This is a genomic window from Prosthecobacter fluviatilis, from assembly GCF_042655725.1.
In the GTDB taxonomy this organism is placed as follows: Bacteria; Verrucomicrobiota; Verrucomicrobiia; order Verrucomicrobiales; family Verrucomicrobiaceae; genus Prosthecobacter; species Prosthecobacter fluviatilis.
In genome coordinates, this window is sequence record NZ_JBHSMQ010000002.1 from 1 (window position 1) to 57,671 (window position 57,671).

General features: G+C 60.6%; 38 protein-coding genes and 1 pseudogene (1 of these 39 running past the window's edge). 33 read left to right on the forward strand and 6 right to left on the reverse strand.

Annotation, left to right across the window (positions count from 1 at the left end; genetic code table 11):
• Positions 1-309 precede the first annotated feature (309 nt).
• Positions 310-903, forward strand: coding sequence for a glutathione-regulated potassium-efflux system oxidoreductase KefF (gene kefF / locus ACFQDI_RS05230; RefSeq protein WP_377164148.1), 594 nt, complete (start codon positions 310-312; stop codon positions 901-903).
• A 3-nt stretch (positions 904-906) separates the two neighbouring features.
• Positions 907-2,769, forward strand: a complete 1,863-nt coding sequence (locus ACFQDI_RS05235; RefSeq protein ID WP_377164150.1) for a monovalent cation:proton antiporter-2 (CPA2) family protein — start codon at positions 907-909, stop codon at positions 2,767-2,769.
• 548 nt (positions 2,770-3,317) lie between these two features.
• Here ACFQDI_RS05235 and ACFQDI_RS05240 read toward each other — a convergent pair.
• Positions 3,318-3,953, reverse strand: a complete 636-nt coding sequence (locus ACFQDI_RS05240; RefSeq protein ID WP_377164152.1) for a 3-keto-disaccharide hydrolase — start codon at positions 3,951-3,953, stop codon at positions 3,318-3,320.
• A gap of 68 nt (positions 3,954-4,021) precedes the next feature.
• Positions 4,022-7,600 carry a hypothetical protein gene (locus ACFQDI_RS05245; RefSeq protein WP_377164154.1) on the reverse strand — a complete coding sequence of 1,193 codons (3,579 nt, stop codon included), beginning with the start codon at positions 7,598-7,600 and terminating at the stop codon, positions 4,022-4,024.
• Between the two features lie 88 nt (positions 7,601-7,688).
• Here ACFQDI_RS05245 and ACFQDI_RS05250 point away from each other — a divergent pair, with 88 nt between their 5' ends.
• From ACFQDI_RS05250 to ACFQDI_RS05290, 9 genes are all read left to right on the forward strand, one after another.
• Positions 7,689-8,405: an SGNH/GDSL hydrolase family protein gene (locus ACFQDI_RS05250; protein ID WP_377164156.1), complete on the forward strand. Its 717-nt coding sequence runs from the start codon at positions 7,689-7,691 to the stop codon at positions 8,403-8,405.
• 2 nt (positions 8,406-8,407) lie between these two features.
• Entirely contained in the window at positions 8,408-9,223 is an 816-nt protein-coding gene (locus tag ACFQDI_RS05255) for an SGNH/GDSL hydrolase family protein (protein ID WP_377164158.1), read from the forward strand.
• A 13-nt stretch (positions 9,224-9,236) separates the two neighbouring features.
• Positions 9,237-10,088: a BPL-N domain-containing protein gene (locus ACFQDI_RS05260; RefSeq protein WP_377164160.1), complete on the forward strand. Its 852-nt coding sequence runs from the start codon at positions 9,237-9,239 to the stop codon at positions 10,086-10,088.
• A 189-nt stretch (positions 10,089-10,277) separates the two neighbouring features.
• On the forward strand, positions 10,278-12,104 hold the full coding sequence (locus tag ACFQDI_RS05265; protein ID WP_377164162.1) for a phosphoenolpyruvate carboxykinase (GTP): 1,827 nt from the start codon (positions 10,278-10,280) through the stop codon (positions 12,102-12,104).
• 443 nt (positions 12,105-12,547) lie between these two features.
• Positions 12,548-13,687, forward strand: coding sequence for an AAA family ATPase (locus ACFQDI_RS05270; protein ID WP_377164164.1), 1,140 nt, complete (start codon positions 12,548-12,550; stop codon positions 13,685-13,687).
• Positions 13,688-14,145: 458 nt separating this feature from the next.
• A complete protein-coding gene (locus ACFQDI_RS05275; protein ID WP_377164166.1) occupies positions 14,146-15,417 on the forward strand; it encodes a hypothetical protein in 1,272 nt (423 codons plus the stop codon).
• Between the two features lie 281 nt (positions 15,418-15,698).
• Positions 15,699-16,649, forward strand: a complete 951-nt coding sequence (locus ACFQDI_RS05280; protein WP_377164168.1) for an IS110 family RNA-guided transposase — start codon at positions 15,699-15,701, stop codon at positions 16,647-16,649.
• Between the two features lie 457 nt (positions 16,650-17,106).
• Positions 17,107-17,475 (forward strand): SMI1/KNR4 family protein, encoded by a 369-nt coding sequence (locus ACFQDI_RS05285; protein ID WP_377164170.1) that lies wholly within the window; start codon positions 17,107-17,109, stop codon positions 17,473-17,475.
• Between the two features lie 659 nt (positions 17,476-18,134).
• The gene (locus ACFQDI_RS05290; RefSeq protein WP_377164172.1) at positions 18,135-18,950 is read left to right on the forward strand and encodes a hypothetical protein; all 816 of its coding nucleotides are present in this window, start codon (positions 18,135-18,137) and stop codon (positions 18,948-18,950) included.
• A 246-nt stretch (positions 18,951-19,196) separates the two neighbouring features.
• Here ACFQDI_RS05290 and ACFQDI_RS05295 read toward each other — a convergent pair whose 3' ends face one another.
• A complete protein-coding gene (locus ACFQDI_RS05295; protein WP_377164174.1) occupies positions 19,197-20,450 on the reverse strand; it encodes a hypothetical protein in 1,254 nt (417 codons plus the stop codon).
• A gap of 239 nt (positions 20,451-20,689) precedes the next feature.
• On the opposite strand from ACFQDI_RS05295, the gene ACFQDI_RS05300 reads away from it, so the two are divergent.
• Positions 20,690-23,026, forward strand: coding sequence for a neutral/alkaline non-lysosomal ceramidase N-terminal domain-containing protein (locus tag ACFQDI_RS05300; protein WP_377164176.1), 2,337 nt, complete (start codon positions 20,690-20,692; stop codon positions 23,024-23,026).
• A 149-nt stretch (positions 23,027-23,175) separates the two neighbouring features.
• On the opposite strand, the gene ACFQDI_RS05305 is transcribed toward ACFQDI_RS05300, so the two are convergent.
• Positions 23,176-24,444: an NPCBM/NEW2 domain-containing protein gene (locus ACFQDI_RS05305; RefSeq protein ID WP_377164178.1), complete on the reverse strand. Its 1,269-nt coding sequence runs from the start codon at positions 24,442-24,444 to the stop codon at positions 23,176-23,178.
• A gap of 75 nt (positions 24,445-24,519) precedes the next feature.
• On the opposite strand from ACFQDI_RS05305, the gene ACFQDI_RS05310 reads away from it, so the two are divergent.
• From ACFQDI_RS05310 to ACFQDI_RS05360, 11 genes are all read left to right on the forward strand, one after another.
• Positions 24,520-26,724, forward strand: coding sequence for a DUF1553 domain-containing protein (locus tag ACFQDI_RS05310; RefSeq protein ID WP_377164180.1), 2,205 nt, complete (start codon positions 24,520-24,522; stop codon positions 26,722-26,724).
• A 3-nt stretch (positions 26,725-26,727) separates the two neighbouring features.
• On the forward strand, positions 26,728-28,938 hold the full coding sequence (locus ACFQDI_RS05315; protein WP_377164182.1) for a PPC domain-containing protein: 2,211 nt from the start codon (positions 26,728-26,730) through the stop codon (positions 28,936-28,938).
• Entirely contained in the window at positions 28,938-31,226 is a 2,289-nt protein-coding gene (locus ACFQDI_RS05320) for a c-type cytochrome domain-containing protein (RefSeq protein ID WP_377164184.1), read from the forward strand. The genes ACFQDI_RS05315 and ACFQDI_RS05320 overlap by 1 nt, the downstream gene beginning before the upstream one ends.
• A gap of 50 nt (positions 31,227-31,276) precedes the next feature.
• Complete coding sequence (locus ACFQDI_RS05325) at positions 31,277-32,701, forward strand: DUF1501 domain-containing protein (protein WP_377164186.1); 1,425 nt, start codon at positions 31,277-31,279, stop codon at positions 32,699-32,701.
• A 123-nt stretch (positions 32,702-32,824) separates the two neighbouring features.
• On the forward strand, positions 32,825-34,183 hold the full coding sequence (locus tag ACFQDI_RS05330) for a DUF1501 domain-containing protein (protein WP_377164188.1): 1,359 nt from the start codon (positions 32,825-32,827) through the stop codon (positions 34,181-34,183).
• Positions 34,184-34,216: 33 nt separating this feature from the next.
• Complete coding sequence (locus tag ACFQDI_RS05335; protein ID WP_377164190.1) at positions 34,217-35,590, forward strand: hypothetical protein; 1,374 nt, start codon at positions 34,217-34,219, stop codon at positions 35,588-35,590.
• A gap of 13 nt (positions 35,591-35,603) precedes the next feature.
• The gene (locus tag ACFQDI_RS05340; RefSeq protein WP_377164192.1) at positions 35,604-35,996 is read left to right on the forward strand and encodes a RidA family protein; all 393 of its coding nucleotides are present in this window, start codon (positions 35,604-35,606) and stop codon (positions 35,994-35,996) included.
• A 7-nt stretch (positions 35,997-36,003) separates the two neighbouring features.
• Positions 36,004-36,849 (forward strand): M15 family metallopeptidase, encoded by an 846-nt coding sequence (locus ACFQDI_RS05345; protein WP_377164194.1) that lies wholly within the window; start codon positions 36,004-36,006, stop codon positions 36,847-36,849.
• A 4-nt stretch (positions 36,850-36,853) separates the two neighbouring features.
• A complete protein-coding gene (locus tag ACFQDI_RS05350; protein ID WP_377164196.1) occupies positions 36,854-39,316 on the forward strand; it encodes a PVC-type heme-binding CxxCH protein in 2,463 nt (820 codons plus the stop codon).
• Between the two features lie 3 nt (positions 39,317-39,319).
• Positions 39,320-40,504: an FG-GAP repeat domain-containing protein gene (locus ACFQDI_RS05355; protein WP_377164198.1), complete on the forward strand. Its 1,185-nt coding sequence runs from the start codon at positions 39,320-39,322 to the stop codon at positions 40,502-40,504.
• A 16-nt stretch (positions 40,505-40,520) separates the two neighbouring features.
• Positions 40,521-41,933 carry a neutral/alkaline non-lysosomal ceramidase N-terminal domain-containing protein gene (locus ACFQDI_RS05360; RefSeq protein ID WP_377164200.1) on the forward strand — a complete coding sequence of 471 codons (1,413 nt, stop codon included), beginning with the start codon at positions 40,521-40,523 and terminating at the stop codon, positions 41,931-41,933.
• A 7-nt stretch (positions 41,934-41,940) separates the two neighbouring features.
• Here the strand turns inward: ACFQDI_RS05360 and ACFQDI_RS05365 are convergent, their stop codons facing one another.
• The gene (locus tag ACFQDI_RS05365) at positions 41,941-43,383 is read right to left on the reverse strand and encodes a sensor histidine kinase (RefSeq protein WP_377164202.1); all 1,443 of its coding nucleotides are present in this window, start codon (positions 43,381-43,383) and stop codon (positions 41,941-41,943) included.
• Positions 43,384-43,389: 6 nt separating this feature from the next.
• Positions 43,390-44,100 (reverse strand): response regulator transcription factor, encoded by a 711-nt coding sequence (locus ACFQDI_RS05370; protein WP_377164204.1) that lies wholly within the window; start codon positions 44,098-44,100, stop codon positions 43,390-43,392.
• A gap of 375 nt (positions 44,101-44,475) precedes the next feature.
• Here ACFQDI_RS05370 and ACFQDI_RS05375 point away from each other — a divergent pair, with 375 nt between their 5' ends.
• The 10 genes and pseudogenes from ACFQDI_RS05375 to ACFQDI_RS05420 all read left to right on the forward strand — a co-directional run.
• Complete coding sequence (locus tag ACFQDI_RS05375; RefSeq protein WP_377164206.1) at positions 44,476-45,300, forward strand: lipopolysaccharide kinase InaA family protein; 825 nt, start codon at positions 44,476-44,478, stop codon at positions 45,298-45,300.
• A gap of 32 nt (positions 45,301-45,332) precedes the next feature.
• A complete protein-coding gene (locus tag ACFQDI_RS05380) occupies positions 45,333-46,298 on the forward strand; it encodes a VWA domain-containing protein (RefSeq protein ID WP_377164208.1) in 966 nt (321 codons plus the stop codon).
• Between the two features lie 9 nt (positions 46,299-46,307).
• Complete coding sequence (locus ACFQDI_RS05385; RefSeq protein WP_377164210.1) at positions 46,308-47,681, forward strand: adenylosuccinate synthetase; 1,374 nt, start codon at positions 46,308-46,310, stop codon at positions 47,679-47,681.
• Positions 47,682-48,077: 396 nt separating this feature from the next.
• Positions 48,078-49,661, forward strand: a pseudogene (locus ACFQDI_RS05390) (YHYH protein); the annotation flags it as partial.
• Positions 49,662-50,267: 606 nt separating this feature from the next.
• Complete coding sequence (locus tag ACFQDI_RS05395; protein WP_377165564.1) at positions 50,268-50,972, forward strand: hypothetical protein; 705 nt, start codon at positions 50,268-50,270, stop codon at positions 50,970-50,972.
• A gap of 18 nt (positions 50,973-50,990) precedes the next feature.
• A complete protein-coding gene (locus ACFQDI_RS05400; RefSeq protein WP_377164212.1) occupies positions 50,991-52,502 on the forward strand; it encodes a sulfatase-like hydrolase/transferase in 1,512 nt (503 codons plus the stop codon).
• Positions 52,503-52,526: 24 nt separating this feature from the next.
• A complete protein-coding gene (locus ACFQDI_RS05405; RefSeq protein ID WP_377164214.1) occupies positions 52,527-53,897 on the forward strand; it encodes a sulfatase-like hydrolase/transferase in 1,371 nt (456 codons plus the stop codon).
• 139 nt (positions 53,898-54,036) lie between these two features.
• Positions 54,037-55,185 carry an alpha-hydroxy acid oxidase gene (locus ACFQDI_RS05410; protein WP_377164216.1) on the forward strand — a complete coding sequence of 383 codons (1,149 nt, stop codon included), beginning with the start codon at positions 54,037-54,039 and terminating at the stop codon, positions 55,183-55,185.
• 70 nt (positions 55,186-55,255) lie between these two features.
• Positions 55,256-56,311, forward strand: coding sequence for a tRNA pseudouridine(13) synthase TruD (truD, locus tag ACFQDI_RS05415; RefSeq protein WP_377164218.1), 1,056 nt, complete (start codon positions 55,256-55,258; stop codon positions 56,309-56,311).
• Positions 56,312-56,388: 77 nt separating this feature from the next.
• Positions 56,389-57,671 carry the 5' portion of a metallophosphoesterase family protein gene (locus ACFQDI_RS05420; RefSeq protein ID WP_377164220.1) on the forward strand. 178 nt of this gene lie beyond the right edge of the window, so only the first 1,283 of its 1,461 coding nucleotides appear in the window; its start codon is at positions 56,389-56,391; its stop codon lies off the right edge, out of view.

Consider the following 57,671-nt stretch of genomic DNA (forward strand, 5'->3'; position numbering starts at 1 on the left):
AACGTCTACGTCAACGCGGCAAACCTGCGAAGGTCGCCATCACAGCTCTCATGCGCAAAATCCTCTGCGTGCTCAACAAACTCCTCACCCAACCCAACTTCACACTTGCGTCGTAACACAGTTGCTGCCCGTCGATCAGCGCTCCCGCCAGCAGCTCAAGCTCACGCGTCATTCAAAACAGGTTTGGCCTCCCCCGCCTTCCCGCCCTCTTCTCCTCGGGCGCTCTCATCACGTGGCGATACCAGCCCTGTAAAGTGCCAAAATCAATTGCCGCGCCATTCTCAGCGGCCATGCTGCCGCACACACATCATGGCTTCGGTTCTCGTTCTCTACGCCCATCCTGCCCCTCACAAATCCCGCATCAATCGCAGGCTGGCAGCCGCTGCGCGTGAGGTGAAAGGCGTGACCTTTCGCGATCTCTACGAGCTCTATCCCGATTTCCTCATCGATGTCGAAGAAGAGCAAAAGCTGCTCAAAGAGCACGACGTCATCGTCCTCCAGCACCCCTTCTACTGGTACAGCGCCCCCTCTCTCGTGAAGGAATATCTCGATCTCGTCCTCACCTACGGCTGGGCCTACGGGGAAGGGGGCACCGCCCTTCAGGGCAAGATCATGCTGCAGGCCATCAGCGCCGGCGGTTCCGAAGAAGTCTACTGCTCGCAGGGGCGCAACCGCTTCACCATTCGCCAGCTTCTCGCGCCCTTTGATCAGACCGCCTTCCTCTGTGGCATGCGCTACCTGGCCCCGCACATCGTTTACAGCGCCAATAACCTGGCGGACGCCGCAGGCATCCAGCCCCTGGCACAGCGCTACGCACGCCTCCTCGCAGCCCTGCGGGATGAAACACTGCCGCTGGAGCTGGCGGCCTCGGCGGAAAAAATCAACGACCTCATTCCCGCATAGCTCATGCACGCCTCCCATTTTTTCATCTCCGCTTTCATCTACCTGGGTGCCGCCGTGCTCCTGGTGCCCATCGCGCATCGCCTCGGTCTCGGCAGCGTGCTTGGCTACCTCATCGGTGGCGCTTTGATCGGCCCCTTCGTTCTCGGTTGGGTCGGGGGGGCGCAGGGGGAGGAAGCCATGCACTTCGCAGAATTCGGCGTCGTCATCATGCTCTTCATGATCGGCCTTGAACTGGAGCCCGCGCGGCTTTGGCGCATGCGCGGTCCCATTTTCGGCCTCGGTGGCATGCAGGTGGTGTTCACCGCATTGGCTGTCATGGGCGTCGCGCTCGCCTGCGGCCTGGGGACAAAGCCTGCCATCGCCACCGGCATGATTCTGGCCCTCTCCTCCACCGCCATCGTCATTCAGACCCTGCAGGAAAAAGCCCTCATGCGCACCGATGGCGGCGCTGACTCCTTCGCCGTCCTCCTCTTCCAGGACATCTCCGTCATCCCCATGCTCGCCGTGTTTCCCTTGCTCGCCGCCAGCGTGGCCAAGGTGGAGCACCATGGCTGGTTGCAGGAGCTTCCCCACTGGGCCCAGCCTCTCATCACTCTGGGGGCCGTGGCGGTCATTGTCATCGGCGGCCGTTTCATCGTGCCTCGCGGCTTTAACATTTTGGCAAAGACCGGCCTGCGTGAGCTCCTCACCGCTGCAGCGCTCCTCCTCATCGTCGGTGTCGCCCTGCTCATGACCCAGGTCGGCCTCTCACCCGCGCTCGGTGCCTTTGTCGCGGGTGTCGTCCTCGCTGGCAGTCATTATCGCCATGAGCTGGAGAGCAACCTTGAGCCCTTCAAAGGACTCCTGCTCGGCCTGTTCTTTCTCGCCGTCGGGGCCTCGCTCGACTTCAGCGTCATCGCCGGAAAGCCTGTGCTTGTCGCCTCGCTGGTGGTTGCATTGATCGCTCTGAAAGCCGCGGTCATGTTTGTCATTGCCACCCTGCTCAAGATTCGCGGCAGCCACCGCTGGCTTCTCTCGCTCGCCCTCGCACAAGGCGGTGAGTTCGCCTTTGCGCTCCTCTCCATGGCCATCCAGCAGGAAATCCTAGATCCAGAAACTTCCAAGCTCCTCGTGGCCGTCGTCGCCCTCTCCATGGCCGTGGCGCCGCTCCTCTTCATCATTTACGAGCGCCTGATCGCCCCTCGCTACACCGCCGTCATCAAAGAGCAGCGCGCACCCGATCGCATTGACGAGCACGCCCCCGTCATCCTCGCTGGCTTCGGTCGCTTCGGCAATTTCGTCGGCCGCGTCATGATGTCCCAGGGCGTCAAAGTCACCGTGCTGGAAAGCGACCCCGATCATGTGGACATGCTGCGTAAATTCGGCTTCAAAGTCTTCTACGGCGACGCCACCCGCCTCGATCTCCTTCACGCCGCCGGCATTGAGCAGGCCTGCATGCTCATCATCGCCCTCGCAGACCAGGCCAAAGTCGCGCAGCTCATCGCAGATGTCCGCGAAAGATTCCCAAAGCTCCGCATCCTCGCTCGCGCCCACGATTACGATCACCGCGTTGAACTCATCAATCTCGGCCTGGCCGCCGAAGACACCGTTCACGAGCAGATGGGCAGCGCCCAGGAGCTCGCCGTCCGCGCCCTGCGTGCTCTGGGCCAGCCCGCCTACGCCACCGAGCGTGCTGCCCGCCGCTGGCGCCGTTACGATGACGAGACCTTCCACCTCCTCATACCCGTGCATGAAGACGAAGACGCCTACGCCAGCATCGTCCGTGAGCGCCGCGTCGAGCTCACCCAGTTGTTCGAAAGAGACATCGCCGAATTACCCACCGACAACGACCAAGCCTGGGAAATCGGCCGCGCCGAAGAAACCTAGACTGGCTCTCGAAAAGAATGTCCAATTGATCCGCTCCGCCGCCGGGCAATGTGACAGGATTTTCGAGAACCAGTCGAATCGCCCTTGAATAAGCCTGGTTAAAAGAGGCGCATTGTTAGCTTCGTTACAGCCATTCCAAGTCCGCTCCAGATGCTCAGATCGTAGGATGGGTGTGGCGACAGCCCGCCCGTCCACCAGCGCGCCGCAATCTCACCGTGCCTCCGAACAACCTTGGCTCTAAAGTGTGATGGATAATTTTGCGTCCGAAAAATTCAAGGCAGCCAAAAGCGGTTCTCCCTCTCCCCCCTGACAGACGAAGGCAGCAGATTTTTTCTTCGGGGAATCGCAGCGTAGCGGAGATAGACCGCCGTAGGCGGCCCGAAGGGCGAAAGCAGTGAGTCAAAGGGCTGGGGTGAGGGGGAGACATGCACTCTTCGCCAGCATGGAGCGCTCCTCCGCATTCACGCCACCCCAGCGCAAAGCAGCCCTCACATTCCATGTACGGTTCAGGTCTCGCCATCCAGTGACCAGCATCTAGTCATCCAGGCCTACTTCGCCGTCAGCTTGATGTTCCGGAACCACGTCTCATCCCCGTGCTCCGTCAGCATGATCTTGCCCTTGCCCGGCGCAAAACCTTCCTTGTTCTTAAACTTGCTCTTCGCGATCCGCTCCTTCCACTCCGGCGTCGTCGTGTCCGCCTCGCAGGCCAGCGCACCGTTCAGCCAGTGCTGGATCTTTCCGTCCTGCACCACGATCTTGCTCGTGTTCCACTCGCCCGCAGGCTTCAGTGCCTTGCCTTCCACCGGCTGCTTGATGTCATAAATCGAAGCCGTCGTGTGCGAGCCGCCCTTCAGCCCGTCTGGATGTCCGCTGTCGTCGATCATCTGGTACTCAATCCCCAGCCATTCCTTGCCCCCGATCTGGGTCACCCAGTACTTGATCCCGTTGTTCCCCTTCGCGTTCACTTTCCATTCCCACTCCAGCTCAAAGTTCGAGTACTCGTTTTTGGAGATCAGCGCACCGCCGCCCTTGCCGCTCAGATGGATCGTGTTGTCACCCTCGGTGGTCCAGCCCCCGGAAGGCGCCTCGCCCTTCGCATCCGTGAAATCGGCAAGCGTCAGGTACACCGGTTCGGCGGCGGTCGTGAATGTGGCAAGGGCTAGGAGGGCAAGCAGGGTGCGCATGGTCGTGGTTGGTAGGTGGTGCCGGCTATCAAAAGCGCGGCAGCTCTGGGATGCCAGCACGTTTTTGCTCAATCATTTTGGAGGGTCTTCCACGGCGGGTTCACCCGGATGATTTCATGCTCCGTCGTGAAAAGGATCACATAGCCACGGCTGTTGAAGGCCATCGGCAGCCCTTCACAGGGTTTTGGCAGTCGGTAGCGGTGGGTGATGAAGTTGGTCTTCTTGTCCACTCGGATCAGCACATCGGGGCGTTCCAGCCTCCACTCCCGTTTGCGTTTTGAGCGCCCCGGCGTGGCCCCCTCGGGTATGTCGTCGGGAGACCCCGGCTCCGTGCTCAGCAGGTGCAGTCCGTTGCGGTGCTCCATGTGAAACAGCATCCCGTCCTCATGCAGCGTGAAAAGCGTCCCTCCCGGCCCCCACCACGCCACTTCCATGCCGGGCTTGTTCGTGATCGGCGGTCGCGGCAGCTTCACCACGTGGCACTGCCCGTCAGGCTCCACCCACGCACACGCTGGCTCGGGGTTCTCCCGGTCCTGTGAAGACACCATCAGCACCGCTCCGTCATTCCACTCGCTGATCTCCCCTCGGTTGTAGCTTGGCAGCGGCAGCTCAATGCGGCGGCACCCAGCATACCGCTCTCCGCGCGCATCGAACGGCACAAACCTCAGTCCCAGTGTGCGGCTGTTGTTCCACGAAGGTTCGATCACCAGGCTGTGCTCCGGCGTGAAGCACATCGGCCATTCGTTGCCTTCCAGCAGCTCAGACTCCGCCCTCACCAGCGGCTTCCATGGGATCTGCGTCACGTTGAATCCCGCCAGCGCACCCTTGCCGGTGAGGATGCCCCGGTCGCAGGCAAATGTGACATGCCATGACCGCAGCGAAAAGCCCAGGTCGCCGACGTGCTCATCGTTCAGCTCCGGCAGCTCGGGCACATGGGAAAGAAAACTCCCCTCGGCTCTCTCACCCGCCGCTGCAGTTCGGTACGGCCGCAGTTGCAGCGCAGGCACTCGCTTTACCGCTGCATCACGGGTCACAAAGGCCATGAAGCGCGCAGGCTGTTCCCCCGCTCTTCCCGCCGCAGGAAACACCAGGTCTCCATCGCCCGCCCAGTCACCCGGGCGGAATCGCTGCGTCCGGTAGCGTGAGCTGCGGTTGGCAGGTGTGTGGGTCACCGAGAGCCTCCCAGCCTGCCAGCCATTGCTCGCCACCGGCACCGGGCCCAGCGGCCGCTGCTCCGCATCCAGCAGGATCATTCGCACCGTGCAGCCCTCGTTCGCAGGCCATGTCGTGAGCAGGTACTCGGCCCCTTCTTCGATGCGTACGGGCTCCGCGATCAGCTTTCCCCACCGCAGCACATCCTCCGCCTGCCAGCTCGCAGGCTGCGGCGTGGCGGCCTCTTTCCACACCGCCGCCGCATTCTCTGTTTCAGCCTCAGGCTCTCGCGCAGTGGCAAACACACTGGCATGCGTGGAGAAGGCACGCGGCTCGCCCGCATGGGTCATGCCGTCGGCCTGCGCGCGCAGCACGATCTTCAGGCAGCCCGACTGCGGCAGGTTTTTCAGTGCCTGCCCGCCACGTGCTGCAGCCCCCGGGATCGTGGCCAGGCTCCGCAGCCTCTGCGGGTCATCCCCCGCCAGCACCTCCAGGGAAAATTTCCCCTCCAGCCTCGCCAGCGCTGGCAGGCTGCGGCCCGCTCGCCACCACCGCGCATCTTCCAGCCGGTCCGCCGCTGTACGCCCGTCGCGGTCGCCCGTGGTCAGCACCATCGGCCGCTCGCTCGACGGGCCCAGCTCCGGCAGCACCAGCTGCCATTGCAGCGTGGCTCCTTCCTTGCCCTCTCCCCCCTGGCTCACCCATGCGTCCACCGCAGGCACGCGGTCGCCCTCTCCCTCGATCAGTTCTCGCAGCGCGCAGAGTTCCTTCGTCATCTGCGTGTACTGTGCCGTGACTCGGTGCTTGGGCAGGTTCTCCAGGCTGCTGACGAAACGTTTGAAGCCCTCCGCATCATCGCACAGCGCCAGCGCCTCCCCCACACGGCTCGCCGTGCCGGGTGGCGGCAGCGTGGTCGTGGTCATTTCCGCGTGGTGCTTTTCCCACAGCGCCAGCGCCATCACCGCAAAGTCACCGCCCCCCTCTCTTCCGGCTCGGGTTGCTGTCCGGGCCAGTGGCAGCAGGTGCTCCTTCTGTTCGGCAGACTGGTCCAGCGCAGCCCCCCAGGCCGCCGCCAGCGCCTGCGTGCGCACCGCGCTCTTTTGCCTCAGGATGATCTGCGCAAATCGCTCCCAGTGATCCAGGTCATTGATTCTCGGAGTGGCCGTTCCCACCGCATCCAGCACCCGCGTACAGCGCTCTTTTTCATCACCGCTCTCCAGTCGCTCCAGGCAGTTCAGCAGGCTTTCAAACGCAGCCCGCTCCGCCTGTCCGGCCTGCATCCGGGCGGCCAGCCGCAGCGCCAGCTCTTCCACCCACGGCACGGTGTCCGCTTGCGAATGTGTCCCCTCCGGCGCAAACGCCGCAAGCCTTAGCGCCACACGCGCCCGGCTTTCCTCGTCCAGCTTGGCCGCCAGCTCCAGTTGTTCCGCGTTCACGCCGCCTCTCAGCGCCTGCGCCAGCAGTGCATGCGTCACGAGGTTTTCATTCCATGGCTGCTCCCTCGCGGCCTCCAGGCACGCGTCCGCAAACGAGGGATCACCCTCCGCCGCAGCCTGCAAAACCTGCCATGCCTGCGTCGCTGGCTGGTGGGGGGGCGTCGTGCTTTCCCACATCCCCAGCAGTTCGTTCATCCCTCCCGGCATTTCCCCCTGCTTCATCGGCGCAAAGACCAGCAGCCTCGCCACCCGCTGGGCCAGCGCAGCCTGCCCTGCCGCCTGCAGGTCACGCATCACCACCAGGAAATTGGACGGATCCCCCAGCACCATCTGCGGCTGTGCCGCCTGCACCGCCTCCAGCAGAGTCTGGCTCAGCAGCGGCTCCTTCTTCATCGCATCATGTCGCAGCAGCGCCAGCACCAGACTGCACGCATCCGCGCGCGCGGCACCCTGCGGCGCATTCTCCACAGCGCTCGCCACCGCCTTCACCCATTCTGTGAGATGATCCGTCTTCACCGCATGCGCCAGCCAGTCCACACCACGGTAGCCGTTCAGTTGCTCCTGCCAGTTGGCCGTCGCCAGGTTCACCCGGCGCATCCCTTGCGCCGCCGCCTCTGCCGCCCATCCGGCAGCTTCCTTCTTTGAGGACGCCTCATACTGCTCCGCCCGGCCAAACCAGCCCTGCGGCAGATCCGGTGCCGCCTGCAGCAGCAGATCATCCGCCGCGCTGATTTCCTCCGCAGGACGCTCCAGCGTGCGCGCCAGATAGGCGCGGATCAGATGCTCAATCTGATGCCCCTTCGCCGTCTTCACATTCTCCTGCAGCCATTCATACAGCCCGCTCTGCTCGGAGGGGCTTCCCGCCAGCTCTCGCAGCGCATAGCCCGCTCCGTCCGGCTTCTCCGCCCGCGCCCGGAACGCCGGGTCCGCCAGCTTAGTCTGCCACGCTTGGGCAGGGCTTTGCGGCGGCGTGGCTGGTTGCCCTCTAAGCATCAATGTCAGCCACACACCCGCCAGCAGCAGGTGGCGGCATCGCAGCCTCCGGTAGGATTTCACCATGCCCGCGAGGCTAGCCAGAGGCCCCTCACAAGGTCAAGATTCTGTTTCCACGAAATGTGCACCCCTCGTCCGCGTTTCTAGTCCACCCATGAAGTCCTTCATCCTAGTTGCCCTGCTGGTATCCTCCGCCGTCGTCGCCGCAGACGCCCCCAAACAGGCGCCCAAGCGCGAACGCAAACCCCACCCCTCGCTCGCCAAAGTCGAAGACGTCGCCGGCCTCCCCCGCGTGCTCCTCATCGGCGACTCCATCTCCATGGGCTACACCCTCGACGTTCGCGAAATGCTCAAGGGCAAGGCCAACGTCCACCGCATCCCCACCAACGGCGGTCCCACCACCAACGGCCTCAAAAACATCAAGGCCTGGCTCGGCGACTCCAAATGGGACGTCATTCATTTCAACTGGGGCCTCCACGATCTCAAATACATCGCCGAAGATCCCTCCAAGCGCGCCGACCCCAAAGCCCCCGGCTCCCACCTCCAGGTCCCGCTCGCAGACTATGAAAAAAACCTCGCCGAACTCGTCAAAACCATGCAGGCCACCGGCGCAAAGCTCATCTGGTGCAACACCACCCCCGTCCCCGCCGGTTCCGATGGCCGCATCGAAGGCGATGAAAAGAAATACAACGAAGCCGCCGCCCGCGTCATGACCGCCGCAGGCATCCCCACCGACGACCTCTGCGCCCACGCCGCCGCCAAGCTCAAAGACGTTCAGCTCCCCGCCAACGTCCATTACTCGCCCGAAGGTTATCACTACCTCGCCGAAAAAGTCGCTTCCGTGATCGCTGAAACCCTGCCAAAGAAATGAGCATGCGACTCACCCTCCTCTTCCTCGCCTTCGCCACTCTCTCCCACGCCCAGGTCAAATCCCAGAACGAGCCCACCAACGCCGCCGAGGCCGCCGCCAAAAAAGCCGCCGAAGACAAGGCCGTCGATGAAAAATACCAGGCCCTCAAAGCCACCCTCCCGCCCGATCAGCAGGCCTGGGAAACCGTCCTCGAACAAAACCTCGGCAACGGCTTCTATCTCCCGCTGCACAAAAAAGACAAGATCGCCGGACGCTCAAACGCCTGGGACTTCGTGCAGGATGACCCCAAGCTCCCCCGCGTTCTCCTCATCGGCGACTCCATCTCCCGTGGCTACACTCTGGACGTGCGCAAGGCCATGGCCGGCAAGGCCAACGTGCATCGCGCTCCCGAAAACTGCGGCCCCACCGCCAATGGCGTGAAGAAAATCGACATCTGGCTCGGCGACGGCAAATGGGACGTCATCCACTTCAACTTCGGCATCCACGATCGCAAAACGCCCGCAGCAGACTACGAGCAGCGTCTCGAAACCCTCGTCGCCCGCATGCAGAAGACCGGCGCCAAGATCATCTTCGCCACCACCACACCCGTCCCGCCAGACACCAAGGACGGCCCCGAACTCGTCACCCAGATCGCCGAGAAAAACGAGATCGCCCTCCGCGTCATGAAAAAGCACGGCATCGCCATCGACGACCTCCACGCCTTCCTCGCTCCTCAGCTCGCTGGCATCGCCAATCCCCAGGACGTCCACTTCAACGCCAAAGGCTACGAGCTCATGGGCCAGCAGGTCGCGAAGTCAATTGAGGCAGCGCTGAAGTAAATCCCCTCCCGCCATGGCCACATTCCATCCGCTCCTGCCCTTGCTTCTGCTGGTCGGCGGGCTCTCTCCGGTCACGGCTCAGGACGTGAAGAAACCGGCCCCCGCCCCCTTTGTCATTCCATCGGATGTGAATGGGATGAAAACAATCATCCCTCCGCCGGCCAGCACACGCAAGATCACCGTCGGCATCTACCAGGGCCCCGGCTCCCCCCAGAGCTCGGTCGAAAACGTCACCAGCGTGCTCAGGCCCTATCCTCAGGCCACAGTCGTGGTTCTCGGCGCCCGGCAGGTGGCTTCACTGGATCTCAGTTCCTTTGACGTGCTGGTGTTTCCCGGCGGCTCCGGCTCCGGCCAGTCAAAAGGCATCGGCGCGGCAGGATTGAAAAACGTGCGCGACTTTGTGAAAAACGGCGGCGGTTACGTCGGCATCTGCGGCGGGGCCTATCTGGCCTGCTCAAATTTTAGCTGGGGCCTCGGCATTCTGAACGCAGGCACGGTTTCCAACAAATGGCGCCGTGGCCAGGCCATGCTCGATTGCGAGCCCACGCAGGCCGGGCGGGCATGGCTCGGCGATGTGTCCTCAGCCTTCAAAGTCCGTTACCACAACGGCCCCATTCTCAAGCCCGCGGCTCGCACAGACATTCCCCCCTATTCCGTACTGACTGTCTTCAAAACCGAAATCGCCGAATACGGCTCTCCCGTCGGCGTTCAGGTCGGCTCGCCAGCTCAGGTCACCGCCACCTACGGCAAAGGCCGCGTTTTCATCTCCAGCCCTCATCCGGAAAACACACCCGGTCTCCAGCACTTCATCCCGCGGGGGGTGTTTTGGTCGGCAGGGGATGCCATACCCCACGCTGCGGATTGATCGGCCGCCCGCCCCTCCCGGGCCTGCCACATTCTGCCTGCCTCGGCTTGGCATATAAAGAAGACATTTTGGGGCGCCTCCTCCTCCTCGGCTCAGCGACGCGTTGGCTTCGCCAAGATTGGCGGCATGAAGCACCGTGACACTTGGCATGCTTTCGGCATCTTGTCGCTGTCCACAAAACCCATTCCCATGAGCCCGATTCCCTCCTCCAAACCCCTCAGCAAAAACATTCATCTTCAGCGCTGGGTCGGAAAGATGGCCGCCCTCTGCAAACCCGACCGCATTTACTGGGTCGATGGCTCCAAGGCCGAATACGACCGCCTCTGCAATGAAATGGTCGATGCCGGAACCTTCACCCGCCTCAATCAGAAGAAGTGGCCCGGCTGCTTCTACGCCAAGTCAGACCCCAGCGATGTCGCCCGCGTCGAGGAGCGCACCTTCATCTGCAGCAATTCCAAAGACGGCGCCGGCCCCACCAACAACTGGATGAACCCCTTCGAAATGAAGGAAAAGCTCCGCAAGCTCTTCAATGGCTGCATGCGTGGCCGCACCATGTACGTCCTCGCCTACAGCATGGGCCCCATCGACTCCCCCATGTCGCAGATCGGCGTCCAGCTCACCGACTCCCCCTACGTCGTGGTCAACATGCGCATCATGGCCCGCATCGGCAAAAAGGTCTTCGAGAAAATCGACACCTCAAAGAAGCGCGTCGTCCCCTGCATGCACACCGTCGGCATGCCCCTCAAGAAAGGCCAGAAGGACGTCCCCTGGCCCTGCAACAAGGAGAAGTACATCGTCCACTTCCCCGAATCCCGTGAGATCTGGAGCTACGGCTCCGGCTACGGCGGCAATGCCCTCCTCGGCAAAAAATGCTTCGCCCTCCGCATCGCCTCCGCCATGGCCCGCGATGAAGGCTGGATGGCCGAGCACATGCTCATCCTCGGCGTCGAAGACCCCAAAGGCAAAAAGACCTACGTCGCCGCCGCCTTCCCCAGCGCCTGTGGCAAGACCAATTTCGCCATGCTCATCCCGCCCCAGCACTTCGCCGAAAAAGGCTGGAAAATCTGGACCGTGGGAGATGACATCGCTTGGATCAAACCCGGCGCAGACGGCCGTCTCCACGCCATCAATCCGGAGGCCGGCTTCTTCGGCGTCGCCCCCGGCACCAGCGACAAGACCAATCCCAACGCCATGGCCTCGCTGCGCAAGAACACCATCTTCACCAACGTCGCCCTCACCCCCGATGGCGGCGTCTGGTGGGAAGGCATGACCGATACCCCTCCAGCCCAGTGCACCGACTGGCAGGGCAATCTCTGGACCCCCGAGATCGCCAAGGAAAAAGGCACCAAGGCCGCCCATCCAAATTCACGCTTCACCGCACCCGCCTCACAGTGCCCCACCATTGACCCCGATTGGGAAAAGCCCGAGGGCGTCCCCATCAGCGCCATCATCTTCGGCGGCCGCCGCGCCACCACCATGCCCCTCGTCTATCAGGCCTTCAATTGGAGCGGCGGAGTTTACACCGGCGCCACCATGGGCAGTGAAATGACCGCCGCCGCCGCAGGCACCATCGGCAAAGTCCGCCGCGATCCCATGGCCATGCTCCCCTTCTGCGGCTACAACATGGGCGACTACTTCCGCCACTGGATCTCCATGCAGCGCACCCTCAGCGAGACCCCCCGCATCTTCCACGTGAACTGGTTCCGCAAAGACGCAGACGGCAAATTCCTCTGGCCCGGCTTCAGCGAAAACATGCGCGTCCTCAAATGGATCGTCGATCGCGCCAACGGCCACAGCAAATCCAAGGAAACCCCCATCGGCTGGGTCCCCCAGTACGCCGACATCGACTGGAAAGGCCTCGACTTCCCCAAGGAAAAATTCGAAGCCCTTCAGCACTTCGACCGCGACGCCTGGCGCACCGAGATCCTCTCCCACGAAGAACTCTTCATCGACCTCAAGACCCACCTCCCCAAAGAGCTCATCTACGAGCGCGAGCTCCTCATCTGCCGCATGTGACGCCCGCAGCACGAACGTCCCACGGCTCCGCCACCTCCCAACGCTCCAGCAACACGAGCCTGCCCTCAAGCAAGGCGTCTTGGGTATAGATCCAAAGCGCGTCACCAAGCAATCATTTCGCTCCGCGAAATGAGCCCATGACCCTGGCATGTTGAGTCATACCACGCACAGCTGAAAACGGGTCTTATGGATGTAAGCCAGCATCCCATGCGGCCAGCCAGCGCTCTGGCGGAGAGGGATCGTCCCGATCCCTTACGCTCCCGCATCGCCCTGCATTCTCGTGCCTTCGCAAAGCCGAGCCTCCCTCATCATCCAGCGCTCTCGCACATCCGCGAACACGCTGCAGGTGGGGGGATCCAGATGATCCCCCTCCGTCAGTCCTTCGATCACAATATCCAGCCCCGCTGGACATCCACGCCCACCCCCGCTTGGATGTCCCCCTCATGCTCCACTCCGTCCGCCTCTCCGGCTACCGCTCCCTGCGCGATCTCCGTCTCCGCCTCGGGCGTGTCACCGTCATCCGCGGAGCTAACGGCGTCGGCAAGACCAACGTCTATCGCGCCCTGAGCCTCCTCTCCGCCCTCGCCCGTGGCGGCTTCTCCGAAGCCGTCGCCGCAGAGGGCGGCATGCGCAGCCTCCTCTGGGCCGGCAATGCCGAGCACTCACGCCTCACCACCTTCTCCGCCGAAGTCCTCTCCGATACCTTCGCCTACGAATTCGAATGCGGCCTCATGCCCGTCAGCCGCTCCGCCTTCAAACTCGACCCCGACATCAAATCGGAATCCCTCCGTTACGGCAAAAAACTCCAGGCCAAACGCACCGCCTGCCAGGTCCGCCTCGCCGATGCCAAAGGCACCATGCACACCCTCACCGAGCCCATCGGTTCCTCGGAGTCCATGCTCGCCCTCGTTCGCGATCTCCAAAACTACCCCCTCCTGCTCGATGCCCGCCTCAGCCTCGCCCGCTGGCGCTTCTATCACTCCATGCGCACAGATCCGGATGCCCCCGCACGCCGCCCCGTGCGCGGCTGCTGGTCCCCCGTCCTTGCAGAGGACGCCTCCAATCTCCCCTCCGTCATCCAGACCATCAGCGAATCAAACGAATCCATGGTATTTCATGCTGCCTTGCAGCATGCCTTCCCCGGATCAGCCCTCCACGTCGAGTGCGGCGACTGGTTCCGCCTCGCCTGGCAGGCCCACGATCTCCCCCGCACCCTCGCCGGTCACGAACTCTCAGACGGCACCCTCCAGTTCATCTCCCTCGCCGCCGTCCTCTGCAGTCCCCGCCCACCACCCCTCCTCGTCCTCAACGAACCCGAAACCAGCCTCAACGAATCCGTCTTCCCCGCCCTCGCAGAGCTCGTCCTGCAAGCCTCAGCCCGTTCCCAGCTCATCATCATCTCCCACTCCCAGTCACTCTGTGCCGCCCTCGCTGAACGCTGCAAAATCCGCGTCCAAGAACTCACCATGCGCCACGGCGACACCCGCCTCCGCGGCCAGGAAAACGCAAAAGTTTGCTACGTCTTCGACGACGAGGATGACGAGCAGGAACACGCTGCTCCACCTGACCAATCAGCACAGTAAACCTGCTGCTGCTGTGCTGGCTAAATCCGTCGCTCATGCAAACCATGCAGAGCACTAAGTTAAGAGCATGAACCGCTGAATTCGTGCCCGAGGTAAAAAGAGCCCCCGGAGCGCGGACTTCCAGTCCGCAGCACTCCGCGAGCACCCACATTGCCGAGCATCTGGCAGCGAATCCCCTCTCCCCATCGATGATATGGCAATGGCCACTTTTTTCTTTGGGGAACCGTAGCGCAGCAGATAGACGAAGTCAAAGGTAGGGTGAGGGGCATTTCATGGCCTTGCTGTTAGGGGCGACCGCTCTATCTGCACTGGATTTTCGGCAACGTAAAAAGTTGAAAAGGGGCCGGAGGCCCGCCGCGTACCGGCTCCGCTTTCACACAACTCCACCATACGGCACAACGAAGAATGGGCACCAGCCTCCCGTAGTGTCCTTACACTCACCTCCATCACCACTCACCATGCACACCCGCCGCACATTCCTCACCACCACCGCCGCGCTCACCCTCCTCCTCCCAGCGCTTCTCCCTCTGCATGCTCAAGTTGAACCCACCCCCGCCATCACCGGCGAGACCGAGCACTTCCTCTACCGCATGCCCTCATCCGATGCCCCCTACATCGACACCCAGCGGGACAGCAAAGCCTTCGCCTTCAAAGGCACCCGCATCATGCTCTCGGAGGACAACGGCACCACCTGGCCCCACACCGCCGACTTCCCCGACGCCGAAAACATCACCTTCTCCGTCATCCTCAAAAACGGCAGCATCCTCTTCGCCACCCGCCAGCACCTCTTTCTCTCCACCGACAACCTCAAGACTCATCGCGAGATCATCGTCAAAAAGCCCGACGGCACCGACTACATCCCCCACACCCCCGTCAAGCCCGACCAGCCCGGCTGGTACTTCCACTCCCTCGATGGCGAGCACTGCTTCGAAGTCGGCGGCAAAGAAATGCTCGTCTGGGGCAATTACTGCAACGTCATCGGCGGCCCCGTCCCCGTAAACATCTACTACTCGACCGACAACGGCCACACCGTCAAGCTCGCCTACGCCTTCGGCCAGAATCCCAAGTTCCAGCAAAAAGACGCCCCGCCCACAGCCCCTCTTCTCGGCGACCCCACCAACACCCTCATCGCCCGCCACGTTCACAACGTCACCTACAACCCCGCCGAAAACGCCTTCTACGCCGTCACCGGAGACATCGACCGCGGCCACGGCAACGAATGCCACTGGCTCCGCGGCACCTACAACGCCACCTCCGACACCTGGGACTGGAAAGTCCTCATCTCCGTCAACTCAAACTCCCGCTTCAAATGCGGCGGCCTCAATTTCATCGGCGACAAACTCTACTGGATCGCCGACGCCAACGGCCCCGCCATCGCCAACCGCTACGACCGCGGCATCTTCGTCTGCGCCCCCTCGGAGATCACCGACACCTCCAAGCACACCCTCCTCTTCAATCCCATGTTCGAATCCGCCAACATGCTCGTGCAGGACGGCGTCTTCCTCGCCACCCACTGCGCCCCGGCCTCCACCTACAAGTGTGGTATCATCTGGTCCCCCGACATGGGCAAAACCTGGGCCCAGTACGACCTCAGCGAGTTCGGCCCCCGCAGCGGCTGCCGCATCAACAAAAAGAACACCGACGGCTGGTTCCGCATGGACCTCCGCAAAGGCTGGATCGAACGCGCCGAAGTCCTCTTCCTCAAACCCAAGCCCGCCGCCAAAAACTGAAGTACGACAGACACTCCTTGTATGAGTAGCGCCGTCCTGATTCCGGGCTGAGTTTGAACTCAAGCTTGGAACTCAGGCTGGCTGGTGACGGCCAGCCAGCCTGAGAGCGTGCGGGGCAGACCGGAGACACTCATGACCCTTCGAGGTCGTCAGACAGCCAGTCGCCCGCACGCCAGGACAAGCTCGAACTCGAACAGTTGACTGAGCCTGCCACGGGCTTTGGCCCGCAGCAGCAGCTCGCATCACAAGGAAGCAGTCGAACACTCAAACTCATCCCATCCATGAAGCCCCAATCTGCCTCCAGCGGAGGCGTTGTCTATATCGGCATCGATGTCTGTGCTCAATGGCTCGACATTCATGGCCTCCCTGCCAAAAAGAAAATCACCCGGCTGGCAAACACCGCTGCCGGCCATGCCAGGCTCATCGCCGCGCTGCCACCAGAGTGCCACATCCTGCTGGAAGCCACCGGCGGCTACGAACAAGCCCTGTGGCTGGCCCTGCTGCGTGCAGGCAGGGCCGTCAGCAAGCTCAACCCGGCACGCGTGCGCCACTTTGCCAAAGCCAGCATGAAGCTGGCGAAAACAGACGCCATCGATGCCGCCGTGCTCGCCGCCTTCGGCGCGGCGCTCAAGCCTGCGGCAGACACTCTGCCCGCCGACTGGGAGCTCGAGCTCTCCAGCCTGGTTGGTCGCCGTGAGCAGCTGGTCACAGCACGTGCCATGCAGAAGACACAGCTCAAGCAACTCACCCACAGGCAGCTCACAGCACAAGCCAAGGCCTTGATCAAAACCTTCAGCAGCCAGATCGCCACGCTCGACAAACTCATCAAAACACTGCTGGCGCAGGACGAGGCAAGCCAGAGAGCAGCACGTCTTCAACAGATGGACGGCATCGCTCAAGTGGCCGCCGCCACGCTGATGGCAGAACTGCCAGAACTCGGCAGCCTCGACGACTCACGCATCGCCTCCCTGGCCGGTCTGGCCCCTCACCCCTACGACAGCGGGCCGATGCGTGGCCAGCGCCACATCCAGGGCGGGCGTAGAAAAGTGCGCAACGTGCTCTACATGGCCTCGCTGCGCTGCATCTGCTGCAACACCATCCTCAAGGCCTTTTACCAGCGCCTGCTTATCAAGGGCAAGCCCTTCAAGGTCGCCATCACCGCGGTGATGCGCAAACTGCTCTGCGTTCTCAACCGCTTGATCGCAGATCCAAACTTTAAACTTGCCAGCTGACACAGTTGCTGTCTGTCGGCCAGCGCTCCCCAATTCCCCCAGACCATCGAAAATCCTCAACCTGACTAACCACCATTCATGTTGTCGCTCCTGAAGGGAGCAGAGAAATTAGCCGGTGGTGAAGCGAGGCTCGCCGAGCGAGAACCACCGGACCAGCCGATGATGATCTCTGTGTTCAAGTTAGCATGCCGGAGGTATGCGAGAAGCTTTCCGCCACCCAGCGTTCACGAGCAGTCCGCCTGCCAGCCTCCATGTTCACCACTCCTCCAAGCGCGGGATCGGTGTTCCAAGGCACGTTATCCGGCGAAAGGGGGCAAAATAACCAAGTCCTTGCGTGCGAATCGACACTTTTGCGTAACTTTGCGCAACATGACAACAACCCCGTCAATTATAATGGTGTTGGGGCAACCCCTGCGATTCTGTTGATGATTCCACTGTTAGGAGACCAAGACATCGTATGAGCGCGAGTGTTCTGAAACTTGAAAAGCGATTGGGGATTAGCTTGCCCGCAGACTATCGGAGCTTCCTTGTTGCTCATCGCGACAGATTGCTCGATCACGCTCGAGTTTTCCTTCCGCCTCGCTCCGGTGTCGTCGATTCTCTTCTGACCGCTGATGAGCTTCTGAAGAATGATGATCGGAAGCAGATTGGTATCCCGGAAAAGTCACTGATGTGCATCGGTGGGAATCTGTTGGGTGGTTATCTTTACACGAAGGTTTCTAGCGACGCCCTTGGGCAGATCCATTACATGGAGCGTTACGAGTTTCGGGAGCAGTTCCCATCGTTTTCAGCATTTCTCGATGACACACAACCAGAAGCCGCCTGACCATGCACTGCAGCGAACGACTCCGGCTGTCACGGCCCGTGCTTCCGCCGCCGCCATGCATGGACACCTCAAAAACATCCCTGTAGCGCAGCGACCCAAACTGGTGTCGCTGTTCCCGTGGGGTGCGTCTTACTTCCGTACGTGGCGTTCACTAAGATGGTTCTTGGCGCTGTTGCTTCCAGTTGCCTCGAGTGCGGTGTTGCTTTGGCATCACCGGCACGGCATTGGCATTTCCCTGGTCGTTGGCCTCGTCGGATCTTATTTCGCTGCTTGCCTGTTCGTCGAGCTTTGCTCCGGCATGGCATCATCGAATTGGGGTACACATTTTCGCCAGAGCGAGCCGAAGCGGTATTGGCTGCAGGTCGGCGTTGTGGGAGTTGAGTACTTTGGGTTTTCATGTGTAGGGTATTTTGTATGACCACGCCGTCTAACCATGCGCTGCAGCGAACCTGGTGGGCGCGTCGCGGTTGCAATCGTTGCGTCCAGTGCTCCGGGTCGCTAAGCTTGGGGGCGTTAGGCGTTTCTGCATCCGCCCTCGCACCTCCAAGATTGTGCCGATGCTGCGGGCTCGCTCGGAAACCGCCGTATCGCGTCGATATGACCGCCGCGAGTCGCGGGATCCGCTGATTCCATGCACCCAACTCAGAAAGCCTCATCCAATGAAACTCGTCAGAACTGCCACGTTTGCAGCCGGATTGTTGAGCATTTGTCTGGGGTCCCGCACCGGGCTCGGCGCCGATGCGGCGGCTCGGCTCACTCCCGGGGAAACCTTCTCCATTCCGTTCCATGAGATGCCGCCGACCTACTGGGCGGTGGCTACTTCGAATAAAGGACCGGCCCGATTGTCGATTTCGCTCCCCAAGAACTACACGCCGGGTGGCAAGTTCCCCCTCCTCGTCTTCCTGCATGGCGGCAGCGGCGGCAATGGGGGGCCCAAGGCGGCCATCGTGTCAGCGATGACCGCGGACCAGGACTTTGTCTGCGCCTCCATGCCCTTCTTCAAAAAAATCGCTCCGAAGGACCCCGGCGGCAATATCGTCATGCGGGATGAGGACGCCCAATACATGTGGCCCTTCTTCCGCGCCATGCTCGCCAAGCTATTCGAGGTCGTCCCGAACATCGACAAAAACCACATGATCATCGGCGGCTCCTCCAATGGTGCTCACGCCACCCAGGGCCTGATCGATGAATCAGACGGAGAAATCACCAAACAGTTCTCCGCCTTTTTCTTCATCGAAGGCGGCGGCCGCCTGAAGCATTACGAACTGCTGAAGGGGAAGCCGTATCTCATGGTCTCCAGCCAGACGGCCTCAAAGCCCCGGGCACAGCAGATCATCGACCAGGCCTCCGCTGCCGGTGCCTCGACCACGTTTATCTTTGAGGATGCCGGTGGCCATACCGTCCCGATGAAGGCGGCCCCCGCCATGCGTGCCTGGCTCATCGAACAGGCGACAAAGCCCACTTCACCGAAATGACTGCCCGGCCCAATGAACAAAGCGCCTGACCATGCGCTGCAGCGAACCGCTCCGAGCTCGCGGCCCTCGATGTAGACCACCGCCTTTCCACCCTTCGCCAGGCACCACGCACGCAGCGGTTATTGCATCAACAAAAGAACACCACGGTTGGTTCTGCATGGACCTCCACAAAGGCTGGGTCGAACGCGCCGAAGTCCTCTTCCTCAAATCCAAGCCCGCCGCAGGCCCCTGACCTCCGAGTGCTTATCACATAATTGAAAATACCTCGGTTACATCATCAAAAATGTCTTCCGGCGTTTCGTGGAACCCACGAATTCCTCCATCTTGAGAAACTTTGATTCCCACGCCCAAAGCAGACAAAGCGCGCGCCGCAGCAAGACGGCCTCCTCCAGTACTTCCTCCTTTTATTTTCAGGATTGCTCCGACAGCCAAAATCACGCCTTTGTGGTCTATGATCGTAGCGCCATCTATCGCTAATAATTCTTGGCGTAGTCGTCGGTCAAGGTTCTGAAACAGAACCCCATTGACCATCGAAGCGATAGCCCTTCCTTTAGGAGACGAAGCCGGAGAAAGATAGTCCGCGCGTGATGTGGCGATGTCTTTCCATTTTTTAGAATTAGCCGCCAAAACCACCCCAATGCATGCACCAGTCCTAGCGAAGGATGCATCCAGTGCACTTTCATATACTGCTTGTCTCACTATCTTATCTGAAGGTTTTCCCATTTGAGTGAGAATCGGGGAATGCTTAAGATAATGCCACTTTCCGCTTCGGCGTGCAAAGACAAGCTCTTTGGATCTGAAGATCAAAATGTCCCCGCTTCGATTTAGCGCGATCGCAATATTGCCATCATTAGCCCACTCGGCTATAGCCTGTAAGCGATTTGGAGAGAACGGCGGAGGGTGTGGAGGCTGCTTCAATTGTTCATGACCACAAATTTTGCCGTTAAAATCGCAAATCAACATTGTATCAAAACCGTTCGATAACACAGCGCTGAAATCGTGATCGCAAATATCACGAAAGTGTGTGCCTCCTGTGAATTCTTTGCGTGAAAACCCAATAGCGGCAGCGATAGGGCGGCCTTCATATTGTCGTCCTGCCCAAAGTGACATTTGATCAAGGACGGACAAAAACGCTTCTTCTTCCACCTTCACAGAACAGAGAGATTTCGCAATCACGCGTCTGGGAAACATGGAGGCAAGATCTGCTTGATACCAACTATTTAAGCCTCCCTGCATTTTACCCACTACTTGGACAAAAGCTTTCACAAGGTCAATCTCTGCCAACTTGCCGCCGCCAAGGTTGTCAAATGCTTGGCTGCGTTTCAAATGTAGACGAAATGAATCTTCAGATTGTGCTTTGAAAGCTATAGTGCATGGATCGACAAAGGCTACTTGCGCATCTTTGGTCGATGATTTCACGCTTTTTTGATCTATCGAAGCTCCGCTAAACCATGGAAGCAGATGGGTTTTTGCTAGTTGTCTTAGTTTGGATTCGTCCATAAAAATCATCTGCTCAATAAATCACGATCATTGATTTTAATCCTCGTGATCTAACGCAAATCAATCTCCTTAATGTTATCCTAGCAGCTATATTGGGCTTTGCCAAGTCGAGCAAAATTCTGATGGGCATGAATGGCATTCGGTCAATTTTCTGCCCCATTTTTTACTCCGCATTTTTCCAATCTCTGCGGTGTTAAATCAGTCCTCCCCCCGCGTAGTCCTCCCACACACGCCCGCCCATGCACCTCCGCCTCCTCTTCTCCCTCCTGCTCCTCTCACTCCCCACCCTCGCCGCAGACACCCTCCTCCCCGCCGGCGCCGCCTCCATCGACATCACCCCGGACTACCCGGTCCGCCTCAGCGGCTACGGCAACCGCCGCGCACCCAACACCGGCGTCTCCCAGCACATCTTCGCCAAAGCCCTCGCCATCGGCAGTGACACCGAAGGCCCCGCCATCCTCGTCACCGTCGACAACGTCGGTATCCCCGCCTCCATGCGCGCCGAAGTCCTGCGTCGTCTCACGCAGGACACCAAAGCCACCGACGCCCGCTTCGCCATCTGCTCCAGCCACACCCACTGCGCCCCCATGCTCATCGGCGTGCTCCCCAATCTCTTTGGCATGGACATTCCCGCCGAGCACCTCCCCGCCATCGAGCGCTACACCCGCGAACTCACCGACCACATCGAAAAAGCCGTCCGCGCCGCTCTCGCAAATAGAAAGCCCTCCTCCCTCGCCTGGGGCATCGGCAAAGTCGGCTTCGCCGCCAACCGCCGCCTTTTTCCATTAAAGCCCATCGATCACGACCTCCCCGTCCTGCGCGTCACCGGCACCGATGGCAAAGTTCGCGCCATCTTCACCAGCTACGCCTGCCACTGCACCACCATTGGCATCGACGAAATTCACGGCGACTGGGCCGGCGTCGCCCAGGAAGCCCTGCAGCGCGAATTCCCCGGAGCCATCGCCCTCACCGCCCTCGGTTGCGGTGCCGATCAAAACCCCAATCCCCGCCGCACCATGGAACTCGTCAAACAATACGGCGAAGACCTCGGTGCCGAAGCCAAACGCGTCGCCACCAGCGAACTCAAACCCCTCACTGGCCCGCTTGCCTGCCAATCAAAACAAATCGACCTCGCCTTCGACACCCTCCCTACCCGCGAAGAATGGCAAACCCTCGCCGACTCCAAAACGCCTGCCATTTCCTACCACGCCAAAAAGAACCTCGCCCGTCTCGATCGCGGCGAAAAACTCCCCACCCATCTCCCTTACCTCGTCCAGCGCTGGAGCTTCGGCAACGACATGGCCATGGTCTTCCTCCCAGGTGAAATCACCGTCGACTACTCCCTCCGCATCAAACGCGAATACGACCGCTCCCGCATGTGGGTGAACGGCTACTCCAACGACGTCCCCTGCTACGTCCCCTCCCGCCGCGTACTCGAAGAAGGCGGCTACGAAGGTGCCGGCGCCATGGTCTACTACGACCGTCCCACCAAGTTCGCCCCCGATGTCGAAGACCGCATCATGACCGCCGTGCAAACCGTGATGCCCAAAGAATTCCTCTCCTCAAAACCCCAGCCCATCGAATCACCCTCAGCCATCGCTTACCCCGATCACTCCAACCTCCTCACCGTCCGCGGCCGCCCCGTCCAAACCGCCGCCGACTGGGCCGAACGCGTCACCGACATCAAAAATAACATGCAGCGGGTCATGGGCCCCCTCCACGACACCTCCCGCTGGACACCTCTCGATGTAAAAATCATCTCCGAAGAAAAAACACCCAAGTACCTCCGCCGCAAAATCCACTACACCCCCGAACTCGGCGATACCGTCCCAGCATGGCTCCTCATCCCTAACGATGCCACCAAAGCCCTCGCCATGCTCTGCCTGCATCAAACCACCAAGATCGGCAAAGACGAACCCGCAGGCCTCGGCGGCAAGCCCTCCCTTCACTACGCCCACGAACTCGCCGAACGCGGCTACATCTGCCTCGTCCCCGACTACCCCTCCTTCGGCGAATACCCTTACGACTTCAAAACCCAGGGCGCTCACCGCGTCAGCGGCTCCATGAAAGCCATCTGGAACAACATCCGTGCCGTCGACCTCCTTCAAGCCCTCCCCCAGGTTAACAAAGACAAAATCGGAGTCATCGGCCACTCCCTCGGCGGCCACAACGCCCTCTTCACCGCCGTCTTCGACGACCGCATCAAAGCCGTCGTCACCAGCTGCGGCTTCACCCCCTTCCACGACTACTACGGCGGCAAAGTCGCCGGATGGACCAGTGATCGCTACATGCCCCGTATCCGCGATGTCTATGAAAACAACGCCGGCAAAATCCCCTTCGACTTCTACGAAATCCTCGCCGCCATCGCCCCCCGCGCCGTCTTCTCCAACTCCCCTCTTCACGACACCAACTTCGACATCACCGGCGTCCGCAAAGCCTTCACCAAAGCCACCGAAATCTACACCCTTCTCAAAGCCGAAAAAAACCTCACCCTCCTCACCCCCGACGCCCCCCACGACTTCCCCGACCCCCAACGCCACGCCGCCTATCAGTGGCTCGATCAAAAGCTCAAGTAATCCTCGCACATCACGTCACGCCGACAAAACACGCCAGCCCTTTTGGAGTGCGGTCGCGAAGATGCACGGCGCAAGCCTGCATCGCAGCTACCGCTTTCGTGAGCTATTGAGTATTCTTCAGCTCAGCCCTGCAAAAGCAACGTCCCACATCAATTCTTCACCAGCGTCGGCTCCGCCCAGATCGCATAATTGCTCTTCGCATCCAGCCCCCGTGAGGTCAGCGCAAGCTGAAGCTCCCTCACCCCCGCGACATCACATTCCAGCAACTTCGCCGGATCAGTCCCATTCAGAATCACCGTCGTCAGCACCTTGCCATCCCCGCTGACCGTGAATTCAACTCGCCCTTTCGCTCCAAGTTCCGGATGCAATCCCGCCAGCACCGTGAAGCGCGCATAAACATCTTTCGGCAGCAAAAACGTCAGCGGCTTCCCCATGCCCGCGCTGATCCCGTTTTTGAACTCCTGATTGCTGGATCCGACACAAAGTTTGAGCGGAATCTCCTTGGTTCCACCTTCCAAAATCACCCCGCTCCTCGGATGCCCCCAGTTCGGCGAGCTGAAAAACTGTTGTTGCGGATAGTAGCAACTCGCCGCCTCCAGAGGAAAGAAGCCGCCAATCTGCACCCGCTTAAGCAGTTCCTGCTCCTCAGCTGCAAACTTCTGCATCCCAAGGCACATCATGGTATAAACCGCATCCGCCACCACCTGCGCGTCCATCGTTGCGGCTCGCTTCTGATGCTTCACCACGTCTTCCTTGTCCTCCTTGTACAGCGCCTGCATGATCGGAACCGTGGTGCTGCGTGCATTGAGTATCTCATCATGCACCCGGTGCATGAGCCTCCATGCAGCTTCATTCACCGTGTTGCCAAGAAGTGCAGGTTTGTAGCCCTCGATGCTCACCTTGAAATCCCCGTTTTCAATCGGTCCGTGCATCAGCTGGCCTTTCATTGCCTCCGTGGGGGGCAGGAACTGCTGCAGCAGAGTAAACATGTTGTCTCCCGGCACCGTGTGCGAAGGGCTGCCATAATCTTCAATCTGGTGACATACCGTGCCGATGTAACGCGCTGCATCGCCAAGCTTCCCGCTGCGCAAAGATGCAACAGCCTGCTCCATGAAGTATCGCATCACCTCAAGGTACTCCGGCTGCTGAGTCGGCAGGTGCAGGATCTTCAAATACACCTCGTTCGGCACTGACTCCATCTGGGCATACTTGGCATTTTCCTTGTCCGAAAATACATGGTCCGGGATCATGCAGTACTTGTCGCCAAGCTGCTTCAATTCACCACCCAGCACCTCCTTTTGCCAAGCAGGCAGCACCTCTAGGGCCGCACGTGTGATGGCATGGTGAGGCTCTCCCCAGCCCAGGACAAGGGAGGGTGTGGAAAGCGCAAGAAAGGTGGAAAAGGCAAGATGTCTCATTGTGCTGGAAATTAGTACTAAAGTCACCCGGTGCGAAAAAGAGGGGACGTAAGCCGTAGGTTTAAAGTGATACAAATGAAAGCCTTTCTGAAAGCATGGATTTTAGTGCTGCTCGCCGGTTCGGGTCTGGCGGCGGAATCGTCGCGTCCGCTGAGCTTTGTGAACGACATCCAGCCCATCCTTACCAAGGCGGGCTGCAATGCCGGTGTGTGCCATGCCAAGGCAATCACAGGCCAGCGCGGCTTCCGTCTCAGTGTGCTTGGTTTTGAACCTGAGGAAGACTACGAGGCCATCGTGAAGCAGGGCAAAGGGCGGCGCGTGTTTCCGCCGGCCCCGGAAGAAAGCCTGCTCATCACCAAAGGTGCGGCCATCGTGCCGCACACTGGCGGCAAAAAACTGGAGCCAGGTTCCGAAGACTACAAGACCCTCGTGCGCTGGATCGCAGAGGGCATGAACTATGCGCAGAAAGACGAGGCAAAGCTTAGCAGCATCTCCGTGGAACCTGCGCGCATCACGATGAAGGTCAAAACCACGCAGCAGCTGAAGGTGACCGCACGCTACTCCGATGGCAGCAACCGCGATGTGACCCGGCTGGCGCTCTTCGAGGCCAATGACCGCGCCATGGCGGAGGCTGGAGAGCAGGGGCTGGTGAAGACACTGGACATTCCCGGCAATGTGGCGGTGATGGTTCGCTTCGGCGGCCGTGTTTCCGTCTGCAGCGTCTCGATTCCCCTGGGGGCTCCGGTTGAGTCGCTTCCGCCGGTTAAAAATTTCATCGACCAGCATGTGTTTGCCAATCTGAAGCAGATCGGCGTGCCGCCCTCGCCCATCTGTGATGACTCAACCTTCCTTCGCCGTGTCTCTCTCGACATCGGCGGCCGGCTGCCCACCTCGGAGGAGACAAAGGCTTTCCTCGCCAGTCGTGAGCCGGACAAGCGTGACCGCGCCATCGAGGCGCTGCTCAACAGCCCTGACTACGCGGACTACTTCGCCAACAAGTGGACTGCGCTGCTCAAAAACACACGTTCAGAAGCCGCGGACATCACCTCGAACTTCGCCTTCCATGCCTGGATGCGCGACAGTTTGCTGGCGAACACCAAGTACGATCAGATCGTGCGCCAGATCCTCGCTTCGACAGGCACGATTGTTTCGAATCCCCCCGTTGCATGGTACAAGCGCGTGAAGGAGCCAACGACTCAGCTGGAAGACGTTGCACAGCTTTTCCTTGGTGTGCGCATGCAGTGCGCGCAATGCCATCATCATCCCTTTGAGCGCTGGACGCAGGCGGAGTATTATCACCTCGCGGCGTTCTTCAGCCAGATCGGCCGCAAGCCGACCGCCATCGCGGGTGAAGACCTTATTTTTCACAAGCGCGGTGTCGCGCAGACGGAGCACCGCAAAACCCGTGTGATGCTGAAACCCGCCGGCCTGGGAGAGCCTGAGCTCAGCATCGCCCCCGATGATGATCCGCGTCTTGCGCTGGTGGACTGGATGAGCAAGAAGGACAATCCGTTCTTCGCCAAGTCGCTGGTGAACCGCTACTGGAAGCATTTCTTCAAGCGCGGCCTCGTCGAGCCCGAGGACGACCTGCGCGACACCAACCCGCCCACGAATCCCGATCTCTTCGACGCGCTGGCGAAAAGCTTCGTAGACAGCGGCTACGATCTGAAAGCTCTCGTGCGTACGATTGCGCAAAGCCACACCTACCAGCTCAGCTCCACGCCGAACCAGCACAATGCCATCGACCGGCAGGCCTTTTCTCATTACTACCCAAAACGCATGACGGCCGAGGTTATGCTCGACAGCATCGACATGGTCACCGGCTCCAAGACTGACTTTGCGGATCTGCCCGCCGGCACACGCGCCATTTCGCTGCCTGACAACAGCTACAACCGGGCCGCGCCCTTCCTAAAGGTCTTCGGCCGTCCTGAAGGCGCCAGTGTCTGCGAGTGTGAGCGTGTGCAATCCGCCAGCCTGGCCCAGAGCCTGCACCTCATGAATGCCTCGGATGTGAAGGCAAAGCTGACTGCGAGCGGCGGGCGTGCTGAATCTCTGAGCAAGGCCGAAATGCCCGAGCCCAAGCGCATTCGCGAGCTCTATCTGGCCGCTTTTTCCCGTGAACCCACTGCCGATGAAGTGCGGATCAGCGAAAATTATGTCGCCAGGCCGCGCAATGATGCGGCAGGCAAACCGCTCGATTCCCAGCGTGCGAAACGCAACGGCTATGAAGACCTGCTCTGGGCGCTGCTGAACACGAAGGAGTTTTTGTACAACCATTGATCTATGTCCGCGAAATCCACACTCACACTAGCCGTCTGCACACTGCTTGCCGCCTCGGCCTTCGCTCAGCAGGTTACGCTGCCGCTGCCTCGCCTGCTCACCGTCATGCCGATGGGCGGCCGGGCGGGAACGAACGTGGAGGTCACCATCACTGGTGAGAACACGGAGAATGTCAGCGCGCTGCTGTTTTCGACGCCGAAGATCACGGCGCAGCCGGTCGCGGGCGCTGAAAACAAGTTTACGGTCAGCATCGCGGCGGATGCACCGGTCGGGGTTTACGATGCCCGGGTGATGTCGCGGCTCGGTGTGTCTTCGGCACGTGCCTTTTCGGTGAACAAGCTGCCGGAGGTGACACGCACCAAGTCAAACAACACTGTGGAGACAGCGATGGTTCTGCCTGTGGGCACGATCTGCAATGCCACGATGACAAAGCGGTCGGTGGATTTTTATGCGTTCAAGGGGGTTAAGGGGAAGCGTGTGGCAGTGGACTGCGCGGCGGCGGGCATCGACTCGCGGCTGACGCCGGTGCTGATCCTGGCAGATGCCAAAGGCGGTGACCTGAAGGTCAACCGCACGGGTGGGGTGATCGATTTCACGCCACCTGCCGACGGGACCTACCTCATCAAGGTGAGCGATCTCACGTATCAAGGCGGTGAAAGGCTTTTCTACCGGCTCGCGCTTCAGGAAGTGCCGGGCACAGGACCTGCGCCCCGGCAGCCGCAAACACAGACTGTGAGCGCCATGTCATGGCCGCCAGCGGGTCTGGCTGCAAATGCCAAGGCGAATGAAACAGAGCCGAACAACAAGCCGGCTGAAGCGCAGAAAATCACTTTGCCGTGTGACATTGCCGGCTCGTTCTTCCCCGCTGCGGATGTGGATTCCTATGAATTCACGGCCAAAAAAGGCGAGGTCTGGTGGGTGGAGGTGGCCTCGGAACGGCTGGGCCTGAACACCGACCCCTTTGTGCTGGTGCAGCAGGTGAAGAAAGACGGAGGCAAAGAGACGCTGACCGATGTGGCGGAGCTGTATGACATCGCACCACCGATGAAGGTGACCAGCAATGGCTATTCGTACGACGGCCCACCTTATGACGCCGGCTCCCCCGATGTGAACGGCAAGTTTGAGGTCAAGGAAGACGGCACCTACCGGCTGCAGGTGCGCGATCTTTTTGGCGGAACGCGGAGCGATGCCAACAATGTCTATCGCCTCATTGTGCGCCAGGCCGCCCCTGATTTCTCCCTTGCCGCCTGGGCTGTGCACATGACGCTTCGCAACGGAGACCGCGCTGCGCTGTCCAAGCCGATGGCGCTGCGTGCAGGCGAGACGCGTGCTTTTGAGGTCGTGGTGCAACGCCGTGACGGCTTTGATGGTGAGATTGAAATCACCATGGAAAATCTGCCGCCCGGAGTGAGCGCGGCCGGGCTCAAGATCGCCAAAGGCAAGCCTTACGGTCACCTGATTCTGACCGCCGCAGGCGATGCCAAAAGCGGATTCTCCCTGGCGACCATCACCGGCAAAGCGATGGTGAACGGCACTGCTGTGACGCGCCCCGTGCGTCTGGCGAGCATGGAATGGCCGGTGAAGGATGCGAAGGGGGAGATTCCCTCGCCACGCCTGATGGCCGACATTCCCGTTTCTGTGAGCGATTCTGAGCAGGCACCTCTGACGATTGCCGCGGTGGAGAACAAGGTCTTTGAAGCCAAGGCTGGCGAGACGCTGAAAATTCCGCTTAAACTCACGTGGCGCAATGAGTTCAACGGCAGCTCGATCAAGGTAAAAGCCTACGGGGATGGGTTCAGCGCCATCAAGGAATTCGACATTCCGATCAAAGCAGCCACACACGAGGCTGTGATTGACCTGGCGGCGCTCAAGATCGCACCAGGAGACTACACGTTTGCCTTCCAGAGCCTGGGCATCTGCAAATACCGCTACAATCCCGCCGCCGTGCCGCTGGCCGAGGCCGAGCAAAAGAAAGCGGAGCAGCTCGCCACCGCAGCGGCTGCCGAGGCCAAAAAAATCGCCGCCACCGATGCGGAGGCTGCGAAAAAAGCGGCTGAAAAGCAAAAGCAGGCGGAAGCAGCCATGGCGGCAGCATCCAGCCGCATGAAAGCCGTCACCACGGCGGCCTCTCCCACAGACACCGTGGAGATTCTTATTTCAGAGCCAATCCGGGTTTCGGTGAAAAGCGCCGCAGCCACCACCGCCAGCAAGTGATGAAGCCACAATCCGTCTTTGCCTTTGTTTGCCTTTCGACGGCCGCCATGGCGGCCGACCTCGATTACTACCGCGACGTCTACCCTTTTCTGAAGGCGAACTGCATTTCTTGTCACAACAAGACAACGACAAAGGCAGACCTGAACATGGAGACGCCGGAACTGATGATCAAAGGGGGCGAAAGCGGACCGGCGATCATCCCGGGAAACGGTGCGGAGAGCTTGATCGTGACGGCGTCGCTGCATCAAAAAGACATGGAGATGCCACCGCCGAACAACAAATCCGGTGCGGTGAACCTCATCCCTGAACAGATTGCCACTCTGAAGCAGTGGATTGACCAGGGGGCCAAGGGGTCGGTGATGGTGGAGCGTGCGGTGGTACTCCAGGCCTTCTCAGCCAGCATCGATCCGATCTACAGCGTGGCGATGACCAAGGACGGGCGTTATGTGGCCTGCGGGCGCTCCAACCACATCTATGTCTATGACATGGCGACGCGGCAGTTTGTTGCGCAGATCAGCGACCCTGGCGAAAAGAATGGTGCAGCGCACCGCGCGCTGGTGCAGTCGCTGGCTTTCAGTCCGGACGGTACGCGGCTCGCGAGCGGCAGCTTCCGTGAGGTGAAGATCTGGAAGCTGGCGGAAGGCAAGCCGACGGCCGGAGCTGCGAATGCTTCTTCAGCGCCTGCGAGCGCCGATTTGCTCAAAAAGATCGCAACCACGGGCAAAGTGACCGTGCTGAGCAGCGCGATGTCAGCCGATGGCAAGCAGGTTGCCACAGGCTGTGATGACGGTTCGGTGCGTGTCTGGGACGCGGTGACGGCCAAGCCGGTCATTGAATTGAGAGGCAGCGTGGCAACGGCGAAAAAAATGGCGGAACTCGAGTGGACCATCGCGGCGCAGGCCCTGGAGCAGGCTTTTCAAAAGAGCGAGATCGCCCGCGTCGAAGCACAGGACAAGGCGCTGGATGTGCTGCTGGGCAAAGCCAAAGACGCGATCGTGGCGATGAACAAGGTGCTGCCGGAAAAACAGAAAGCAGTGCCGCCGACAACGGCAGCCAAGGAGACCGCGCAAAAGGCCGTCGATGAAGCTGCGGCAAAAGCCAAAGAGGTGGCGGCAGGCGGCAAGCCGGATGCGGCGCTGGAGAAGCAGCTCAAGGATGCACAGGACAAGCTGATCACCGCCAAAATGACGGAGGTTTCAGCGCTCGCGGCTGTTTCTGCAGCCGAAAGCAATGTGAAGGACGCCGAGGACGACATGAAGCGCATCACCGACTCGAAAGCGGCCAATGCGAAAGCTGCGGCTGCTGCGAATGCGGCCATCGCGACCGCCAAAGCGTTGCAGGAGAAGGCTGAGGCGGATCTGGCTGCGGCGAAGCTGGCCGCCAGCAAGGCCGGGGCCAAGCCCATGGCAGTTTCCTTCTCCGCAGACGGGGGGCGGGTGGCTTCGCTGTTCGATGATGGCAGGCTGCGCGTGTGGGGAACCGCCAGCGGCATGCCGATCGAAGAAAGCACAGGAGCTGCCGCCACGAAGACTACGATTGCCTCAGCGCCTGACGGCTCCTTTGTGGCGACCAAGGCCGTTTCCCAGACGGCGGGAAGCTCGCCGCGGTGGGTGCTGGAGCGCAAGATCGACCAAAAGGGGCTTTTTGCGGACCGGGTGAATGCTGTGCGTTTCAGCCCGGATGGCAAAACCCTTGCGACAGGGGGAGGGGAGCTTTCACGCAGCGGTGAAATCGTCTTCTTTGACGTGGCCACCGGAAAGGCCACGCAGACATGGAAGGAAAAGCATGCTGACACCGTGCTCTGCCTGGATTACTCCCCGGACGGCAAGCGACTTGCGACCGGCGGTGCAGACAAAATCGCGCGTGTCACAGACATAGCCACCAGCAAGCAGGTGAACCTCTTTGAAGGCCACACGCACCACGTCATGGGGGTCGCGTTCCGCAGTGACGGGCGTGTGCTTGCCACGGCAGGAGCGGACGGCACGGTGGTGACGTGGGACATGATCATCGGAGAGCGGAAGCGAAAGATCGAGGGCTGGACCAAGGAGGTGACGTCGTTGCAGTTCATCGGCGCGACGAATCAAATCGTCACGTCCGCCGGTGACAACCGCATCCGCATCGTGACAGATGACGGCACCGAAGTCCGCGCCATGGCCAACCTGCCGGACTACATGCAGGCTGCGGTCAGCGCACCCAATGGCAGCGCTGTCATCGGTGGCGGCGAAGACAGCGTCCTGCGAGTGTGGGACGGAACCGGGAAAGAGCTCATCGCGTTTGGGGCGAAGTAGCTCGCTCAACGGGATGGGAGACCGCTTTTCGTGAACCGTGAATTTTCCTCATGTCCACCCTCATGCAGCTCTCTACTCCCGTCCGCTGTGCAGGCCCCATGGCGCGCCGCAGCTTCATGCAGTTTGGCCTGTCTGGAATGGCGACACTGAGCTGGCCTGGGCTGCTGAAGCTGCGTGCGGAGAACGCCGCAAGGCCGAAAGGTGAGAGGAAGTCCATCATCATGGTCTGGCTGCCGGGCGGGCAGTCGCACATCGACACCTACGATCCAAAGCCGGAGGCCAGCAGCGAGTACCGTGGGCCGTTTAAGACGATCAGCACCAAGGTGCCGGGCACCATCTTCACGGAGCTGATGCCTTTGCAGGCGAAAATTGCGGACAAGTTCACGGTGCTGCGCTCGATGAATCAAACGGCGGGTGGGCATCCGGCGGGGACGCTGCAAATGCTCTCGGGAGATCCTGACACGCGTGACAAGCCGGCCCCGCGTCTGCCGGACTGGATGTCCGTGGCGCACTACCTGCGGTCGCAGGAACCGCAGCAGCTGCGGGAGATGCCGAACTACGTCAGCGTCAATCCGATCAATGCATCCTACTGCGGGCCGGCCTATCTGGGGGCATCGTATGCGCCGTTTGCGGTGAGCGAGGACCCGAACCGGCCGCGGTTTGAGGTGCCTAACATCTGCCTGCCGGATGAGGCGGAAACGCGCCGGCTCAGCGACCGAGTCGCGCTGCGGCGCAGTCTTGACAAGATGGAGCGTGCGTTTGACCGAGAGGGAGAGCTCCATGCGCTGGATCAGTTTGAGGCCCAGGCAATGTCCCTGCTGACGAGCGCCCAGACGCGAGATGCTTTTGATCTGAGCAAGGAAGATGCCCGGACGAGGGACCGCTACGGGCGCAACCGCTGGGGGCAGCAGCTGCTGCTGGCACGGCGACTGGTGGAGGCGGGGGTGGAGATCATCACCAGCAGCCTGCACGGGCCTCTATGCGGGCGCACGCAGGTGTGGGACGACCATGCGGTGGACCATCACATCTTTGAGGCGCTGAGATTCCGCATGGGAAACTATGACCAGGCGGTGTCTGCGCTGATCGAAGACATCTATGCACGGGGGCTGGACAAACGTGTGCTGGTGGTCGTCACGGGCGAGTTTGGCCGCACGCCGAAGATCACATTTGACCGCAGCACGGGGGCGGGAGATGCCAGCGGACCTGCGGGCACGCTGCAACCGGGCCGAGACCACTGGCCGCGGGCCTTTTCCAACATCTGGGCCGGTGGGGGCATCCAGACAGGGGCGGTGATCGGTGCCACGGACAAGCGGGGTGAGGATGTCACCGAGCGGCCGTGCAGTGCGGGGGATTTTCTTGCGACGATCTATCACCATCTGGGCATTGATGCCTCCAAGGTCACCATCAACGACTTTAACGGTCGTCCGACTCCCATTGTCGATCATGGCCGCCCGATCCCAGAACTGATCGCATGATTTCTGCCGTAGCATTGCACGATAAACACAAGCACCACCGAGCGTAGGTTTTTACACATGTCATCCATTATTCAGCCTCCTTCCCTTGTTCGTTGCGCCGGTCCATTGTCGCGGCGTGGATTCATGCAGTTTGGCCTGTCTGGAATGGCGACACTGAGCTGGCCGGGGCTGTTGAAGCTGCGTGCGGAGAACGCCGCGAAGCCGAAAGGTGAGAGGAAGTCCATCATCATGGTCTGGCTGCCGGGCGGGCAGTCGCACATCGACACCTACGATCCAAAGCCGGAGGCCAGCAGCGAGTACCGTGGGCCGTTCAAGACGATTAGCACCAAGGTGCCGGGCACGCATTTCACCGAAATGCTGCCGATGAACGCCAAGATCGCGGACAAGTTCACGATCGTGCGCTCCATGTACCAGTCTGCGGGCGGGCATCCGGCAGGGACGATGCAGATGTTTTCAGGCGACAGTGACACACGCGACAAGCCCAAGCCGCGCCTTCCTGACTGGATGTCTGTGGCGCATTACCTGAGAGCCAAGGAGGGTGGGCGCAGCAACCCGCTGCCAAACTACATCGGGGTGCCTGCGGCATCTCCTGAGTATTCGAGCCCCGCCTACCTTGGGGATGCCTATGCGCCATTCGCCGTGAGCGATGATCCCAACCGTCCGAACTTCCAGGTGCCGAACATCGGGCTGGCGGACGAAGCTGAAAACCGCCGCCTGAGTGACCGGATAGCGCTGCGCAAGAGCCTGGACAAGCTGGAGCGTGCGTTTGACCGTGAAGGGGAGCTGGGTGCGCTGGATGAATTTGAAGCGCAGGCGGCCACGCTGCTGACGAATCCGAAAACGCGTGACGCGTTTGATCTGAGCAAAGAGGATGCCGCCATCCGCGACCGCTACGGGCGCAACCGCTGGGGGCAGCAGCTGCTGCTGGCCAGGCGGCTGGTGGAGGCGGGGGTGGAGATCGTCACCAGCAGTCTCAGCGGCCCTCTGTGCGGGCGGGTGAACAACTGGGACGACCATGCGGTGAACCAGCACCAGTTTGAAGCGCTGCGTTTCCGCATGCCGACCTATGACCGGGCCGTGTCCGCGCTCATCGAGGACATTTATGCGAGGGGGCTGGACAAACGTGTGCTGGTGGTCGTCACGGGCGAGTTTGGCCGCACGCCGAAGATCAGCTTTGACCGCAGCACGGGGGCGGGAGATGCCAGCGGGCCCACGGGCACGCTGCAGCCAGGACGTGACCACTGGCCACGCGCCTTTACAAACGTCTGGGCCGGAGGCGGCATTCAGACGGGCGGGGTCATCGGCGCCAGCGACAAGCGGGGTGAGGACGTGGTCGAGCGCCCCTGCAATGCGAGCGACTTCCTGGCGACGATCTACCATCATCTGGGCATCGATTACTCCAAGGTGACGATCGATGACCTTAACGGGCGTCCGACGCATATTGTAGAAAACGGCAGGCCCATTGCGGAGCTGATCTCGTGATGACTCTGAGCGTCTGAGAGCGTACAGAGTGACATGTATTTCCGCCCGGCACTTCTTCTTGGCTTTTGCTGCATTCTTTCCAGTGCGAAAGCACAGGAGGCCGTGGACGGGCGGTTTGCCGTCATCTCCAATCTCAAGGCTGGTGCGGCCAAGGTGGACATCACGCCGCCGGATGCGGCGGCTACCAAGATCGTGGGGCATGTGCGCCAGGTGAGCGGTGTGCGTGATCCGCTGCGTGCCGGGGTTTTGATTCTGGACGATGGCGAAACGAAGGCCGCGATTGTGACCCTGGATACCATTGGCGCGTGGGATGACATGGTGAAGGATGCGCGTGCGCGGATCGAGGCAGAGGCTGGAGTCCCTGCTGCGAACATCCTTGTCTCGGCCTCCCACAACCACTCCGGGCCTGGATACATCGAAAACATGCGGTGGGCGGCTGATTTGATCAACAAGCTGGGGGCTGCGGCCAAGGAGGCTGCCGCCAGCATGAGGACGGTGAGCGTTGGCTATGCAGAAGACCGCATCAGCTTTGGCATCAACCGCCGCAAAACGTACGATGGCCGTGCGGTTGTGAGCCTGAATCCCGATGGTCCCAACGACCCGCGTGTGAAGGTGCTGCGGTTTGATGACGGCAGCACGCTGACGCCGCTGGCGGTCATCATGCATGCGGTGTGTCATCCGTGCTTTTTCACCTGGGGCGACAAGGGCTCCCAGCCGTACCCCAGGGGCTACCCCAAAATGAGCGCGGACTTTCCGGGTGAGGCGCAGACCTTTGTGGAGATGTGCTACGGGCAGAAGACCAGCGCGCTCTTCATGCAGGGCTGTGCCGGGGACATTCGGCCGAATCTTCCGGGGTATCCCTACCGCTGTGCAGACGAGGCGGACATCCAGTGGGCGGGGCGTGATCTCGGAGGCGCGGTGGCGCGTGCGGCGGCCTTTGGCGTGACACGTGAGCAGCTGCGCAAGCGCGAAACTTTTTACCCGATCCGCGTGGCCAGCGAGGTGGTGGAGCTTCCTGGAAAAGAGCAGCCCATCCGTGCCGAGCTGATGGCGATGAAGATCGGCCCCTTTCTTCTGCTCACCATGCCGGGAGAGCCGATGGTGGAGTATGGTTTCAAGCTGGAGCAGGCCATCGCGAACCGGGCCACGCCGATCGTCGTCGGCTATGCGAATGGAAACATCGGCTACATTGCCACGGCTGAGGCGCACAAGGTGGGAGGGTATGAGCCCAACCTTTCCAAGCTCCAACCGGAGGCGGAGGTGATTCTTCTCAAGAAGCTGGGCGCGCTGGCTGACCGTGTCGTCGGGGATGTGTTTGAGAGTTTTTCGAAGCACCCCAGGGACATGCAAAAGCGCGAAGCCGAGGAAAAGGCCCGCCTGCAGTCCGTGCCAGTGGCGAAACCCTGATCACTATATTTTCATGACTCATCCCCTCGTCTCGTATCCGCAACTGCCTGACACGCCCACATCACATCTGCCCTTCAGCCCCTGTGTGGTGGTGGGAGATCTGATCTTTGTTTCAGGCCAGGCATCTGTGGACCAATCGGGGAACATCATCAGCGACACGTTTGAAGGGGAGTTCCGCCGGAGCATTGAAAATGTGCGCAAGGTGCTGGAGGCCGCGGGCAGTGATCTGGCCCATGTGGTGCAGACGCGGAACTACGTGCGAGATGCCGAGGACGTGCCGCTGTACAACCAGCTCTACCGCGAATATTTCCCGCAGCCTTCGCCTGCGCGGACCACGATCACCAACTGCCTGCCGCCATCCCTGCGCTATGAGGTGGAAGCCGTTGCTGTGCGCAAACCCAACTGAAACGACCATGAGCAACGACGAAGCGGCACGCCGCGCCTACTGGGCGGAGCAAATGGAGAAGGGCTACGAGATCGTGCAGAAGCTCATCACCTTTCCAGTGAATGAATGTGGCGAGCGTTTTGCGTCGATCCCTGATGCGGCTGCTGATGCCAAGGTGGAGATGCTGTTTTCCACCAGCAAGATCGCGGGGGATCTGGACCGTGTCTATTTCCTGCGTGAGAGCCTGGTGCGCGATGTCATCACCATCGGGCGTGAGATGAACGAGCGTGGCTGGATTCTGAAGATCGAGGACGGCTTTCGTTCGCTGGACATGCAGCGGCAGCTGGTGCGCAAGCCATCGGTGTTTGACGCGGTGCTGAAGAAATGCATCTGGGAGCTCGGTGGGGAGATTCCGAGCACTGAGATGATGTTCCGGCGCGCCATCGTGCTGACGGCCAACATGCCCAAGATCGGTGCGCACATGTCGGGCTCGGCCATCGATATTTCGGTTTTCCGCCGGGACGACGGCACCGAGGTCTGGCGTGGCTACCCCTATCTTGAAATGAGCGAGTGTACGCCGATGCGCTCGCCCTTCGTCGCGCCCGAGCATGTGGCCACAAGGCTTGAGATTGCGGCGATGATGGAAAAGCACGGCTTCATCCATTTTCCGTTCGAGTTCTGGCACTTCGACAAAGACGACGCCGGCATGCACATCCTCACGGGCAACCCGGCACCCTGCCGGTTCGGACCGGTGAACTGGGATCCGCGTACCAACGAAGTGACGCCTGTGCCTGACCCGCTCGCTTTGCTCAATCCGCTCCCAGTTATTGAAAAAGAAATCGCAGCGGCCCTGGAGCGGGCTCGCAATGCCTAATCCCATGAAACCACTCCATTTCCTTTTTTTGCTGCCAGCCATGGCTGCGCTGGGCGCCACACCGACCAAAGCGCCGGTCGTTCCTGACCAGCTGCCGCCGCAGCTCGAAACGCTGCAGCCGGGAGTGAAGATCACACTCATCGCGGAGCATCCGGATCTGGTCACGCCGACGGGGATAGCGGTGGACAGAAACGGAAACATTTATTCCATCTCCTGCCACACGCATTTCCGCCCGGATGATTATGACGGTCCGGTGCACGACGAGGTGGTGGTCTTTGATGCGAATGGCAAAAACCGGCGGGTGTTTTACAACAAGACGGATGCGACCATGCATGTGGAGATCGGGCCGGATGGCTGGATCTACCTCTCTGAGCGCGACCGTGTGCTGCGTGTGAAGGACACCAACGGCGACGGGGTGGGGGATGTGGAGGAAAACGTGGCGACGCTGGACACTGTGTCCGACTACCCGCACAACGGGCTCAGCGGCATGTGCTGGCATCCGGATGGCGGTCTGGTCCTCTCTTTGGGGGAAAATTTTGGCAAGGACTGGACGCTCACCGGCAAGGATGGCAGCAAGGTCAGCGGACGTGGCGAAGGCGGCGTATTTCGCTGCACGGCGGACGGTTCCAAGCTGCGGCGCATTGCGCTCGGCTTCTGGAATCCCTTTGGCCTGCTGGTGCGCAAGGATGGTGAGATCTTCGCCGCAGAGAATGATCCCGGCAGCCGTCCGCCCTGCCGTCTGCTGAATGTGGTGGAAGGCGCGGACTATGGTTTCCAGTGGGTGTATGGCAGCGCGCCGGTTCATCCTTTTGTGGGCATGAATGGCGAGCTGCGCGGCACCATCGGCATGGTGCATCCGTGCGGTGAAGGACCATGCGACATCTTGGAGCTCGGTGGCGGCGTGCTGATTCCCTCCTGGAGTGATCACAGCGTCGACTATTACCCGCTCACACGCAAAGGTGCGGGCTATACCTCCCAGCGCATCCCGCTGCTCAAAGGCGGTGACTTCTTCCGCCCGACCTGCATGGCCGTGGGTCCGGATGGGGCGTATTATTTGAACGACTGGGTGTTCAGCTCCTATCCCATCCACAAACGGGGACGTCTTTGGAAAGTGGAGATCGATACTGCCAAGGCCTCGTGGATCAAAGCCAAGGCTGATCCGCTCAACGAGCAGGCACAGCTGGCGAATGATCTGCGCACCGGCAAAGCCAAGATGGATGCCAAGGCGCTGCTGGAGCTGGCGAAGGGCAAGGATGCGTATCTGGCCGATGCGGCATTGACGGCGCTGTCGCGCGAGAAATGGACGGTGGAGGCGATGAAGAAGCTGGAGCCAGCGGATCGTGTGTGGGTGCTGGTGGCCCTGCGCCGGGTGGATCTGAAGGAAGACCAGTGGGTGAAGGCTTTCATGAACGACGCTGATCCTGAAATGCGCTTTGAGTGCCTGCGCTGGATCGCGGATGCCGTGATGACTCAGTTTTCGCCGCAGGTGGAGGCAATGCTTTCGGATGCCAGTCTCGATTATCATCTCTTTGAGGCGGTCCTTGCAGCCTGGAACACGCTGCGCGGTGAACCGGGTGCTGGCGTGACGAATCCGGAGGTGCTCGTGGAACGCATCACCAACGCCAAGACACCGGCGCGACTCAAGGGATATGCGCTGCGCCTCGCCCCGGCGACGCACAAGGCCATCACGGTGCCGCTGCTGAAGGAGCTCTTTGCGGTGGGTGACCCAGTGCTGTCGCTGGAGGTCGTACGAACGCTGGCAGCCCGGAATGCGGATGATGCGCGTGCCGTGCTGGCGGAGATCGCGGCGGATGAGGGACAGAAAGAGGAGGTGCGGGCAGATGCCGTCGCCGGGCTCGCCAGTTCCATGAAGCCAGCTGAACAGGAGCTGCTGGCGAAGCTGGCCAACGGCAGCGAAGGGGCTTTGCGCCAAGAGGCACGTCGTGCGCTTCGCTATACCGACAAGGACAAGTGGTTCGCGATGAATGCGAACAGGCCTGCATTCAATGACACTGCCGCTTGGCTGAAGCTGCTGGATGCGCTGCCCGGCAAGGCAGATGCAGAAGCGGGCCGGCGTATTTTCTTCCACGCCAAGGTGGGACTCTGCGCCACATGCCACCGCCACAGCGGGCGTGGCAACGTGGTGGGGCCGGATCTGAGCCTGGTCTCGCAGCAGGGGGATCGTGCGGCCATTCTGAGCTCGATTCTTGAACCCAGTCGTGAAGTGGCGCCTCAGTATCACCCTTCGCAGGTCAAGCTGAAGGACGGCACCGAGTTTGTGGGCATCATGCTGCGCTCATCCAACACGGAGGTCTTTCGTGACATCACTGGTAAGGAGCGTGTCTTCCCCCAGACGGACATTGTGAAGCGCATCGAGATCGACTCATCGCTCATGCCCGCCGGGCTGGTGGTGTCGCTGACGGATGAGGAATTGCGAGATTTGCTGGCCTTCCTGACCGTTAGGTAGGGCATGCGCTCTGTCATAATCCTGATTGGTCTGTTTCATGCGGCTGTCTTGATGGCCGATGACACTGTGGTCTCTGCGCCCGGAGCTCCGTGGATTCGTCATACCATCGACAATACTTCCCGAGGCGCTGATGGTGTGAAGCTCGGAGATCTGAACAAGGATGGTCTGCCGGACATTGTCACAGGCTGGGAGGAGGGAGGTGTGGTGCGGGCCTATCTCAACCCGGGGCCGGTCCGGGCTCGCGGTTTGTGGCCGCATATCACCGTTGGGGAGGTGAAAAATGTGGAGGAAGCCATCTTTGCCGATCTGGATGGAGATGGTCGGCTGGAGGTCATCAGCGGAACGGAGGGGAAAACCTGTACGCTCTACTGGCACAGGCCGGCAGGCGGCTCATGGAGCACGCAGGCGTTCCCAGCCGCAAGGCAGGCTCAGATGTGGATGCAGGCGGCGGCACTTGATCTTGATGGACGAAGCGGACCAGACCTGTTGGTGGCATCGAAAAACAAAGAGGCCGCCATAAGCTGGCTGCAGTCGCCCGAGCAGGTGACTGACCTGGCAGCATGGTCGCTGCACAAAATGCGAGATGCTGGCTGGATCATGTCGCTTCTACCGCATGACATGGATGGAGATGGCGATGCGGATGTCGTATTCACTGACCGCAAAGGGGACCGCTCCGGTGTCTTCTGGCTGGAAAACCCTGGCGCCATGGCGAATCGAGCGCATGGGGCGTGGAAGGAGCATGCCATCGGCGGACTGGGAAAGCAGGTGATGTTTGCAGACCTTGGAGATGTGAACGGTGATGGTTTCGTGGATGTCGCAGTAGCGATGAAATCCGTGGAGATTTTACTCTGCCTGCGCTTTGGTGACGGATGGCAGGAGCGGGTGATAAAACTGGATGATGCCAATCTGGGCGATGCGAAGGCAGTCAAAATCGCCGACGTGAATGGTGACAAAACTCCTGACCTACTCTTCACGTGTGAAAATGCCAAGGGGGAGCGAGAAGGCATCGTGTGGCTGGAGCAGAGGCTGAACGGCCCGTGGAAGCAGCACACGCTCGGTGGGCCGGAAGGCCTGAAATATGATCTCATGCAGACGCTGGACCTCGATGGAGACGGGGATCTCGATGTGATCACCTGCGAAGAGCGCGACCAGCTCGGCGTCATTTGGTATGAAAACCCACACAAGTAAGACGTATTGGTGAGCCATGAAATCTGTCGTTTTTGCCCTGCTGCTCATTGCACCCGCCTTGTTTGCACAAAACAAAACGTTGCGTGCAGGGGCGGCGGCGGTGGACATTACGCCCACCGAGTTTCCCATGAACATGCCCGGGGGATTCAGCGCCAATCCTGCGACCAAGGCGCATGATCCGTTTCATGCGCGGGCGCTGGTGCTGGATGATGGCAAAACCACGCTGGCGATGGTGGTGGTGGATGTGCTGGGCGCAGGGCCGGATGTGCTGAATGAGGCCAAGGCCATCGCGGCGGCCAAGACAGGCATGGCGGTGGACAAGATGCTCATCAGCTCCACGCACACGCATAGCGGTCCTTCGGTGAATACGCGCAGCGAGCTGGCGGCCCGTTATTACAAACGCTTTGTCGAGGGCATTGCGGAGTCGATCATCAAGGCGCATGGTGCTTTGAGGCCTGCCTCTGTCGGTGCCGCAGCGCATCCGCTTCCGGATGAGGTTTTCAACCGGCGCTGGTATCTTAAACCTGGCAAGATGCCGCTCAATCCGTTTGGCCGCATGGACAAGGTGAAGATGAACCCGGGCACCGATCCGAACACGCTGGAACGCCCGGCAGGGCCGACGGATCCTGACATCACGATCATCTCAGTGCAGGATGCCAAAAGAAAGCCGCTGGCCGTGTATGCCAATTACTCGCTGCACTACGTGGGTGGTGCGCCGGCAGAAGAGATGTCAGCAGATTATTTTGGCGAGTTTGCCCGAGTCATGCCCTCACGTGTGCGTGGAGATGAAAACTTTGTCGCCATGATGTCCAACGGCACCTCGGGGGATATCAACAACATTCCGTTTGGCGTGACCCGCCCGCCGCGCGAGCCGTTCGAACAGATTCGCATCGTGGCGCAGAAGGCGGCGGACACGGCGTGGTTTGCCCAGCGGAAAATCGAAAAGCATCGCGGGGATGTGACGCTCGGCATGCTGCAGCGGGAGATCACGCTGAAGTATCGGCGCCCATCGGAGCAGGAAGTCGCGGAGGCGAAGGTGGTGCTGGCGGTGAAAGACAAGGAGGCGGTGGAAAAGCTGCCGCGTCTGGCGAAAAACTATGCCGGCAGTGTCGTCGCGGCGGCGGAGCGGAAAGAAGAAACGGTCACCGTGCAGCTGCAGGCCATCCGCATCGGGGATCTGATCGTGTGCGGCATTCCTTTCGAGACGTTTGTGGAGATCGGGCTCGATTTGAAAAAGCGCAGCCTGTTTCCGCAGACGATGGTGGTGGGACTGGCGAATGGCCGGCATGGTTATCTGCCAACGCCTGAGCAGCACAAGCTGGGCGGCTACGAGACGTGGCTGGGGACGAACCAGGTGCAGGAGGACACGAGTGTCATTCTCACCAACAACCTGCTGGAGATGATGGCGGAGCTGAAGAAGACCCCATGAGCGCAGCTCACTCCGCTGGAATGGAGATCGTGATTTCCAGACCGGTGGGCTCACGGAGCTGGGCGGTGACGGTGCCGCCGCAGGCGTGGATGCATCTTTGAGTGATGGCCAGGCCGAGGCCGCTGCCGCCAGTGGAGCGTCGGCGTGCGGCTTCAGGGCGGTAGAAGGGCTCAAACAGCCGGTGCAGGGTTTGGGGAGGAACGCCCGGGCCCTGATCTGAAACACGAATGACGATGTGCGCGCCCTCCCGCGCAGCGTTGACGCTGATCGGTCCGGCATCGGCGGCGTAGCGCACGGCATTGCGCAGCACGTTGCCGATGGCGCGGTCCAGTGCGTGGCGCAGGGAATGCAGGCGTAGGCCTTCGGGGATCGTGAGACGGACATCGGCTTCGGGTGCTTCCCGGGCGATGATGCTTTGAATCAGATCCTGGAGGTCGATCTCCTCGGCGTTTTCACGTTCGGGCAGAGTTTCGGCTTTGGAGAAAGCCAGCACCTCCTCCACCAGCCGGGCCATGTGCTGGAGCTCTGCGTCGAGCTTCTGCAAATATGCAGCCTGCTCAGGCGTGCCGCGCTGCTCCACCACACCCAGAGCCATCTGCATGCGTGCGATGGGGGAGCACAGCTCGTGCGCCACATCTGCCGTGATGCGCCGCTGCTGAGCCACGTATTCTCCGAGCTGTGCGGCCATTTTGTTGACCGAGGTGGAGAGCTCGCCCAGCTCGTCGCTGCGCGCAGAAGACACACGCTCTTTGAAGTCTCCTTCTGCGATGCGGCCCGCAGCGCGGTTGAGCCTGCCGATGAAGCCGGTGATGCCACGGACAAAGGGCATCCACACCAGCGCTGAAAGCAGCAGGGCCACAGCCGCCAGTCCCAGCCAGGGGCGCAGATCAAAGAACAAACCGCCGCCGTGGATGGTGCGGGACATCATGAGCAGTGTCAGCGGATGATTGTCGCTGGGCAGGGTGAGGTCGAGATGGATGCCTGCCCAGTAGCGTGCAGGCTCTCCAGCACGAAGCATGAAGCGGGGTTTCGGCGGTGCATCGGCGGGGCGTTTTCTGGGCGTGCCAGCCGGGGGCCTTCTAGGCGGCGGAGGCCGGTCATTAGGGCCGCGTTTGTCGATGAGCTTGGGCAGCACTTCCGACGGCACTTGAAGAGGCTGGCCCAGCATCTGCCTGCCACTGCTGTTGAAGAGAGCAAAGGTGACTCCGTATTGCTCGCCATGCTTGAGCAGCAGGTCCGGCCACTCCTGCTCAGGAAGCTGGGAGAGTTCATTGGTGATGGTGTCGCCAATCGCCGATACGCGCTCGCCCGCCTCGCCGGAGAGCATCCAGTCCAAGCTCATGCGAAACTGCATGCTAAGAAATCCGAAGAACAGCACGGCCAGAACCGCCAGGTTCACTCCGAACCAGAGCAGGATTTTCAGATATAGAGGCAGATGAACGCGTGGCATGCGGCTTTAGCGGTTCGGGGTCACCAACTGATAACCGAAGCCACGCACGGTCTTGATGAACTGAGGGTTCTTCGGGTCGTCCCCCAGTTTGCGGCGCAGGGTGGAGATGTGCATGTCGATGGCGCGGTCAAACACATCCCACTCACGATCCGCCACATCTTCGATGAGCTGCTCGCGAGTGCGCACGCGGCCGTGGGCTTTGGCGAGGGAGAGAAGAAGGCCAAACTCCGCAGGAGTGAGATCCAAGGGGGAGTCGCCGAGCACGACGGCGTGCGAGTCCGCATTGATGCGCAGCGGACCGACGACGATCTCCTTCATGGGGGCCTGAGGGGAGCTTTCAGCCACCCAGCCCGAGCGGCGCAGCACGGCGCGCAGACGGGCCAGCAGCTCACGGGAGGAAAAGGTTTTGGGCAGGTAGTCATCGGCGCCGAGTTCCAGGCCGACGATGCGGTCCACTTCCTCGCCGCGCCCGGTCAGCATCATGACGGGCACCTTCGACTTGGCGCGGATGCGTCGCAGCACCTCAAAGCCGTCGCAGCCGGGCATCATCACATCGAGGATGATCGCATTCCAAGGCTCGCTGGTGGCGCGTTCGGCTCCGCTGTCTCCCTCGTGCTCGCATTCGACCTCAAAGCCCATGGGCTTGAGATAATCCGCCACGAGCTGAGAGAGCTCGGTGTCGTCGTCGATTACGAGAATGCGGGTTGCCTGGGGCATGGGCAAGTATCATCAACAGCTCGTTACTGCGCCAGCTTCTTTACCATAAGCTGACAAAAGAACTCGGGGTTTGGAATGCTGTTTTGGAAATCAGTTGTTGCCGGGTATTGCGGACACGCCATGCTCGAAAGGCAAATCGATGAAGCGTGCGCCAATTCCATCCTACGTCAGATACGCGGACTTCCGTGTGATTTTATGCAGGGATGCCTGGTTCTGGAACTCTTTGGCCTGCCTCAAAGAAGGAGGTTGTTTCTCATGAACTGGGTGGCTCTGAACTGCCCGCAATGCTCCGCGCCCCTCCCACGTGTGGCCATCTGGAGAGCGGTCAAATGCACTTCCTGCGGTGCGCTGATCAACAGGACGGAATCGCTGGTGATGCGTGACTCTTTTCGCCAGGCACTGTTGCGGGCGCGCCAGGCCCAGGGGGCCGCAGGCGGCGATCTGCAATGCGCGGGTGAAAGCTATCATGTGATACAGAGCCTCGGAGGCAGTGAAACATCGCAGGTGTATCTCGCGCGCAGAATCAGCGGGCAGCCGTTTTTAGCGACCATCAAGCTTTCCGCAGCGAGCGCTGCCGCAGTCCGGTATGCACGTGAGGCTGAAGTACTGAAAGAACTGCAGTCTTTGCAGGAGGGGGCGGCGAGTGTGTATGCAGCGCAACGGCTGCCTGAAGTCATTGCCCAAGGTCCAGTGGTGGGGCACGACGGCAGGCAGGCTTTGGTGCTGCGTCATCCCATCGGCTACTGGGGAAGTCTTGCGGCATTGAGCGAGCGGTTTTCAAACGGCATCGATCCACGGCATGCGGTGTGGATCTGGCGGCGGATGCTGGATGTGCTTCATTTTGTTCATGCCCAGGGCTGGGCCCATGGAGACGTACGGCCTGAGCATGCCCTGGTGCATGCTCCGAACCACGGCGTGCTCATGATCGGCTGGGCATCGGCACAAAAGAACGCAAGCGCGCGGGCGCAGGCGGCGGATCTGCTGCGAAGCGCACGAGTGGTACGGGTACTGGTGTGCGGGGCCGCAGGCTCAGGCGGACTGCCTGCAGGCGTGCCTGCCGCTCTGGCCGATCTCCTGATGCGTGCCAGCGAAGACGAAACCTTTTGCCAGGAGAAGGGGGCGACTGGGTTGGATGGTCTGCTGCGAACCGCAGCGCAGGAAGCCTTTGGCCCGCCTTCTTTCCTGCCTCTGAATCTTTGATTTTCATTTCAAACAACCCAACATCAAACACCATGGGATACGGAAACTATTCATTCGCCGCCCACACCGCGCTGATTGCCGGACGTTCACACCAGGCACGTGCCGAGGTCTTCACACAGACGCAATGCCATGCCCTGATGAATCCCAAGGGGCTCAAGGTGCGCGAGTGCCGGGACAGCGCGGATCATCCCAATGCCCTAGGCATCATTTTTGCCCTGGATGTGACGGGCTCGATGGGAGACATCCCGCACCTGCTGGCCAAGCAGGAACTTCCGAACCTGATGAAACTGCTCAATGCCTGTGGCGAGAAAGATCCGCAGGTCATGTTTATGGCGGTGGGGGATGCGACTTCTGACCAGGCCTCGCTGCAGGTGGGGCAGTTTGAAAGCACGGCGGAGCTGATGGACCAGTGGCTGACCTGGAGCTACCTGGAGGGCGGCGGGGGTGGCAGCGGGCAGGAAAGCTATGAGCTGGCTTTTTACGTTGCGGCCCAGCACACGGACATGGACAACTGGGTGAAGCGAAAAAAGAAGGGGTATCTTTTCATGACGGGTGATGAGCTGCCCTACCCTGCAGTCTCCAGGCACCAGATCGAGGCGCTCATTGGCGAAAAGCTGGACGAGGATATTCCGATTGAAGAGGTGATCGCGGCTGCTGCTGAGAGCTATCATCTCTTTTTTCTGATTCCGGATGCAGGGCGTGCCAAGCGTTGCGGCGCTCGGTGGCGTCAGCTTCTCGGTGATCATGCCATCATCATGGAATCGCCGGCAGATGCCTGCTCGGTGGCGGCAGCGATTGTGGGACTGACGGAGGGGCGCATACCGAGCCTCGATGCGCTGGCGACGATTTTGTCCGACAATGGATTCAACCGCGAGCATGTGGGGTCAACACTCCGTGCCGTCCAGTCCTATGCCGCCCTGCTTAACCTTGTGCCTGCCTCCATCGCCAGTCCGGCTGCGGCGTCGGGAGATTCGTGGTGGAAGCGTTTGTTTGGATGACCTTACTTTGTGAGCGAGATACGCTATGCCTCCGTGCTGGGCCTTGGTTTTGGAGACTGTGGCAAGGGACATTTCATTGACGCACTGACGAGGCGCTGGCAGGCGCACACCGTCGTGCGTTTCAGCGGCGGCGCTCAGGCGGGGCACAATGTGGTGACCGCTGAAGAGGAGGTGAAGCCTGCAAGACATCATACTTTTTCGCAGTTTGGCGCGGGCACCTTTGTGCCGGGCACACGCACGGTGCTGCTGGACCCGATGGTGCTGCACCCGACAGCTCTGCTGGTGGAGGCGGAGGTTCTGGGGCGTGCGGGTGTGCATGATGCGCTTCTGCGTCTGACCATCGATGCACGCTGCCGCATCACGACTCCCTATCATCAGGCGGCGGGGCGGGCGCGTGAGCTCCTGCGCGGCACGGCAGCTCATGGCACCTGCGGCGTGGGGGTGGGTGAAACGGTGAGGCATGCCCTGCAGCATCCGGAGCTGGCCATGCATTACGCTGACTTCTCAGGCAGCAGCACGCAGCAGACCCGCATGCAGCTGGACAAGCTACAGGCCATTCGAGAGACGCTGCATGAGGAGCTGTCCGCGCTCTGCCCGCCTGAGGTGACTGGTGTGCTGGCGGATGAGATGCGCACGCTGCGAGACGAGTCTCTGGCCGGCAAATGGCTGACGATGGCAAAAATGCTGGCGCGCCATTGTCCTCCGGCATCGTTGGAGGAAGTCAGGGCTCCATTGAAGCAGCCCGGATGTGTTCTGTTTGAAGGGGCGCAAGGCGTGCTCCTCGATGAATGGCGTGGTTTTCATCCACATACGACCTGGAGTTCCATCACGACAGATGCGGTGGAAACAGCCGCTGCATGTCTGGAGCTTGGCGCGCCGATTGAGCATTATGGCGTGCTGAGAAGCTACCTCACCCGCCATGGCTCGGGTCCGCTCCCAACGCATGATGAAGCACTGAATGACCTGCTGCCGGAACCGCACAATCATTCCGAAGGCTGGCAGGGCGGCTTCAGGCGAGGGCATCCTGATGCGGTGCTCCTGCGTTATGCTTTGGATGTCATAGGCTCGCTGAATGGACTGCTGGTCAGTCATCTGGATGTGTTTCAGCGTGGGGTGAAGCTGAAGTGGTGCGGACACTACTCGACCTCAACAGCCCCATGCCTCAAGCGGCTGCCTGCTGGAGCATGGAAGGATTTAGCCCACCAGACGCGACTGACGAGGCTCCTGGAGGAAGCCCGGCCAAACTACGATTCCAGCGTCATCACTTCGTGCCAGGATTATCTTGAGCGGATCGCGAGTGTGACCGACCTGCCGGTTGTTTCATGCTCCTTTGGCAACAACTGCAGGGATGTCCGTGAGATGCAGATGGGCGCGTGGTCTTGACGCAATCCTGACAAATCTCCGGAGATTCCTTGAAGCCGTCCTGACGCGAGGAGGGTTAGAGTCCGCATCATGAAAACGCTTCCCGCTCTTCTGCTGCTCGCGACCAGTCTTTCCGCCCACACTTTGAGAGTGGGTGAATCTGCTGACAAAGAGGTGCTGCGGCAGCACATTTTGGAAGAGTGGATGCAGCAGCATGCAGTACCGAAGGAGGGGCAGATCAAAACGGTGCAGGTGGCTTCTATGTCAGGCCCCCTGAGCCTTGCGGCAGCCGCAGCGGCCAATGCGGCAAACGCTCCGCGTGCGGCCAAGGCCTTTATGACCTTTCCGAAGCTGGAGCTGAAATGGGACCAAGACTTTCTATATGTGGGGTCCAATGGCTGGCCGGAGCATAACATGATGGTGGGGATCACGGCCTGGCAGCAGCAGGTGCCGCTGCCGCAGGCTTATTTTGGAGACAATGCCTGGCGCATTCCGCTGAAGCCGGTTCCGGCGAAGACGCCCGCCGTGGTGGAAGGGCGCTTTTTGCGCGGTGCCATTGCGCTGGCGGTGAATGGCATCCCGATTTTCAATCCACAGAACAACCGTGGGGAGGTGTCATTTGAAATCGGCGAACTGGATCAATGGGGCGGGCATTGCGGACGTGCGGATGACTACCATTACCACATAGCGCCGCTGCATCTGCAGACGGTGGTGGGCAAGGGGATGCCGATCGCGTATGCGCTGGACGGGTATCCGATCTATGGCCTCACCGAGCCGGATGGATCGCCGGTGGGCAAGCTGGACGAATGCCATGGCCACGAGGATGCGAAAGTGGGCTACCATTACCACGCCTCCACAAAGAGGCCGTATCTGCAGAGCGCGTTTCATGGAGAAGTCGTTGAGGCGGAGGGGCAGGTGGATCCGCAGCCGCGTGCGCAGCCGGTGCGTCCGGATACGCCGCCGCTGCGCGGGGCGGAGATCACCGGATTTGAGAGCACCGGCTCCAACAGCTACAAACTGAGCTATCAGGTGGGCAGTGAGAAACGCTGGATTTCCTACAGCATCAACAGCGACGGCACCTACCCCTTTGAGTTCAACAACGGGCGTGAGGGTACGGTGAAGGAAGTGTATACCAGCCGTGGTGGTGGCAGAGGTGGCCCCGGAGGAGGTGGCAAGGGGCCTGGCGGAGGGGGCGGCAAAGGCAAGGGAATGACGCGTGAAAAAGGAGGTCGGGGGAAAGGCATGAAGCCTGATGAGAATCCGCCACCGGCGCCTGATGAGTCGCCGCGCCCACAGCCTGCCCAGACCGTCGGCAGCCTGATGGATGTGAATGGTGACGGGGTGGTGACGGCGCAGGAGTTTGCCGACAATGTGAAGCGTGAATTTGCCGCCAATCGCAGCGGCGGCACGCTGGCGGCCGCCATGGCCAAGGCACGGAGCGAATTCACCGCACTGGACCGGAATGGCGATGGCAGGCTGGATGTGGGCGAGCTGCTCACTGCAGCACCCACACCTGTTGTACAATCGTCGGAGAGACGTGGTGGCGCACCGTCTGCGAGCAAGGGTGGCGGCTTTGTTTTGACCAGCCCTGAGGTGGAAGATGGCGGCAGTCTGCCTGCGGATTACACCGGAGACGGCAGCGGAGCCACGCTGCCCTTGGCATGGAGCGGGGCTCCAGCGGGAACGAAGAGCTATGCGCTGATCATGGACCATCTGGCACCGGGCAATGAGATGAAAAGCTACTGGGTGATGTGGGACATCCCGGCCGGAACGACCAGCCTGCCCAAGAATGTGAAAGGCGTGGGCAAGCTGGGGGTGGGCTTCAAAGGCGAGGAGGGCTATGAGCCGCCGCATTCGCAAGGGCCGGGAGAAAAGACCTATGTGCTGCACGTGTATGCACTCTCTGCAGAGCCGAAGCCCACAGGCACAGGTCGTGGTGGAGTGACACGCGAAGACTTGCTGGCGGCGATGGATGGCAAGATTCTCGCCAAGGCCGACTTGAGTGTCGTTTACTCACGGGGTGGTGCCGCCGCAGGTGGCGGGCCCGGACGCAGTGGCATGCCTGCTGGCGCGACCACGACTCCTGGCGGCCCTGGTGGAATGGCTCCAGGTGGAGCCACCCAGCCCATGCCGGCGCAGGGCGGTGTTGGAGGGCAGCAGGGTGGCCAGCGCAAGCCATGGATGCAGATGCACGGTGCTGAGCTGGATGGCAATCAGGACGGCATCGTCACCGTATCCGAGATCCTTGCGGATATGAAGACCGCCACCTCAAAGTATGATGCGGACATGGATGGCGTCATCACTCCCGCTGAGATCGATGCGGCAGGAGACATCCGTGATGGGGCTGCATTTGCCGGCTTTATCTTCCGGCACGCCTACGAACTGGATGTGAACCAGGACAGCCGCCTCAGCGTCACTGAACTTTCGGATGCAGCCAAATACATTTTTGGCACGGCTGATGTGGACCACGATGGCAAGCTCACGGCCGAGGAGGTCCAAAATGCACCGAATGCGCCACTGCGTGCGGCCTCACCTGCCAGTGGAGATCAGCCCCCCGCGCCGCCTCCTGCCACAGCTCCTGGAGCAGAGGATCCAGCACCCAAGCCCATGCAGGCTGGCGCAGGTCAGGGCGGCCGGCGTTCGGGTGGTGCTCCCGCTGAATCTGGAAAAGGCGGCGGTGGCAAAAAGAAGAAAGGCGGCGGACCGCCCGGGCTCATCAAGCCGAGCATTGCCGACACGATGAAGCTCAACGTCTATGCGGACAACTGGTTCATGCTCTACGTGAACGGCCGTCTTGTGGCGGTGGATCCCATTCAGTTCACGCCGCACAATGTCGTCAGCGTGGATTTCCTGCCGGAGTATCCCATGACAATCGCGGTGCTGGCCAAGGACAACGCGGATCCCAAAACCGGGCTCGAATACGGCAGCAGCATCGGCGATGGCGGCTTCATTCTGAAGTTTGCGGACGGCACGGTGACGAACGCCACCTGGAAGGCCAAAAGCTTCTTTCACGGGCCGGTCAACGGCGACACGGCCAATCCGCAGGTCAAGCAAGAGCCTCTGCCTGCCAACTGGTGGGCCGTGGACTTTGACGACAGTTCATGGAAACAAGCGAAGGAGTACACTGTCGAAGAAGTGGATCCCAAGCAGCCCTACTTTGAGAACGATTTCGAAGGGGCGAAGTTCATCTGGACCGACGACCTCGCGCTGGACAACACGATCATCTTCCGAACCAAGGTGGAAAAGCCCGGCTGGCAGCCGCGCTGGAACACGAAGCCTGATCTCGATGTGAGTGGGGCGCCCTTGCGGTAACACCTGATTTTATCAGCCATGAAAAGCCTTCGTCTGATTTATTTCCTGGCGGCATGCCAGTGTATGGCTGCGGCGGAGAGCGCACAGCCCAACTTCCTTGTCATCATGGGAGAGGCGCAAGGGTGGGCGTCCATGTCCGTGCCGCAGGATGATCGAAATGCCGAAGGATCGACGAGCAGCTTCATCCGCACTCCGAATCTGGACAGCATTGCCCAGCACGGCATTCGCTTCTCTGATTTCTACGCCTCATCGCCACGATGCACTCCCACACGGGCGGCTCTGTTTACCGGGCGCAACCCGGCGCGGCTGCACATGACGTTTGTCGGTGAAACGAGGAAGGAGGGCGGGGTGAATCCGGGAGACAAGGTCATCGCCCCCGAGACGACGTCACAGGTTCCCGCTGGCATGGAAACCATCGGCACCCTTTTGAAAAAACAGGGCTATGCCACCGCCCACTTTGGCAAATGGCATGTGGGTCGTGAGAACCCGCAGCAGAGCGGCTTTGACGAAAACGACGGGCCGAACAGCAATGGCGGGCCTGACAACGTCGATGAACCGAATCCAAAACAGTGCTACGCGATCGCAAATCTGGGCATGGATTTCATGACGCGGCAGGTGAGGGCACGAAAGCCTTTCTACCTGCAAATTTCGCAATACCCGGGCAAGCAGCCTGAAAGCGCGACTCCAGAGATGATCGAGTCTGTGAAGCGCAGGCTGGGCAACCGTCTGGACATCGTGCGGATTGGTCAGGCGGCAGGCTGCGAAGAAATCGACAAGACGATCGGTCTCGTGCTGGCAAAGCTCAAGGAACTCGATGCGCTCAAAAACACCTACATCATCTATACTGCCGATCACGGTGCACAGGGGCGCAACGCGAACGGCGCTCTCACCAATGGCAAGGGCACGGTTTGGGAAGGGGGGCTGAGGGTGCCATTGCTGGTGGCCGGCCCAGGCGTCAAGGCGGGGGAGTTTTCCCATGTGCATGCCAGCACGGTGGATGTGCTGCCTACGATCATGGAACTGGCGGGTGCGCCACCGAGCATGCTGCCGAAAGATCTCGATGGTGTCAGCCTCGTGGGTGTGCTGAAAAAGGATCCGAACACGCCGCCAAGGCGACTCCACGATGAACTGGTGGTGCATTTCCCACATTATGACAAAGACGAGATCGGCCCCGCTTCCGCCATCCTCTACCAGAACTGGAAGATGATCCGTGTGTTTGAAACTGAAAGACGAATGCTATTTGATCTCTCCAAGGACATCGGGGAGCAGAAAGATCTCGCGCAGGCGGAGCCCCAAGTGGCAGCCGCTCTCGACAGCCGCATGACGGATTATCTGCGCGCTGTGAATGCCGGACTGCCGAAACCCAATCCTGACTACGTCGCAGGAGGAGAGAAGTCAGGCGACCGTAAAGGAGGCAAAGGCGGAAAGGGTGGGAAAGGGGGCAAGGGTGGAAAACCCATGCCGATGAAGAAGGAAAAGACGGAGCTCAAAGCCGGCTCAAATGAGCCAGGGGCCAAGGGGCCGGTATAAAACATCAGACCTTATTTTTGAACCATGAGAATCATTCCATTCATCATTGGCCTTCAGCTCCTGGCCGTCGCTGCCTTCGCCAAGGCTCCCAACATCCTTTTTATCCTCGCTGATGACCAGTCGTGGAGCGGGACCTCGGTGCGGATGATGCCCAATGAACCGGGCAGTGCGGGGCGGGAGTTTCACACTCCCAATCTGGAAAAACTCGCCGCGCAGGGCATGGTGTTCTCTCAGGCTTATGCGGCGCACTGCAAATGCGAGTGCTCGCGTGCCTCCATCCAGATGGGGCGCACGACCAGCACGCTCAATGCGACGGACAAAAACTCGCGCAACTGGAACGCACCCGTGAGCGATTCGCTGGTCAACACGCTGAAGAAGGCGGACGGCAGCTATCGCGCAGCCCACTTCGGCAAGTGGCAGTGGTTTCATACGCCAGAGTCCATGGGGTATGACGCCAGCGATGGCATCACCATGAACGAGGACGGAGACACGACCGATCCGGAAGATCCGAAGCAGTCCTTTGGCATCACGCGGCGCGCACGCACGTTCATGGAGAAGCAGGTGAAAGAGGGGCATCCGTTCTTCCTGCAGCTTTCCTACTATGCCGTGCATCAGACGCCCCAGGCGCTGGCCTCGACGCTGAAAAAATACGAAAGCATGCCGAATCCTGGAAAGGGAGGGAAGGGCGACCGTGCTGTGATGGCCGCCATGACCGAGGATCTCGACACCTGCGTGGGCGAGGTTTTGAAACAACTGGATGAGCTCCACATCGCGGAAAACACTCTCGTCATCTACACTTCGGACAACGGCGGTCGCACGAGCGTGCTCAATGGCGGGAAAGGAGATCTGGGAGAAGGGGGAATCCGCGAGCCGATGATCATCCGCTGCCCGGGAGTCAAAGGCGGTGTGAACTGTGCCACCCCTGTCATCAGCTACGATCTGATGGCGACTGTGCTGGATTTTGCCGCACCTGGATTTCCCCTGCCCAAAGGCGTGGAGGGTGGAAGCTGGAAGCCGCTGCTGCTGAGCGGTGGAAAAGAACCCGTGAGGCGGCCGATTGATCGCTTTGTGTGGCATCAGGTGGTGGAGGTGGAGCAACCGATGTCTGCGATCCGAAAAGGCGACTACAAGCTGCTCTATCTCTGGGACAGCAAGGAGGGGCTGCTTTTTGACCTGGTGCATGATCTGGGAGAGACGCGAGATCTGGCAAAGCAAACCCCCCAGATGGCGGAGAAACTGCAGGCCGAGCTCAAAGCACACCTGCGCGCGGGGCTGGGGGAGCAGGCTTTTGCGGCTTTGGAGCGCGGCGAGTTTCCCCAGGGAAGAGGGCCCAAACCGGGCAAGGGCATGGGAGCCGGAGGCAAAAAGAAGGGAGCAAAGAAGATGGAGCAATGATCTGAAGCAGGTGCGTTTTGGCACTGGCAGCGTGGGTGCAGGAAGATTGCAAATCCGGCGATTTACTGCGAATGAAGTGGGCGTGTGCGGGCGATGATAGATCTGCACTTTCGCCCTCACTCCCGCTTTCCAGAACACCATGCCTGAAGTCTTCAACTCCAACTACCCCTCCATCGAGCACCTGCGAGAGAAGGCACGCCGCAGGGTGCCGCGGTTTGCCTTTGAATACCTGGAGGGCGGCTGCTTTTCCAACATCAACCTTCAGCGCAACACGGATGAAATCCGGCAGGTGCAGCTGAGGCCGTGGTATCTGCGGGATTATCCGGGTTCGGACCTGAAGACGGAGCTTTTTGGCATCACGTATGACGCGCCCTTTGGAGTCTCGCCCATCGGGCTGCAGGGGCTGATCTGGCCCAAGGCCACCGAGATCATCGCCAAGGCGGCGCACCAGCACAACCTGCCGTTCACGCTGAGCACCGTGGCCACGGCCAGCATTGAAACGGTGGCTGAGCTTACGGAAGGGAAGGCGTGGTTTCAGTTGTACCATCCTGCTGAAAACTCACTGCGCGACAAGCTGCTGGACCGTGTGAAGGATGCCGGCTTTCCGGTGCTCGTCATTCTTGCCGACACGCCCACCTTTGCTTACCGCCCCAAGGAGATCCGCAACGGGCTCTCCATCCCGCCGCGTATGACGCTGCGCAATGTGATCCAGATGATGCTGCATCCCACCTGGTCCTTCAGCCAGCTGGCGGCCGGTGCGCCGGAGTTCAAGACCATGAAGCCCTATCTGCCGAAGGGGCTGAACATGAAACACCTCGGGCTTTTCATGAACAAGACCTTCTCCGGGCGGCTGAATCCCGCCAAGATCAGCGCCATCCGCGAGCGCTGGCAAGGCAAGCTGGTGGTGAAGGGCGTGGTGACCGAGGAGGATGCCGAGACGGCGCTGGGCCTGGGCGTGGACGGATTCATTGTGTCGAATCACGGTGGCCGGCAGCTGGATGCCGGACAGTCCACGATCAAACCGCTCACCGAGCTGGCGAAAAAATTTGGACATCGCACTACCATCATGCTGGACAGCGGTCTGCGCTCCGGCCCCGACGTGGCCTGTGCGCTGGCCAGCGGCGCCAAGTTTACCTTCATGGGGCGCTCCTTCATGTACGGGGTGGGAGCCCTGGGCAAAGACGGGGCAGACCACACCATGACGATGCTCAAGCGCCAGCTCAAGCAGGTGATGGAGCAGGTGGGCTGTGAACGAGTGGCCGATCTGCCAAAGCATCTCGTGGCGTGAGTGAGGCTGCCGCAAACATCCTGCATCTTGGATTGATTCCGTGCAGGATGTGGCGCAGACCTTGCGGCACATGATTTCAGATCCGAAGGCACTTCCCTATCTGCACGGCGGCCCTCTGGGCCGGGCACGGTTCAAGGTGCAGCCAGAGGATTTTGTGGTGGAGGAGATTCTGGGTTTTGAGCCCTCGGGCGTTGGCGAGCACTGCCTGGTGTGGGCGGAGAAGCGGAATCTGGACAGCAATGCCGCCGCGGCGCAGCTGGCAGACGCCGTGGGCATCCGGCGCAGGCTGGTGAGCCACTGCGGGCTGAAGGACCGCCATGCGGTCACACGGCAGTGGTTCAGCCTGCACATGCCCGGCCAGCCTTCGCCAGAGCCAGCAGTGCTGGAATCCGAGGGACTGAAGGTACTGCAAATCACACGCAACACTCGCAAGCTGCGCCGTGGCATTCACCAGGGCAACCGATTCACCATCCGCCTGCGTGAGCCGGAATTTGACGCGGATTCCGCCAGACGGCGGTGGAGTGACATTGCTGCAAAAGGAGTGCCGAATTTTTTTGGCGCGCAACGCTTCGGCAATGACGGGCAGAACCTGTCCAAGGCGCTGGCGATGTTTCGTGGCGAGTTCAATCCAGGAGATCGACTGCTGCGCGGACTCCTCATCTCATCCGCGCGCAGCTATCTTTTTAACACCGTGGTAGCGGGGCGCATGGCGGCAGGCACCTGGGACAAGCCGCTTGCTGGCGAGGTCTTTGGATTCTCAGACAATGGCACCATTCTGCTGCCGGAAAACCAGCGTGGCGATGAGGTGGCAAGGTTTGAAAAAGGGATCGTGGAACTCACTGCGCCCTTGTGGGGAGAAGGAGATCTTCAGAGCGTGGGCGAGGTGCGTGACTTTGAGCAGAGCGTGGCAGACCGGTTCCCCGAAATCACCGCTGGTCTGAAAGCCTGCGGTCTGCGGCAGGAGCGGCGGGTCATGCGCTTGCGCCCTTTGCAGCCTGTCATGGAGGTGGTGGCAGATGGCGATCTTTCCATGCGGTTTGATCTTCCCAAAGGAACGTATGCCACTGCCATTCTGCGCGAGCTGGCGGCTCTGGATGAAGCTGGGCATGCCGAGGTGGACTCGTAGTGCTTGCTGACACGGCGCTGACAATTCTCCGGTTGCGGCCTGATGGCTCTTTGACATTTCCGTTATCATTTCTGTGCATGAAGACCTCTACGTCACTGCCTCTGCTGGCCGCATTCATTGTCATGGCTGCGGCGCTGGCCATGGCCCAAAATGAAGGAAAGCAGCCCAAAGGGGAGCGCGGCAACAAAGGCAAAGGGGCTGGAGCTGGCGGACAGGTGGAGCCTGCGGTGGTGCCGCCGTATCTTTTCAATGTCTGGCTCTGCCGCCCTGAGGCGGAATCCGTGACCCTGAGCGTGCTGGCCTGGAAGGACATGGAGGCTTTTGTCTCCTACGGTGCCAGCCCGTCGATGCTGACGCAGCGCTCCGCAGTCGTGAAACTCACAGCGGGGGAGCCGCAGACGATTTTGCTGGGGTCTTTGAAAGCAGACAGCGCGTATATTTATCAGCTGACTTATCGCATCGGCGGCGGCGAGGCGGTGCGTGATGAGGTGCGCAGCTTTCATACGCAGCGTGCTCCGGCGTCTGCCTTTACCTTCACGATGCAGGCGGACTCACATCTCGACATGAGCACGGACGTTCGCGTGTACCAGCAGACACTGGCCAACATGCTGACCGACAAGCCGGATTTCATGATCGATCTCGGGGACACCACGATGGTGGACAAATTTGGCAGCTTTTACACACGGGCGGAATCACAGTATAAGGCGCAGCGTTTTTATCTGGGGCGCATTGCACACAGCGTGCCGGTGCTTCTTGCCTTGGGAAATCATGACGGTGAGCAGGGCTTTCGGCTGACGGGGCAGCCGGATTCGATGCCGCTGTGGTCCATCGCCATGCGGAAGAAGTATTTTCCCAACCCCGAGCCCGGCGGCATCTACACGGGGAATTCAAAGCCTGAGGAAAGCGCGGGCATGCTGCAGGACTACTATGCCTTTGAGTGGGGCAGCGCGTTGTTCGTCGTGCTGGATCCTTTTTGGTTTACGCGGGAGCGCAAAAGTGAGGACAACTGGGACATGACGCTGGGGGAGGAGCAATACCGGTGGCTGGCGAAGACGCTGGAAACGAGCAAGGCGCCGTTCAAGTTTGTCTTTCTGCATCATCTCGTGGGTGGACTGGGCAAGGATGTGCGCGGAGCCGTGACGCCCGCGCCTTACATGGAATGGGGCGGCAAAAATGCGGATGGCAGCGAGGGCTTCAAACAGCATCGCCCAGGCTGGGCGCTGCCCATCCATCAGCTCCTGGTCAAAAATGGTGTGAGCATTGTTTTTCACGGGCATGACCACCTCTTTGCCAAGGAGGAGCTGGACGGTGTCATCTACCAGGAGGTGCCTCAGCCCGGACACCCAAGCGGTGGCACGCG

Bases quoted from the DNA above. Each gene is read 5' to 3' on its own strand.
- kefF (WP_377164148.1), top strand. From the start codon at position 310: ATGGCTTCGGTTCTCGTTCTCTACGCCCATCCTGCCCCTCACAAATCC.
- ACFQDI_RS05235 (WP_377164150.1), top strand. From the start codon at position 907: ATGCACGCCTCCCATTTTTTCATCTCCGCTTTCATCTACCTGGGTGCC.
- ACFQDI_RS05240 (WP_377164152.1), bottom strand. From the start codon at position 3,953: ATGCGCACCCTGCTTGCCCTCCTAGCCCTTGCCACATTCACGACCGCC.
- ACFQDI_RS05245 (WP_377164154.1), bottom strand. From the start codon at position 7,600: ATGGTGAAATCCTACCGGAGGCTGCGATGCCGCCACCTGCTGCTGGCG.
- ACFQDI_RS05250 (WP_377164156.1), top strand. From the start codon at position 7,689: ATGAAGTCCTTCATCCTAGTTGCCCTGCTGGTATCCTCCGCCGTCGTC.
- ACFQDI_RS05255 (WP_377164158.1), top strand. From the start codon at position 8,408: ATGCGACTCACCCTCCTCTTCCTCGCCTTCGCCACTCTCTCCCACGCC.
- ACFQDI_RS05260 (WP_377164160.1), top strand. From the start codon at position 9,237: ATGGCCACATTCCATCCGCTCCTGCCCTTGCTTCTGCTGGTCGGCGGG.
- ACFQDI_RS05265 (WP_377164162.1), top strand. From the start codon at position 10,278: ATGAGCCCGATTCCCTCCTCCAAACCCCTCAGCAAAAACATTCATCTT.
- ACFQDI_RS05270 (WP_377164164.1), top strand. From the start codon at position 12,548: ATGCTCCACTCCGTCCGCCTCTCCGGCTACCGCTCCCTGCGCGATCTC.
- ACFQDI_RS05275 (WP_377164166.1), top strand. From the start codon at position 14,146: ATGCACACCCGCCGCACATTCCTCACCACCACCGCCGCGCTCACCCTC.
- ACFQDI_RS05280 (WP_377164168.1), top strand. From the start codon at position 15,699: ATGAAGCCCCAATCTGCCTCCAGCGGAGGCGTTGTCTATATCGGCATC.
- ACFQDI_RS05285 (WP_377164170.1), top strand. From the start codon at position 17,107: ATGAGCGCGAGTGTTCTGAAACTTGAAAAGCGATTGGGGATTAGCTTG.
- ACFQDI_RS05290 (WP_377164172.1), top strand. From the start codon at position 18,135: ATGAAACTCGTCAGAACTGCCACGTTTGCAGCCGGATTGTTGAGCATT.
- ACFQDI_RS05295 (WP_377164174.1), bottom strand. From the start codon at position 20,450: ATGGACGAATCCAAACTAAGACAACTAGCAAAAACCCATCTGCTTCCA.
- ACFQDI_RS05300 (WP_377164176.1), top strand. From the start codon at position 20,690: ATGCACCTCCGCCTCCTCTTCTCCCTCCTGCTCCTCTCACTCCCCACC.
- ACFQDI_RS05305 (WP_377164178.1), bottom strand. From the start codon at position 24,444: ATGAGACATCTTGCCTTTTCCACCTTTCTTGCGCTTTCCACACCCTCC.
- ACFQDI_RS05310 (WP_377164180.1), top strand. From the start codon at position 24,520: ATGAAAGCCTTTCTGAAAGCATGGATTTTAGTGCTGCTCGCCGGTTCG.
- ACFQDI_RS05315 (WP_377164182.1), top strand. From the start codon at position 26,728: ATGTCCGCGAAATCCACACTCACACTAGCCGTCTGCACACTGCTTGCC.
- ACFQDI_RS05320 (WP_377164184.1), top strand. From the start codon at position 28,938: ATGAAGCCACAATCCGTCTTTGCCTTTGTTTGCCTTTCGACGGCCGCC.
- ACFQDI_RS05325 (WP_377164186.1), top strand. From the start codon at position 31,277: ATGTCCACCCTCATGCAGCTCTCTACTCCCGTCCGCTGTGCAGGCCCC.
- ACFQDI_RS05330 (WP_377164188.1), top strand. From the start codon at position 32,825: ATGCAGTTTGGCCTGTCTGGAATGGCGACACTGAGCTGGCCGGGGCTG.
- ACFQDI_RS05335 (WP_377164190.1), top strand. From the start codon at position 34,217: ATGTATTTCCGCCCGGCACTTCTTCTTGGCTTTTGCTGCATTCTTTCC.
- ACFQDI_RS05340 (WP_377164192.1), top strand. From the start codon at position 35,604: ATGACTCATCCCCTCGTCTCGTATCCGCAACTGCCTGACACGCCCACA.
- ACFQDI_RS05345 (WP_377164194.1), top strand. From the start codon at position 36,004: ATGAGCAACGACGAAGCGGCACGCCGCGCCTACTGGGCGGAGCAAATG.
- ACFQDI_RS05350 (WP_377164196.1), top strand. From the start codon at position 36,854: ATGAAACCACTCCATTTCCTTTTTTTGCTGCCAGCCATGGCTGCGCTG.
- ACFQDI_RS05355 (WP_377164198.1), top strand. From the start codon at position 39,320: ATGCGCTCTGTCATAATCCTGATTGGTCTGTTTCATGCGGCTGTCTTG.
- ACFQDI_RS05360 (WP_377164200.1), top strand. From the start codon at position 40,521: ATGAAATCTGTCGTTTTTGCCCTGCTGCTCATTGCACCCGCCTTGTTT.
- ACFQDI_RS05365 (WP_377164202.1), bottom strand. From the start codon at position 43,383: ATGCCACGCGTTCATCTGCCTCTATATCTGAAAATCCTGCTCTGGTTC.
- ACFQDI_RS05370 (WP_377164204.1), bottom strand. From the start codon at position 44,100: ATGCCCCAGGCAACCCGCATTCTCGTAATCGACGACGACACCGAGCTC.
- ACFQDI_RS05375 (WP_377164206.1), top strand. From the start codon at position 44,476: ATGCGTGACTCTTTTCGCCAGGCACTGTTGCGGGCGCGCCAGGCCCAG.
- ACFQDI_RS05380 (WP_377164208.1), top strand. From the start codon at position 45,333: ATGGGATACGGAAACTATTCATTCGCCGCCCACACCGCGCTGATTGCC.
- ACFQDI_RS05395 (WP_377165564.1), top strand. From the start codon at position 50,268: ATGCAGGCTGGCGCAGGTCAGGGCGGCCGGCGTTCGGGTGGTGCTCCC.
- ACFQDI_RS05400 (WP_377164212.1), top strand. From the start codon at position 50,991: ATGAAAAGCCTTCGTCTGATTTATTTCCTGGCGGCATGCCAGTGTATG.
- ACFQDI_RS05405 (WP_377164214.1), top strand. From the start codon at position 52,527: ATGAGAATCATTCCATTCATCATTGGCCTTCAGCTCCTGGCCGTCGCT.
- ACFQDI_RS05410 (WP_377164216.1), top strand. From the start codon at position 54,037: ATGCCTGAAGTCTTCAACTCCAACTACCCCTCCATCGAGCACCTGCGA.
- truD (WP_377164218.1), top strand. From the start codon at position 55,256: ATGATTTCAGATCCGAAGGCACTTCCCTATCTGCACGGCGGCCCTCTG.